The organism is Snodgrassella sp. B3088 (genome assembly GCF_026535815.1).
In the GTDB taxonomy this organism is placed as follows: domain Bacteria; phylum Pseudomonadota; class Gammaproteobacteria; order Burkholderiales; family Neisseriaceae; genus Snodgrassella; species Snodgrassella alvi_E.
This window is the reverse complement of sequence record NZ_JAFNPG010000009.1, coordinates 1-57,671: the sequence shown is the minus strand read 5'-3', so window position 1 is coordinate 57,671 and position 57,671 is coordinate 1. Positions and strand designations below refer to the sequence as shown.

The window sequence follows — 57,671 nt, the reverse complement described above, 5'->3', positions numbered from 1 at the left end:
GGTAAGGCTGATAATAAAAAAGCACAGCATAAGCTGTGCTTTTTTATATTATNTGGCGCGGCGGACGGGGCTCGAACCCGCGACCCCCGGCGTGACAGGCCGGTACTCTAACCAACTGAGCTACCACCGCGCAAGTTTTACGCTATTGCATAAAACAAAAAACTGGTGGGTGATGACGGAGTCGAACCGCCGACATTCTGCTTGTAAGGCAGACGCTCTACCAACTGAGCTAATCACCCGTACTTGGGAAAGACGCTATTAAACCAGATATGCTGTCGGCTGGCAAGTGTTGGATGTGAAAAAATTAGCTTGTACCTTGTAATGACCAGTTTTCAAAGAGTATTACTTTGTCTCTAGGACCAAGTACGACAAGTGTATCTTCGGCCTTAAACTGAAAATCAGGACTGAATGTGCGTAGCTGATGTGCATTGCGGCGTACAGAAAGTAGTTTGATTTTTAGTTTCTCAAGTGGAAGTTCGTTGATGCTTTTGCCGACGAGAAAAGCATCAGGTGGTAGGGTGAAGGCTTGACGATAGTAATGTATGTTTTCTTCGGACAGTTCATCATCGCTGCCAGCAAACAGGCCTTCGAGCGCTTGATAGCGGTTTTGGCGGATGCGCTGCATGATTTGATACACTTCATCAAATGGTTTGCCGGAACTGAGCAATGCTTGGCTGGCCAATGTCAGGCTTGATTCTTTTTCGTCGGAGACGATGTCGTCTGCACCCATGTTGGTAAACACTGGAATGTTGTCGTCGTTGGTTACGCGCACGATTACAGGCATGGTGGGTGCAATAAGCATGATGTTGTTGAGGATGTGTTTGGCCTCGGTCATGTTGTTGATGGTAATGAGTACGGTATTGGCTCGTTTCAAGCCTGCTGCCTGCAAAACTTCCTGTCGTTTGGCATCACCAAAGGTGACTGGCTCACCGGCCGCTTTGGCTGTGGCAACGCGCTCGGCATCCAAATCAATGGCGTAGTAGGGTGTGTTTTCTTGTTGCAATATGCGGGCGATGCTCTGGCCGCAACGTCCAAAGCCGATGATAAGGATGTGGTCGGACTTGCTCATGGTTTCAACGAGTATGGTTTGCAAGTCTGCAGCCTGTTCGTCCCAGCTGCGTTTTACCAATAATCCTGAGAGTTTATCTGCACTTTTCATGATAAAGGGCGCCAGTATCATGGAGAGTAGGATGGCGGCGATGGCAGTTTGTTGCAAATTGAGTGAGATAAGTCCAAGCGCACCGCTGATGGCAAGCATAACAAAACCAAATTCGCCTCCTTGTGCCAGATACAAGGCTGTTTTTGTGCTGTCGCTGCTGTTTTCTTTCATGTAGCGGCCAATGCCGTAGAGAACCCCTGCTTTAAGGACAATGAGAAGAGCACATAGAACCAGTATCATGAGCCAGCTGGATTGTAATACTTGTATGTTTAGCTTCATGCCAATGGTGATAAAGAAAAAACCGAGGAGAATGTCGCGGAAGGGGCGAATGTCGTCTTCTACTTGATAACGGTATTCGGTTTCGGATATCAGCATGCCTGCAACGAATGCACCAAGTGCCAGTGACAGGCCGGCCAATTGGGTGAGATAGGCCACGCCAAGGGTCACCAGCAATACGTTTATCATGAAAAGTTCACTGGACTTGGTACGTGCAATTAAGCGAAACCATACGGGCATGATTCTGCTACCGACTATCAGCAACAAACCAAGTGCCAGTGCCATAGTTAGAAGTGCTTTGCCCATTTGCAGTATTAGGCCGTCACTACTGTGTGCTAGTGCTGGAAACAGAATCATTAAGGGTACGACGGCTATGTCCTGCATCAGCAGTACGCCCATAATCATGTGGCCGTAATGTTGGCTGAGTTCGTTTTTTTCAACCATAATGCGGCTGACGATGGCGGTAGACGACATTGTCATGGCAGCAGCAAGGGTAAAAGCCCATGTAAGTTGAATCCCCATCAGCCCAAAAATGATAAACAGGGCTAGGAGCGTAAGGATAACTTGTAGTCCTCCTAGTCCAAGTACCAGCCGGCGCATGGCTTTGAGTTTGCCAATGGAAAATTCAAGTCCGATGCTGAACATGAGGAAGGTGATGCCGATTTCACCGATGAATTCAGTGGCATGGCTTTGGTTAATTAAATGCAGCCAGCCCGGACCGGCCATAAAACCGACGACGAGATAGCCAAGCATGGCGGGAATGTGCAGACGTCGGCAGATGATGGCGGCCAAAACGGCTACCAAAAGAATCATCACGACAGGGCCAAGAGAAATATGCATAATTCTTTGATTTTATTTAATTAAAATTTTATTATCATATTTTAACATAGATGTTTTGGCTTGTGCGGATAATCCTGAGTATTGCTGATTTTTTCAGGTGAGTTTATGTAAATATTTGCGCAATTGTTTTAATGCGGTCCATGCTGTGGCTTTTAAATGGCTTTGGCGCAATAATCTTGCCGGATGAGGAGAGATGACATAGGGAATGTTGTGCAGATTCTGAGCCAGCACTGATTGATCAAGGCGGCTGAATGTTTGTCCTAAAAGTAATATTGCCTGAGGCTGAATGTGTTTGATTTGTGCACTCAGATAAGGCAGACATGCTTGTAGCTGTTCGCTGGTTACTTTAAGACTAACATTGGGCGCACATTTTACTTGACTGGTATAGAAAACTTCCTCGGAGCTAATGTTGATGGCGGCGAGCATATTGCTAAGCAGTTGGCCGACTTCGCCGCTGAATAGTTGCTGGTTGCTGTCGTCAGGTGGTGCCGGATTGGTGCTGATAACCAGTAGACGAGCATTTGCCGAACCATAGCCAGATAGAGGCGTGCAGCGCTCCTGATGCAGATTGCAGCGGGTGCAGGCAGCTAATGCTGCAGGTATGGCTTCGTAGCTGAGTTTTAAATTGTCTGTTGTGCTCTGGCTGCAGAAGTTTTGCCGTTCTTCAGTTTGAGTGGTGGTCGTGGTTTTACTAGCTGCTTGAGGTGGCTGCCTGATGATGTGTTGAAGGACTGCGCGGTGTGATTGATGGATAGTTTCTTTTGTTGTTGGATTCTGTATGGTACTGGTACTGGAATGTACGGATTCGCCAGGCGGTGCAGGTTGCTTAGCTGTGACGGTTTGTGCCGGAGCTGGCTGTACGGGGAGCAGGCAGGCAGTCTGTGCCAACCACATCGGTCCCAGCCCGAGTGCTTCGTGTAAATACAGATAACGGCTGTCTAACATCGTTTTTCCATGATTATGGCATCTTCACCATTTTGGTAATAGCTTTTGCGCAAGCCACAGTTTTCAAAACCATTGCGCTTGTACAGCTTGATGGCGCCCATGTTGCTGGAGCGTACTTCGAGCAATATACGGTCGATAGTCTCTGCTTGTACAATTTGAAAGAGATGATTTAGTAATTGCTGGGCATAGCCTTGGCGTCTGTGTGCCGGATGGGTGTCAAGCAGATGAATTTCTGCTTCATTCGGTATTTTTTGCCATACTAGCATGGCTACGATGCCATGTTCGGGTAGGTCGACAACCCAGATGGGCTGAGCTGCAGAGACGCTGTTGGTTAGCTGGGCTGTAGACCATGGTGATGGATTGCAAAGCTGTTCTAGCGTTTCCAAAACTGGAATGTCGGTTAGTTGAGCAGGACGTATGGTCATGCTGGCTGTCCTGTTGAGCGTCTGGCCGCTTGTTCGGTGGCGGTTAAGGCAATTTTGTTACGCACATAATGTAGGCTTGCTTCTGCAGCGGTGGTTACGGGATAGTGCCCGGTTAAAGCCAGTTGTGCATATACGTCTGCTTGCGGCATTTGGTTTTGCCCTGTGACGGGTAACTCAATATCCAATGCATAAGCGTTGCCGACACCGGTGCCATGGAGATGGCCGTCTGGCAGGTGGATGTTGCTGGCACTGTCTACGCGATATTCAGTGAGGCGGTTCAGATTACGGGTGTCATACCAGGCATAAAAAAGTTCGTTCATGCGGGCATCGGTAGCCGCCAGTACGCATGGTTGATCTGGTATCTGTGCAGCCACAGCGTCCAGACAAGGTATACCAATCAGAGGTAGGTTGTTCGGCAAAGCTAAACCGGTTGCTACCCCCAGTCCGATGCGAAGACCGGTAAAAGCCCCCGGCCCTTGTGCATAGACTATGCCATTCAGGTCGGCTAGGGTTAGGTTTGCTGTTTCCAGCAGTTGCCGGATACGCGGTAATATCAGTTCAGACTGTTTTGCGCCCACTGCTTCGTAAATGCTGTGGGTATGTCCGTTGTGATGAAGGCCTAATGATAGGTAGCCGGTGCTGGTATCGATCACCAGCAGACGTGAATTGGTACTGATCATGGTGTGTCAGAATGTTTAGATGGGTGGATTATACCTTTTTATAGCTTTTTAAATGACCCTGATGTCTGAGTTTGCTGTATCCATTATGACCGGGGCAGGGCTAATAAATGCTATTATGGGGTAAATTTTAATAATTAATTGTTTATCTTGCAGAGCTTGCTGCTATGTGAATTGGGTGGTTTGTTCTTTTGCAAATGGAATGTCAAGTTGCAGGTGATGTTCAGGATGGAAGCGGTTTGTGGCTGAGATGTATGTGGGGCGGTTTGCGCCCAGTCCGACTGGTTTATTGCATATTGGTTCACTGCTGACGGCTGTGGCTTCGTATCTGGATGCACGCAGCCGGCAGGGACGTTGGCTGGTGCGTATGGAAGATTTGGATCCGCCGCGGGAAATGCCCGGTGCGGCTGCTTCTATTTTGTCGACACTGGAGGCATTTTCGCTGTACTGGGATGGTGAGGTGGTGTATCAGAGCCGCCGCCATCATTTGTATGCGGCGGCATTGGATGCCTTGCGTGCACAGAATAGAGTCTATCCTTGTTTTTGTAGTCGTAAGACGGTGCAGGCTGAAGCACGGGGTATGGGTGTGGATGGCGTAATTTATGGTGGTAGATGTGCATTAAATGATGCAGCGATATCTGCAGTTGCGCATAAGCCTCCGGCATGGCGTTTACGCACAGATACAGCCATTATCGGTTTTCAGGATGCGGTACAGGGCTGGCAGCAGCAGTGTCTGGCTAGTGATACGGGCGATTTTATTTTGCTGCGTGCGGATGGCTGCTGGGCTTATCAGCTGGCGGTGGTGGTCGATGATGCAGCACAGGGTGTAAATCATGTGGTGCGTGGTCAGGATTTGCTGGTGTCGACGCCACGGCAGATTTATGTACAGCAGTTGTTAGGTCTTGCTCAGCCTGAGTATGCTCATTTGCCGTTGTTAACAAATACGCAGGGTCAGAAGTGGTCGAAGCAGACGCGGGCACCGGCACTGGATTTGCGTCGACGTGAGGATTTGTTACGGCAGGTTTTGCTTTATCTGGGGCTGCCGCTGGCGCCGCAAGTGGATAGTTTGGCGGATTTGCTGGAATGGGCGGTATTGCATTGGCGGCTAGAGCGTGTACGGCCACACGCTATTGTGGCTGAATAGTTTTAGGTAAGGGATTTTAGATTAAAGGGAGAAGCAGGTTGGCTACACCAAATGTTCAAGCATTTTCTGCGCGTTTTTATCTGCGTATGTGGCAAAAGCGCCAGCGTCGGTCTTTCCGGCTGGCATGGGTGCTGATGCTGACGGCAGCGGTATTAATTATTGTGCAAAGTGCTTTATTGGCCAATCTGTTTGCATTGTGGCTGGGTGGTGAGAATGTGATGGCGGCTCTCCGCCAGTTTCTGCCTTATTTGCTGGTGTGTTGGTTGCTGCGACCGTTGCTGAATTATTTTAAAGATCGGATGGTGGCGCAAGCCAGTGCGTCTATCCGTATGCAGCTACGCAGCCAGTTGTTAAGCGCTTTGGCTTTTCTGGGGCCGGAACGCAGCCAATATGGCAGTGATGGCGCGCTGTCTTCCTTGGTGTTGGAGCAGGTGGATGCGCTAGATGGTTATTTTAGCCATTATGTGCTGCAACAGCAGTTGGCAGCACTGATGCCATTGCTGATTGCGGCGGCAACCTGTTTTTACAGTCCGTTTGCAGCGGCTTTATTGTTGCTGACAGCACCATTGGTGCCGGTGTTTATGATTCTGCTAGGGCAGGCTGCTGCGCGAAAAAATCGGGCGCAATTGTCTGCGCTTGCAGCATTGAGCGGTCGGTTTCTGGATTTATTGCGTGGTCTGCCGACGTTACGTCGGCTGGGAGCACAGCAGATTGCGCAGCAGGCAATTGATTCGGCTGCTCATTCTTACCGCAAGCGTACTATGGCGGTGCTGCGTCTGGCATTTCTGTCTACGGCGGTGTTGGAGTTGTTTGCTTCCTTGGCGATTGCACTGGTGGCGGTGTATCTGGGATTGGGGCTACTGGGTGTGTTGCCGTGGGCAAATGGTCAGGTGCCGGTACCTTATCAGGGGGCGTTGTTTATTTTGCTGCTGGCTCCTGAATTTTATGCGCCGCTGCGCCAGTTAGGTGCGAATTATCATGATAAGGCCAAAGCGGAAGCGGCAACAGAAGCATTAATCCCTTTGTTTGAAGTTACTGAAACGGTGACAGCGTCCACTGCAGAGGTGGATTTTGTATTGCAGAGTCCGCCGGAGCTGCGAGGTGAATATCTGGTGGTTTACGGGCGAGATAAGCGGGTGAGGTTGCCTCAGTTTAGTTTTAGTGTACAGGCTGGCGAGCGGGTGCTGCTGCGGGGCGCCAGTGGTAGTGGTAAGTCGAGTCTGTTGCAGGCTTTGCTTGGATTTGCCCCTTACTCCGGTATTTTACGGATTAATCAATATGATTATGTCGATTTGAATCTGCCACTACTCAGACAATCGGTGGCTTATCTGGCGCAGTCGCCGCCGATTTTGGCATTGTCGATTGCTGATAATTTGCGGCTGGCTAATGCCAGTGCTTCAGATGAGCAGTTGCGTGAAGTGTTGCAGCAGGTGGGGTTGTGGGTGCTGGTACAGAGGCTGCCGGCTCAGTTAAATACTCTATTGGGTGAGCGAGGCAAGGGATTGTCAGGTGGACAGTTGCAACGTCTGGCGCTGGCACAGATGTTGCTGCGCAATTCCCCTTTTTGGCTGTTGGATGAGCCGACTGCACATTTGGATGCGCAAACAGCAGAAGAAATTATGCGGTTACTGGACAGACTCAGCTACGGCAAGACGGTGTTGCTAGTGAGCCATGATGTGAGTTATGCAGGTTGGACAGACCGAGAAATAATGCTGTCTTCTGAGCAGGAGCGGGTGCGATGAAACGTTATGATTTGTTGTGGTCGGGGCAGGAGCTAAAGTTATCGGGTCTTTTACGCAGCCGGCAGGGTGCGTGGATTCTGGCATGGTTTCTAGGGCAGGCTACGGCAATTGCTGGTATTGCTCTGCTGGCTTTGTCCGGCTGGTTTATTACGGCCGCAGGGCTAGCAGGAATGGTGAGTCTGGCTACGGCTTATACCTTTAATTATTTTACGCCAGCAGGAGTTATCCGCTTGCTGGCTATTTTACGTACGGCTGGACGCTATGGCGAGCGTCTGGGTTCGCACGATGCGGTACTGGGATTGCTGGCTGATTTGCGTAGTGGTCTGTTTGCGCGGTTGGCCGCTGCCAGACAGCAGCAAGTGAGCTCGCTTCAGCAGATGCATCGGTTATTAAGTGATATTGAACTCTTGAATAATTGGCCGCTGAATGTGGTGTTGCCATGGTTGTGGGCATTTATGTTGTTGCTGGGTATTCTTGGTTTAACTCTGGTTGTAGCCGGTGGCGGGCTAACGCTAGCTCTGAGTATTCCTTTGGTTCTGGCAACACTGGTAATTCCGGCACTGGCTGCTGGCTACGGGCAGAATTGGGGTCGGCGGCAAGCGATGCAGGCTGAAACGCGGCGAACTGCTTTACTGCAACCACTGGAGGCGCTAACCGCATTATTGCAATGGCAGCAATGGCCACGTTTTGCGACTGCTTTTTTTGCTAAGGATGGGAATTATGTTGGCGCGCAGCTAAGTCAGCAGAGGCTGGCGGGTAAAGTGGTGCTGCTACAGCAGTTGTGTCTCGCAGCAGCGGCAGCGGTGCTATTGTGGCAGGGTAGTGCTTTGTTGAGTACGGGAAAGTTGTCTGTGGCGATGTTGCTAGCTTTGCTGCTGGCAATATTCGGCTTTGCTGAGCTGGTATTGGTGCTGGGAATGAATGTGATGACTTTTGGTTTGTGTCGCGCCGCCTGTACCCGTCTCAATGCGATTGTGCCCAGCGGTGTGCCGGTGTCTGAACCAAAAAAAGATTTACCTCTGCAACTGCATTTGCAGGCAAGAAATTTGTGTGCGCGCTGGCCGCAGGCACTGAATGGTGCTGAGCATATTAGTTTCGATGTGAAAAACGGGGATATTTTATTGTTGCAAGGTGCCTCCGGTGCCGGTAAGTCTACTTTACTGGCGGTGCTGGCCGGAGAGCTGGAGGCAAATGATGGTGAGCTAAGCTGTAATGGTAGGCCGTTTGCGCATTGGCAATGGACAAGGCAGGTGGGATATCTGGCACAGCAGCTAGATATTTTTGATTTAACGCTGGCAGAGAATCTGCGGCTGGGCAAAGCGGACGCGACTAATGAAGAGCTATGGGCGGTGCTGGCCAGTGTGGGGCTGATGGTGTGGGCTGAGCATCAGCCTAAGCAGCTGGATACGCCGCTGGGAGAATACGGTGCCGCAGTTTCAGGCGGGCAGGCGCGACGGATTGCACTGGCTCGATTGTTGCTGCGCCCTTATGTGCTGCTGATTCTGGATGAACCTTTTGCAGGTATGGATGAAGATACGCAGTTTGCACTGGCTGCAATGCTTCAGCAACATCAGCAGCATGGCATTTTGGTTGTGGCCAGTCATCAAGCTAATCCATGGCCACAAGCACAGGTTTTGCAAGTGGGCACGAGTTAAGCGGTATGTCTTTGTTGCAGTATGCGTATTGATACAGCCACATTGTGGCTGTTTTTATTTTGAAAAGAAACACGTTGTTTGATTTAAATCAAGTTAATGCTGTGCAGATAATAAAAATTGATAAATCCATTGTTTTATAATTTATACTTATATGTGTATGAATTTTTTAAGTTGTAGAGTAAGTATTTTTTAATTATGTGTGATATCTTTTCGGTAATTTATAATCAAACTTTACAATTTTAAATTTATTCTAATTATAAGTATTTGAAAAATTTTATGTTAAGTTTCATATTCTCGATTTGAATAGTATTATTTTATCTATGTAATTGGAATATATGTGCTATTCGGGCTGTGATTTTACTGAATAAAATTTAATTAATTAAAACAAGGAACAAGGCTATGGATTTGGTGGAGCTGTCTCGGCTGCAGTTTGCTCTAGTCGCGCTTTATCATTTTTTGTTTGTGCCGCTCACAATTGGGATGACATGGATTCTGGTCATTATGGAATCAGTATATGTCCTGACCGGCAAGCAAATTTATAAGGATATGACGCGTTTCTGGGGTAAATTATTCGGTATCAATTTTGCACTTGGGGTGACTACCGGTATTACCATGGAATTCCAGTTTGGTACTAACTGGTCTTATTACTCACATTATGTGGGTGATATTTTTGGTGCCCCTCTGGCAATTGAAGGTCTGATGGCTTTCTTTCTTGAATCTACGTTTGTAGGTTTGTTCTTTTTTGCTTGGGATCGCTTGAGTCGTCCTGGCCATCTGCTGGTTACGGTGCTGATGGCGCTGGGTACCAATTTGTCTGCATTGTGGATTTTGGTAGCCAATGGTTGGATGCAGGATCCGGTGGGTGCGCATTTCAATTTTGAATCTATGCGCATGGAAATGACCAGCTTTTCGGAAATCTTTCTGAACGAGGTGGCGCAAAATAAATTCGTGCATACAGTTTCCGCCGGTTATGTGACTGGTGCAATTTTCGTGATGGCGATTTCTGCCTGGTATATGTTGAAGCGTCAGGATGTGGAATTTGCTAAGAAAAGTTTCCGTATCGCGGTGGGTTTTGGTGTGGCTTCGATTTTGTCGGTGATAGTGCTTGGTGATGAATCCGGCTATACGGTTGGTAAATCACAGCAAACCAAAATGGCTGCGCTAGAAGCCATGTGGGAAACAGAACCGGCGCCAGCTTCTTTTAATTTGATTGCTCTGCCCAATGAAGATGCGATGAAAAATGATTTTACAGTCCGGATTCCATGGGCAATGGGCTTGATTGGTACGCGCTCGTTGGATAAGCAAATTCCGGGAATTAAGGAAATCATTGTTGACAACATTGAGCGTATCCGTAACGGACGTGAAGCAGTAATTGCACTGGAAGCATTGCGTAAAAATCGTTCTGACGAGCTGGCTAAAGAAAACCTGAAAAAATATGGTGATGATTTAGGCTTTGGTTTACTGCTGAAATCATATGTACCAGATGTGCGGCAGGCTACTGAAGCTGATATTGCACATGCGGCGCGGGAAACTATTCCGCGTGTGGCTCCGATGTTCTGGAGTTTCCGCATTATGGTGCTGTGCGGATTTCTGATGCTGTTATTGATGGCAGTGGCATTTTATGCTTCGGTTAAAAATAATTTTGCAGAAAAGCGCTGGTTGCTGAAATGGACGTTCTGGAGTCTGCCTCTGCCATGGCTTGCTTGTGAAGCAGGATGGTTTGTGGCCGAATATGGTCGCCAGCCGTGGACGGTATACGGCGTGCTGCCCACTAATCTGTCTGTATCTTCGTTAACTGCCGCCAATCTATGGGGTTCTATTTTCGGCTTTGTGACTTTGTACACGATACTGCTGATTGTGGAAGTTTATCTGATGGTACGGTTTTCGCGTCAGGGACCGGGCTCGCTGGGCACGGGTCGCTATGCCAATGAAGCAGAGCATTAGGAGTTGAGCATGGAATTCTTGGATTATCCGGTATTGAAATTCATCTGGTGGTTACTGCTGGGCGTGCTGCTGATCGGCTTTGCCATAATGGATGGGCAAGACATGGGGGTTGGCGCTTTGCTGCCGTTTGTGGGCAGAAACGATAATGAGCGCCGTGTGATTATTAATACGGTAGGCCCGCATTGGGATGGCAATCAAGTATGGTTTATTACTGGAGGTGGCGCGATTTTTGCTGCTTGGCCTTATGCATATGCTACTGCTTTTTCCGGTTTTTACTGGGCGATGATGGCAGTATTATGGGCGCTGTTTTTCCGGCCGGTGGGGTTTGATTACCGCAGTAAAATTAATAATCCGCTATGGCGCTCCAGCTGGGACTGGTTATTGTTTGTTGGCAGTTTTGTACCGCCGCTGATTTTTGGTGTTGCATTCGGCAATCTGCTTTTAGGGGTGCCATTTCATTTTGATGATGATTTGCGTTCTTTCTACACCGGTAGTTTTTGGGGATTGCTAAATCCATTTAGTCTGTTGTGCGGTGTGGTTTCAGCAGCAATGATTATTTTCCACGGTGCCATTTATCTGGCTTTACGTACGGAAGATGTGGTGAAAAAACGTGCGCTGCAAGCAAGTACCATCGCGCTAATAGTGGTAGTGGTGACCTTTTCGTTGGCTGGTCTGTGGATTAATTTGGGTATCAAGGGCTACAGCATGGTAGCCGGTAGCTATCTACCAGCCGCCGCACCCGACCCACTCCATAAACAGGTGGTCACCGCCACGGGTGCGTGGATGCAAAACTATCAGCAATATCCGCTGTTGCTGGTGATTCCGGTGTTGGCTTATCTGGGCTTTATTCTGGCTTGGCTGCTGGCCAAAAATGGTAAAGCATTCGCAGCGTTTTGGTCGTCTGCACTGGGTCTAGCTGGAGTGATTGCTACTGCTGGTGTGGCTATGTTTCCATTTATCATGCCATCCAATACCGATTTGCGTTCGAGTTTAACAGTATGGGATGCTAGCTCCAGTGAATTTACTTTGAAAGTTATGCTGGTGGCTGCGGTTATCTTTGTGCCGATTGTGCTGTTTTATACCAGCTGGTGCTACCGTGTGATGCGCGGTAAGGTAACCAGTGAGCATATCCGCCGCAACGATCACAGCGCATATTGATAACGTAGTACCTGCCGGTACGCACCGGCAGGTCTGGCTAAACAGACGGGAGTATATTATGTGGTATTTTGCTTGGTGTTTAGGCATTGGTTTTGCCATATTGCTGGGTGTAGTGAATGCATTATGGGGCGAATATCAGCAGGATAGAGATTCTTTAGAGCAGAGCTCATCAGAATCGTAAGAAAATATATGCAGAATCAGGCTGAGTGGAATAAGCTCAGCTAATCTGAACAGTTCCTTTGGTTTGCTGTATACCTATGTAACGGGTATACAGCTTTTTTTATTGCTTACGGCGTATACTCATTGAGTGGTGCAAGTATCTATACAGTTGCTACTTTTGCGGTAGATGTGGGGTGAAGAGATTAATTTTTCTGGAAATTTTTGCATTTTTATATTATTATGTTTGATGGATATTCTTTTCGGAAAGGACTCCGATGAATAAATTGATACGTAATGGCTTGATGTTTTCTGTTTCCATGCTGCTGGCTATGAGCGCTGGCGCTAAGGATATTAAAATTGACGGCAACAATACTTCCTATGCACCGGAAGAAGTGCAGAAGCTGGCCAGCACCGCTGTAAAAATGGGTGTGAAAGAGCCTCTGAATATGAATTTGGCCGCTGGAAATCTGACAGTATCTGGCGCCAGCAGTACTAAATGTGTGATTAAAGTAGGCACAGGACAGACACCGCAGATTGCTGGTATCAGTTGCAAATAAGCTGCTGATTAAAGCTTTTCCTGTAAAGAATGAAAAACAGGCCAATCGTTGGGATTGGCCTGTTTTTTACTGGCAATTTGACTCAGGGCGATGGTATAAGCGATTGATGCTCGATCGGTGTTGGGTCACCTAGTAGTAATGTGGTTTGTTATCCACACGGGTGGAAGATATACTGTGGTTATCTGGCAGCAATACAGTATTTGGGTGTCTGATATATGATCAGTGAAACAGATTTTATGATTGAATAAATTAAGGGGAATGATATGTGGTTAGGTACGGCAGCAATAAATCTAGCTCTGGCGGTAATGCTCGGTGCATTTGGTGCACATGGTTTAAAGCAGATGGCCAGTGCACAGCAGCTTGAATGGTGGCATACAGCCACACAGTATTTTTTTTGGCATGCACTGGGATTGCTGATGCTCGGTGTGCTGGCCAGAACTGTACCGGCTTTTGCCGTTAAAATCCCATTCTGGCTGTTGCAGCTGGGGCTAATTATTTTTTGTGGCTCATTGTATCTGATGGCTTTAGGTTTACCACGCTGGCTGGGTGCTATAACACCAGTAGGTGGGGTAACAATGATTATTGGCTGGTTAACGCTAGCTTGGATGGCGTTTAAGCAGTCTTAGCGGCAATTTTGCCAGACAGGAGGTGTGGTATGCGCAGTACGGTTTACGTCATAATGTTGGCTTGGTTGGTGGCTGCTTTTCTGAGTGCCTGTCATCGAGTTACAGCAAAAGCGGCAAAAGGTTTGGTGCCCCAAGCACAGGCTGTTACTACCGTTCCTTATCAAGAGGCAAGACACTATTTTATTAAAAATACGGTCAACCGGCCGGTACCAAGGCATATCAATACTGCGTCAGAGTTTTCAAGTTATTTTGCTATGGCTGCAACTATGGGACCTAATGGTCAGCCAACACCGATTGATTTTAACACTCACGATGTTCTGGTTTATGATGCTGGAATTGTGCAGCGGCAGCTTGATATCACCCCTATGGCACTCAGTCGCACGCGGGATAAACTGATATTAGATATACGTATCCACAAGGGTACCGCGCTTGATTATCAGATGCATCCGTTTGTATTATTGATTGTGCCAAAAAATTTGCCTCAGCAGGTGGATTTTAATATCCAAAAATAAATATTTGTTTGAGTTGGGTATTGATGTGTTCTAAAGATGGTATAGATGAAGTGTAAGAAAAGCAGTCTGAATAACAGACTGCTTTTTTTAATAAAGAAAATCTATTCTTGACCAACTACCACCAGTTTGTGGTTTACGAATTCTTTAATGCCCAGATCGCTCAGTTCGCGGCCGAAACCGGAGCGTTTTACTCCGCCGAATGGCAGCTCAGCCACTGAATCTCCAAAGCGGTTGATGAACACCATACCGGTTTCGATACGTGAAGCCAGTTTTTTAGCGCGTTCGATGTCTTTCGAAAACACGGTACCGCCCAGCCCAAAATTAGAATCATTGGCCAGAGCGATGGCTTCATCATCATTTTTCACCACATACAGCTGCGCTACCGGACCAAAAAATTCTTCAAAATAAGCTGGATTGTCGCGGCTGATATCAGTAATCAGGGTAGGGGTAAAGAAGTTACCTTCAGCTGGCTGATTGCCGCATAATACTTTGGCGCCATGGCTGATAGCTGCATCAAGTTGTTTCTGCAAGTCCTCTTTGCCCTTGCGAGATGATAGCGGTGCGAGTGTGGTATGTTCATCTAGTGGATCTCCCATTACCACATTGGCAAAATCTTCTTTGACAATTCGGATAAACTCTTCGGCCACTTGTTCATGCACGATAAATCGTTTTGCGGCGATACATACTTGTCCGGCATTGAACAGGCGGCCACCAACGGCCGTATGTGCTGCTGCTGCCACGTCTGCATCTTCAGTCACGACAAAGACATCATTGCCACCCAGCTCCATGGTGGCTTTTTTCAATTTGCTGCCAGCCTGTCCGGCTACTATGCTGCCGGCACCTTCAGAACCGGTGAGCGCCACGCCTTGTACGCGCTTGTCGCTAATAATAGTGGCAATCTGCTGTGTGTTAACAAACAAATTGGTATAGGCGCCTGCTGGTGCATTGGCTTCATGCAGCAAATCTTCCATCAGTTGTGCACATTGCGGCACATTGCTTGCATGTTTGGCGACCACTGGATTGCCAACAGCCATTGCTGGTGCAATCACACGAATCAATTGATATATTGGAAAATTCCATGGTTCAATCGCCAGAATAATTCCGATGGGATGATGTTCTACCCAGCCTTTACCTAGCTTACTTGGATAAGCTACTGGTTTGAGTAATTCGGCTGCCTGTTCGGCATAATACTGCACGATTTCAATGCAGTTAACCACTTCATTTCGACTTTCGGCCAGACGTTTACCCATATCCTGAGTAATGATTCGAGCAATTTTTTCTTGATGCAGCGTCATCACATCTGCTAGACGCCGTAAAAGAGCCTGTCTGTCACTTATGTTTTGTGGCTGCGACCACGCAGACTGATACAGCGCATAGGCCTGAGTGAGGATGTTTTCTACTTCAGCGTCTGTGTGATTGTTGAAAGTTTTAGTCAGTTCGTTGGTGAACGGATTGAGAGATTGATATGCCATGTGTAGCTACTCCCTATAGATATACTATTAAGAATGTTTTGTCTGTAAATATATAAGACAAGAGAAACGTGCCGTCTGGTAATTACCAGTGCGGCTTTAATGTGATAAGGAATAGAAATAAGATGCCGAGAATCATTGTACGGCAGCGGTAAATATTTTGTAAAGTGAGGTTTAGACTTTACAGCCACACAATAAACCGTACCAGCATCGGGCCGACCAGCACCATAAATAAACCAGCTAATATCATGGTGAGACTGGCAACCACCCCTTCATCGGCATTGCGTTGAATGGCGCGTGAGGTACCGAAGCCATGAGCGGCGTTACCAAAAGCGGCACCATTAGCAAGATGCAGGCGGCTGCGGCTGAAAGCCAGAGTGATGTCACCAAACAGCATGCCGGCTAATCCAGTAATGATGGTAAATACCGATACCAGTGCGGCCGAACCATGGATTTTATCTGCCAGCTCAATCGCAAACGGCGTGGAAACTGACCGTGCCATCAGGCTATAAGTAACTTCATGATTAAAATGAAACAAACGAGCCATAAGATAAGCACTGCCGACACCAACAGACATGCCAACAATAATGGCCGCCAAGAGTATTGGTAGCTGCCGCTTCATGACCTCGCGATATTGGTAAATGGGGATGGCAAAAGCCACTGTGGCCGGGCCGAGCAGGCCAGATATATAACGTGTGTATTGATTGTAATCGGCGTAGCTAATGTTTAGCCACTGCATCACCGCAATGGTGATGACACTAAATGTAATAGCAGGGGATAACAGCATAATGGGTTTGGCGCGATAACATTTTTTGGCCAATGCATACAGCACGATGGTCCAGATAAAGCAGCCGGCAGCAATGATATTCATATAGGTTTTCTAAGCAGGAAAAATGATTATTGGTTTTTTAGATATGGCGGCGCTTAATCCAGGCACGTCGCAAGCGGTAACAGTATTTCAGCGTCAGAGCTGTACTACTCATCACCAGAAAGGTGCCGCTGACGATACTTACAATCAATTGCCAGCCTTCAGCCATAAAAAGTGCTTTATATTGCACCACCGCAATCAGAATAGGCATGAAGTACAGCATCAGCTCTCCAAGTAGCGCCTGTGCTCCACTGGATACCCACGACAGCTTGATTATTTTTAGTTGTAAAAGGACTAACAGCAGAAATAAACCGATTACACCAGCGGATAGAGGAATATGCGTAACTTTTTCAATACCGAGTCCAGCTACCCAGAACAATATAATCACGCCGATCTGACTGCAGATACGCAAGCAGTTAGCCGGACAAAGGTGTAAGATATTCATATTGGCTTTCCTGATGCCATTAATTCAGGCGCTAAATTATAGTAAGCCTTATTAGGCATAATATGAATTATAAGTTTTTTATTATTCTTTTTCTGAATAATTATGATTGATATAAAAGCACTTCAGTGCTGGGTGGCTTTGGTTCAGAATCATAGCTTTTCCGCCACCGCAGAAAAACTGGCTTTATCGCAGCCCAGCGTAAGCAAAATAATACATACATTAGAAAATGAACTAAATGTAGCATTACTTTATAAAGGTGAAAACGGCCGCAAACGACTGGTACAGCCTACCGAAATTGGTCAGCGTGTCTATGATCGTTCGCAGCAGATACTGAATCAGGTCAATCTTTTGCAACAGGAAGTTGCGGATTACCGCAAATTAAAATCCGGTACCTTGCGCATTGGTATGTCCCTGCTTGGGAGCCGTCTGCTTACGCCGGTTTTCTTCCGTTTTCACCAGCAATGTCCAGATATTGAGCTGGCGTTTATCGAATCCGGTACCCGCGATATCGAAGCTGCTTTGCTGGATAACCGGCTGGATGCCGGTCAGTTGCTGCTACCGGTAAGCGATGAATTTAACCACATTCCCTTGTGCGATTACCCGCTGATGGTATTGTTTCCACGAAAAAGGCTGGCTAATATTCCCGAATCGATATCGCTGCGCAGCTTGCGTGATGAATCTTTTATTCTGTTTAGCCGAGGTTTTGCTCTATATGAGCGCATTGTCAATGCCTGCCGCGATCAGGGCTTTGAACCGAATGTTGTTTGCTGTACCAGCCAGTGGGAGCTATTGCGAGATATGGTAGAGAAAGAAATAGGTATTGCTTTACTGCCACGCTATTACACTGATGATTTTGATAGCAAGGTGTTTGCAGCCGTCCCACTCACAGACCCTACAATCAACTGGCGTTTATCTATGGCGTGGCCACGCCATAAAAAGCTGACGCCGGCACTTAAAGCGTGGCTAAATGTGGTGCGACAAGAATTCGCACAATAACAATTTCTACAATTAATGTTTATTAATATTAGTCTGATAAGAAAACGTTACAGAAAGACTGCATCCTCTCGTCTTGAGCATAAATAGCGCATTAGTAAAAAGCCAGTAAAAGAAATATATACTGTATGCAGCCATACCGATAAGTGAAAACCTGAGTTACATATAAGGCTAAAAGTTTTGCACTGAGCTGAATATTTACTACCAGAAGCAGTAGCGGTAAGAGCAGTGTGCGTATCATGCTATGATTTAAAAGACGAAGCCGAAATAATAGTAGCTATTCTAAATGCAATCAGTGTAAGAAATGCTGGAAGAGTAGGAATGGCCACTTTTATATGGCCATGCACAGAGCAGGCTGTCAATATCAAATCTTTAACACCTTCATCTACTGAATACATGTATCCTATTAGGGTATGTATCGTATTGTGTACGTTTCTGCTTCGAAAAAACAGATAGATTGATTTTTAAGTTTTTAATTAAAACTTAAGTGCAAATTTAATATAAATATATATCAGAATATAAATATTAAGTTTAAAATAAATTTGAGGTATAAATTATTAAAACCTCAGAAAATAATATTTAAATTACTTATGGAGATAAAATGATATGTCTGCAAATAAAAAAACGTCTTCAGCAATAGCATCCAATGCAGCTAAGACTTTAAAAAAACCTGATGCTTCCAAAATTCAAAAGGAGCTTGCCGCTTCTGCTTTGGCTCAATCCAGTACCAATAAACAAACCGGAAAGAAAATAGAAACCATTGCATCGAAGGCTTTAAAAAGTTCAAAATATAACGAAGAAACCAAATCTTTAGCCGGCTCGGTATTAAGCCAATCAAATAGCAAAAATTAAAGAAATCCGAGTGGATAGACTAAACCGACAATTACATTAAAACCAGTAAACCTAGGCTGGTTTACTGGTTGCAGAGCCGGAATCTAAATGTGCTGTACTGTTTAGTGTTCCTGATACAAATGATCCTGCATAATTTTTTCATACACCGCATCTGGTACATAGCGACGTATCATCGCCTGCCAGTTCTGCGGACCTACCATACCTTTTACCATGGTTGACGAGACTTCGGCATACTCTCGCGGTGGCATCAGAAAAACTGTAGAAATATCCGGCTGTAAATCATGATTGATATGGCGCATCGAACGCTCATATTCATAATCCGAAGCAGTACGGATACCGCGTACGATGAAATCGGCGCCAATACTACGGGCATAATTAACCAAATACTGATTCTGAAAACTGGAAATTTTCACATTAGGAAAATTGGCGGTAATGGCACGCAACATATCCTTACGCTCTTCTATGGTGTAGGTAGTTGCTTTTTCAGGATTCACGCCAATCGCAACCACTAGCTCATCAAACAACGGCTGGGCTTCGCGAATCATCCATAAATGGCCATTTGTCGGCGGATCAAAACTGCCGGCATATACAGCACGGCGGACATTCGAATTAGTCATTAGTGTGTGTTCCAAGCAGCTTTCTGGGTTATTTCATTGAATTAAATGCGACAGATTGCTGGATATTCATAATTTAATTGTAAACCGGTGGTGTTTTTTTTCAATGCCGGCAAAAACAAAGCTGCGCAGCTTAATCAGTTATGTGTGTCTTGTCAAAGCCTGCACCTTGCCAAGGTAACTGCAGCACCGTCACGCTTAAAAGCGTAAATAATGGTTAATGAGTGCATGCAGGTTCAGGTTTGGGAGCAGACTTATATATTTAATCATCAGATATATTGATGAGAATGGTTTTCATCCTTTACAATCTTAATCTTTTGCCGCTGGTATATTAAAAAGGGCAAAAACACTTAAGTGTGATACGGATAATGAAGCAAATGAAAAAAAAATGGGTGAAAAGGGTAGTATGGCTATTGGTTTTGTTGCTGCTAGCGGCAATCCTGTGGAACCTATTTTTCAAACCCAAAAATCAGATGAATTTTGTGACTGATGAAGTACGTCGCAGTGATATTACCCAGACAGTGAATGCGACCGGTGAAATTGCCGCGGCTCAACTGGTGGATGTGGGTGCACAAGCTTCAGGACAGATTAAAAAGTTGTATGTCAAACTGGGACAGCAGGTGAAAAAAGGCGACCTGATTGCCGATATTGATTCCACCACCCAGATGAATACCCTGAATACCAATAAAGCCAAGCTGGATACTTATCGTGCCCAGTTGGTATCGGCGGAAATCGCATTAAAAATGAAGCAGCGTGCATTTGCACGTGAGCAAGCCTTAATCGGACAAGATGCAACTTCCAAAGCGGATTTTGATAATGCACAGGATAATCTGGCTGCTGCCCGAGCCAATGTGGCAGAGCTGAAATCTCAGATTCGCCAAACTCAGATTGCTATCAATACCTCAGAAGCAGATTTGGGCTATACCCGCATTACCGCGCCGATGGCCGGCACCGTGGTTTCCATTCCGGTGGAAGAAGGACAGACCGTCAACTCTAGCCAGAACACACCAACTATCGTCCAGTTAGCTGACTTAAGCAAAATGCTGAATAAAATGCAGATTGCTGAAGGTGACATGAGCAAGGTGAAGGCAGGAATGAATCTGACATTCACCACGCTGGCCGATAACAGCAAAATGCGTCAGGCTAAATTGGATGCCGTAGACCCTGGTCTGACTACTATGTCACAGGGTAGCTACAACACCAGTACCGATACCACCGATACTGCTATCTATTACTATGCCCGTGCACTGGTACCGAATGATGACGGTGCTCTGCATATTGGCATGACTACACAGAACAATATTTTTGTAAAAGCCGTGAGAAATGTACTCACTGTTTCCAATCAGGCCATCAAGCATCGTCGCGGCAAAAAAGTTGTTCAGGTACTCGATGATAACCAGCAGGTACAGGAAAGACAGATTCACACCGGCATCACTGATGGTATGCGGACCGAAGTGAAATCGGGGCTGAAAGAAGGTGAAAAGGTCGTATTATCCTCTTTGAGCAAAGCTGAAGCTAAAGATGGTGTCAGCATCGAACCGAAAAAGCGCGGCCCGAGAATGTAAGCCATGAGTCTATTGGAAATCAAAGGTATCAACCGCTGGTTTGGTCAGGGTGAAAACCGCGTGCAGGTACTTAAGGATATTAACCTGAGTATCGAAAAAGGTGATTTTGTTGCCATTATCGGCCAGTCTGGTTCTGGTAAATCCACACTGATGAACATCATCGGCTGTCTGGATGTGCCTTCCAGTGGTTCTTACAAAATTGACGGTGTGGAAACGGCCACTATGAGTGCAGACGAGCAGGCTGCACTGCGCCGCCGCAGTTTTGGCTTTATTTTTCAGCGTTATAACTTGCTAGGCACCTTAACTGCGCGTGAAAATGTGGCTCTACCGGCCGTATATGCGGGTATGGAGCACGATGAAAGGCTGCAACGGGCAGATGAATTACTGGCGCAGCTTGGCCTGTCCGGCAAAGAGGCCAATCGTCCTAGTGAGCTATCTGGTGGCCAGCAGCAGCGCGTCAGTATCGCACGTGCTCTGATGAACGGCGGGGAAATTATTCTGGCGGATGAGCCCACCGGTGCACTGGATACCGGCAGCGGACAGAATGTCATGGAAATCCTGCATAAACTCCACGACGCTGGCCATACCATTGTGATGGTGACCCACGATCCAAACATAGCAGCCAATGCCAACCGCGTAATAGAAATCCGCGACGGACGCATTATTGCCGACCACAGCAAAAATCCGAATATTCCCCCAAGCCGCATCGAAAGTATCGAAGAGCGCAACTCGTGGCTTTTTTATCGCGACCAACTATTTGAATCGTTTCGCATGTCAATTCAGGCGATAATGGCGCATAAGATGCGCTCATTTCTTACTATGCTTGGTATTATTATCGGTATTGCATCAGTAGTATCAGTTGTGGCACTGGGACGTGGTTCGCAGGAAAAAATTCTTGAAAACATTAATGCCATGGGCACCAATACTGTGTCTGTTTATCCAGGTTATGGCTATGGTGATCGCCGTTCTTCGCGGATTAAAACGTTGACCGTAGGCGATGCCGAAGCATTGAAACAGCAGGACTATGTTGACAGTGTTACTCCTGGCGCCAACACCAGTGGCACACTCACCTATGAAAATCAGTCTCTTTCCGCCCAGCTCTATGGGGTGGGAGATCAGTACTTTGATGTACGCGGTATCAAACTTGCTTTTGGCCGCCTGTTTAACGAAGATGATGTTAGTCAAAATAGTCAGGTAGTGGTGATTGATGACAACACCAAAAATAAACTCTTCGCAGACGGCAGTAATCCGTTGGGTCAGGTAATTTTGTTTAATAAGCGCCCTTTGCGCATCATTGGCGTAGCTGCACCTAATAATAATGGATTTGCTGATACCGACAGTTTACAGCTTTATACACCGTATACCACCTTGATGAACCGCATTTCTGGTTCTAAATACATTACATCTGTTACCGTAAAAATCAAAGACAATGTAAATTCCCAGACTGCGGAAAAGGGCATTATTGAATTACTTAAAACCCGCCACGGTACTGAAGATTTTTTTACCCGCAATAGCGACACCATCAAGCAGACTATTGAAAGTACTACCGGTACCATGACAATGCTGATATCCAGTATTGCTTTGATTTCACTGGTGGTGGGTGGTATCGGCGTGATGAATATCATGCTGGTATCGGTAACAGAACGGGTGAAGGAAATTGGTATCCGTATGGCCATCGGCGCACGTCAGCACAATATTTTGGAGCAGTTTCTGATAGAGGCTGTACTGATTTGTCTGATTGGTGGGCTGGTAGGTGTGTTGTTTTCTTTTGCCATCAGTATGTTGTTTAACATGCTGGCCACCGATTTTGCCATGTCATTCTCAACCATTTCGATTGTGATGGCGGTTTTGTGTTCCAGCGTCATCGGTGTGTTATTCGGGTTTATGCCGGCAAAACGTGCTTCACAGCTAAATCCGATAGATGCCCTGTCGCGAGATTAAGCCTATTAACAGTCCAGTATTCTGTAGCGGAAAGAGATAGGCAGCAGTAATTAAATAAATGCATTGATGGCTGCTGCCAAGAAGATAAAATTAATCATGATGAAAAATATTTCTGTGAAAAAAAGCTCCGCAGCTTTAATTGTAGGTTTAAGTGTGTTGCTGAATGCCTGCGCTACTCAGACACCTTATCCGCAGCAGAGCCTACATCGGGCCGGTATGCTCAGCAGTGCTGAAATTGCCGCACAGTATCAGGTAAACGGCAACTGGTGGGAAATTTATCAAGATGCTACATTGAATCAGCTGGTTACTACAGCACTGGCAAATAATATTGATTTACGGCAGGCTGCTATAACCGCTGAAAAAGCGCGCTACACTGCAGGGCTGACGGGCACGGACTTATTTCCTAAAGCCAATGGTTCCCTTGGTGCCAATAGCAGTAAAGACCTGAAAGAGGGCGGAGCATCCAGCCGTAGCTTTAGCGGCCAGCTGGGACTGAGCTATGAGCTGGATGTGTGGCAAAAAATCCGTGCTAATACCAATGCCGCTATCTGGCGCTATCAGGCCAGCGAGCAGGATATGGCCGCCAGCCGGTTAGCACTAATTAACAGTGTAGTGGATAATTATTTTCATTTGGCCTATATCGATGGCGCCATCAGCCTGACTAAGGACAGCATCGAGCAATACCGTCAGATTGCTCGTATCTCGCAGGCACAGTATGCGGTGGGTAAAGTGAGCAGTATTAATGCTACTAATGCCAAACAATCTCTACTGAATGCAGAAAACAGCCTGACTTCTCTGCAACAAAATCGTGCCGACGTAGTGCAGACGCTGCACAATTTACTTAATCAACGACCAAATGAAACAACGGATATCCAGCCAACACCTTTGAATCAGATTAAATTCAGTGAAGTGAATCTGGATGTACCTTTATCCGTTCTCGCCAATCGTCCAGATCTACGCGCGGCGGAATATCGCCTACAGTCTGCCTATGCTACCCAGCAAGGCATTCGCCGTAGCTGGTATCCAAGCATCAGCCTCAGTACGGCAGTAAATTCTCGTTCAGATTCGGCAAACTCTGCCTTGCGTTTTCCTGTTGGTACGGCCAGTGTTAACGTCAACCTGCCATTTCTCGACTGGCAGACTTTATATTGGCAAAATAAGCAAGCCAAAGCTGATTTTGACAGCGCTAGATTGACATTTGAGCAGTCACTGACAACGGCGCTAAATGAGGTAGAACGTTATTATCAGCAATACACCCTTAGTCGTCATACCTTAGCCAATTCCGAGCAAAAATATCAGTATGATATAAAAAACAGTCGGTACTACCATGCACGCTATCAGTATGGTACCAATCCGCTCAGTGACTGGTTGGATGCGCTGAATACGCAATATTCTTCTGCACAGAATGTCCTGAACAGCCGCTACAACGTTTTACAAAATGAAAATCTGATTTATCAAGCCATGGCCGGACGTTATCAGCCGCGATAATGTGAATAATCTGACGATGTTGCGGCAGATTTTACATTAGCTAATCTAGCCTAATTTGCTCAGAAGAGCCTGATGCTGGCAAAAAAAATCGCCCCTAAAAAAGGGGCGCAAAAAGGAACACAAACCACTACCAATAGTTAACTTCCAATATAAATCGTTGTGCAAGCAGCAATTTATATGTAAATCTGTTTGGATATTCAAATAAATCAGTACTTTATTTGGAAAAATTTGTTTTGTTGCGTGAACATAGGGGCATCATAAACAAATTGTTTTACAATTGCAAATGATAATTATTTTTATTTCTAAAAATAATTAGTATATTTTAGTAAATATTTGTTTTTATTTAAAATAAAAATAGTCATTTCTTTGTGGTCTATTGTCTAAAAGAGCAAAAAGCTGGTTTAAATCTAATTTTAAGGTCTTGGCAACAGGTAATAGACCTTTCTGTCTACAAATCGCTCAGAAATTAAAATCAATCGCTATACTCAATAAAAAACAGACTTTGGTTGCCAATTGCATTGTGCGTGTAATGGAATTTTTTAGTATTATTGTTGTTTTAAATCTGCGGTATTCTGCCGCTTAAAGCATTAGCATGCGTCAAATTATTCTCGATACTGAAACTACCGGCCTGTCTGCCAGTAATGGCGATAGATTGATTGAATTTGCCGGAGTAGAAATGATAGACCGGCGGCTTACCGGCAATAATCTGCATCTTTATATTAATCCTGAGCGTGATATACCCGAAGAAGCAGTGGCAGTTCATGGCATCACATTGGAAAAACTGCATGAGATGAAAGCTCCAGTCTTTGCCGAAGTTGCCCAGCAAATAGCTGATTATATTAGCGGAGCAGAACTCATTATCCATAATGCGGGCTTTGACGAAAGCTTTCTGGATATGGAATTTAAAAAACTTAATATGCCCGCTACCAGAACCATTACTGAGAAAATCACCGATACTCTGCAAATGGCGCGCGAAAGATACCCAGGACAGAAAAATTCACTCGATGCTCTGTGTACCCGTCTGGAAGTGGATCGCAGCAAGCGCGTACTGCACGGTGCGCTGATAGACTGCGAGCTTCTTGGTGAAGTTTATTTGGCCATGACCCGCAGCCAGTTTAGCTTGGTGGATGAGCTGATGGCAGGTAATACCGATACCAGTATTGCGGGTGGTGGCCAATATCAGATACAACATACAGCTCTTCCTGTCGTCAAACCCAATGCAGAAGATATGGCGGAACACGAAGCATATTTACAAACGCTGGATAAAATTGTCGGTGCACCATGTGCGTGGCGGCAGTGGCAGCAGCAACAAGAGGATAAATCTGCATGAGCCGGCGTATTGCGCTGATTCCAGCTGCAGGTGTCGGCGCACGCTTTGGTGCAGAGTGCCCAAAACAGTATGTCCGTTTAGTAGGGCGAACGGTGCTCGAACATACTGTCACACGATTAGCCGGAATACCAGCAATTGATTTAGTGTTCATTGTCGTGTCGGCACAAGATGAGTACATCGATACCATATATCCATCCGCTGCTTTACCTCCCAATATCGCTATTCTGCGCTGTGGTGGAGACACGCGAGCGCAAACAGTGCGCAATGGCATAAGACTGGCCCAGCAGCACTATGCCGTTCTGGATACAGACTGGCTGCTGGTACATGATGCCGCCCGCTGCTGTGTTAGTACAGAATCAGTTGAACGCCTAATAAAGGCAGTACAGCATCATCCGGTGGGCGGATTATCAGCACTGCCGGTGGCTGATACATTGAAGCAGGCAGACCCGGCACAGCAGGTCAGCAGGACGGTCAATAGAGCAGGTTTATGGCAGGCTCAGACGCCGCAGATGTTTCGTGCAGGTATGCTGGCTGCAGCACTGGATCAGGCAGATTTAGACGTAATAACTGATGAATCTTCCGCTGTAGAGGCCATGGGGCTTGCACCGCTGCTGGTGGCAGGAGATATCCGGAACCTAAAATTAACCAGTGCACAAGATGCTTTACTGGCTACTTATTTCTTACAGCAGGATAACATTGAATGAAATCTATCAGAATCGGGCAGGGCTATGACGTGCATCAGTTGGTAGCCGGCCGGCCGCTGATATTAGGCGGAGTTTGCATCCCTTTTGATAAAGGATTGCTTGGACATTCAGATGCCGATGCCCTGCTGCATGCGATTACCGATGCTTTGTTAGGTGCTGCTGCGTTGGGTGATATTGGCAAACTTTATCCAGATACTGCTGCTGTGAATAAAGATGCAGACAGCCGCGAATTGTTACGCGGGGCTTATGCACAAGTGCAGGCGGCAGGCTGGAAAGTAGTCAATGTAGACAGTACTGTGATTGCCCAGCAGCCTAAACTGCGCCCTTACATCGACCAAATGCGGCAAAATATAGCCGCTGTACTGAATTTGCCGGTTGATGCCGTTAATATCAAAGGCAAAACCAATGAAAAACTTGGTTATTTAGGGCGGCAAGAAGCAATTGAGGCACAGGCAGTTGTTCTGCTTACAGCGGTTTAATCTAATGCAGGCTTGAGCTATAATTTTTTGATACAGACAAACTAATTTGTCATCTATTTAGGATAAACAAGGAGCAGTAGTATGGCAGCACAAGATGAACTCAAGCGTCAGGCCGCAGAAAAAGCGGTTGAATATGTGCAGGAAAACGAATATCTGGGCATCGGCACCGGATCAACTGTACGTTTTTTTATTGAGGCATTGGCGCAAAGCAGAAAAAGAATCAAAGGTGCGGTTTCCACATCTGCCCAGACTAGTGCGGCTCTGAAGAGCTTTGGTATTCCTGAAGTCACATTGAATGAAGTGAACGGCCTGCCGTTATACATCGATGGAGCCGATGAAATCAATCATTTATTACAAATGATTAAAGGTGGCGGTGGCGCTTTGTTGAATGAGAAGATTGTCGCCAGTGCAGCAGAAAAATTTATCTGTATTGCCGACGAAAGTAAATATACTAGTCGCCTTGGTCATGTGCCTGTACCAGTGGAAGTGATGCCAAATGCCCGTTCACTGGTGGCGCGCCGGCTACTGAAATTCGGCGGTGAACCGGAATTACGTCTAGGCTTTACAACTGATAACGGTAACCAGATTCTTGACGTTGCCAATTTGAATATCAGCGAACCAATAAAACTGGAAGATGCTATTAACGGCATACCAGGTGTGGTCGAAAACGGTTTGTTTACCCACCATCCTGCCGATTTGCTGCTGCTAGGTTGCCAGAGTGGCGTTCAGGTGTTAACAGCCAAAGTCTGAATCAGTTGCGGCAGAGGTGAACAAACATATTTGCACTTGTTTCTGTGCAGCCAGCTATTATCAATACCAGCAGCTGGCTGCAATTGTTTTAATGGCGATTTTTATGTCTGTCAGTCTGAGATACTTACAGTAGGGTTTTTTGAGGGGTAATTTTAGAGGTAAATGCAGAACAGACAAAAAGCAGTAAGCAAATGGCGTAAAATTTTAATCTGGCTGGCGATGGTACTGACGCTGGCTAAAGTTTGGTTGCCAGACAGTATAATTGCGCCATTGCAAAACCAGATACAGAAAGCAGATAGTATTCTGCGTTCCGTACAAGATATTTTCAATGGTCGGCCGCACGTTGCCAAAGGCAGAAAGTATGCACCGGCGAGCAAAGGACGTTACACAGGACAGGTTGACAGCGTACATGATGGGGATACCATCCATGTTAAAGATAATAACGGCTATATGCACAAAATTCGACTGGCCAGTATTGATGCGCCTGAAATCAAACAGGCCTATGGCATTGCCAGTAGAGATGCTTTAAAAACGCGTATTGAAGGTAAAACAGTCGCTGTGAATGTTGTGGCTATCGACCAATATCAGCGCGAAGTAGGGCAGATAATGCTGAGCAATGAAGACATGAATTTATGGATGGTACAGCAAGGCTATGCATGGCATTACGATTCTATTGCAAAAAAACAGCAGGATCGGCTGAGTTTTAGCCGCTATCAGCAAGCCCAGCTTCAGGCACGCCAAAAACGGCTCGGTCTGTGGCACAATGCACGTGCTATTGCACCTTGGCAGTTTCGCCAGCAACAGAAAACCGCTAATAGAACAACTTCATGAATGCACATAAACGCGAGGAAATATTCAGTCGTTTGCAGGCCGCCTGTCCGCATCCGACCACAGAGCTGCAATATCATACCCCATTTGAATTATTAATCGCCGTCATGCTGTCGGCACAGGCCACCGATGTATCTGTTAACAAATGTACCGTGCAGCTTTTTAAGCTGGCACCCACTGCTCAGAGTATGCTGGCGCTAGGACAAAATAAGCTAATGGACTGTATTCGCACCATAGGCTTATATAAAACCAAAGCCAAACATGTGATGGAAACCTGCGCAATTCTGGTTGAGCAATATGGCGGCGAAGTACCGCAGACACGAGAACAGCTAGAAGCTTTACCTGGTGTAGGTCGTAAAACAGCCAATGTGGTGCTGAATACCGCATTTGGCCAGCCGACCATTGCTGTAGACACGCATATTTTTCGTGTGTGTAACCGGACCGGTTTGGCTCCAGGCAAAACCGTACGCGAAGTAGAAGATAAATTAATGAAAGTGGTGCCGAAACAGTATCGTTTGAATGCCCACCACTGGCTTATTTTACATGGCCGTTACATATGTAAAGCACGTAAACCTGACTGCGAACGCTGTTTGATAAATGATTTATGCGAATATCCGGCGAAGGCAACTTTAACTGTCTGATTAAGTAACTTTACGCCTCTTTTCGTTACAATATTATTGATCACCGCTTGTGTAAGAAAACAAACAAGATAGGGAAGTTGATGCGGATAAATCGCAAATATATGTTGACGGCAATTTTGTCAGCGTTGTTGGCGGCAGCTGGGTGTGACCGGCTGGAACACTGGTTTGGCAAAACAGCCAATCAGGGTTTTGTAAAAGAAATACCTGCCGGCACTGATGGTAACAGCAATCAGGTAGCCATGCTGTTGCCTGATTTTACTCGGCTGGTAGACCAGCAGGGTCCCGCCGTGGTAAACATACAGGCCACCCGAGATAACCGCAGCCTTGACGGTGACATTGAAAGCAGCTCCGATACGCTGCCCGATAATGACCCGTTTTACGAATATTTCAAACATCTGTTACCTAATGTGCCTCAGACGCCGCAGACAAATGATGATGAATACAATTTCGGCTCAGGTTTTTTCATTAGTAAGGATGGCTATATTCTCACCAATACACATGTTGTCAATGGCATGAACAACATTAAAGTTTTGCTAAACGATAAACGGGAATTTCAGGCAAAATTGATTGGTGCAGATCCTCAGTCTGACGTGGCTTTATTGAAAATCAATGCGGATAATTTGCCAGTTGTGCAGCCTGGCAATCCGAAAGAATTGAAAGTTGGAGAGTGGGTAGCGGCTATTGGTGCACCATTCGGTTTTGACAACAGTGTCACTGCCGGTATCGTTTCTGCCAAAGGGCGTAGCCTGCCAGAAGAGAACTACACCCCATTTATTCAAACAGATGTAGCCATTAATCCGGGCAATTCAGGTGGTCCCCTATTTAACCTAAAAGGTCAGGTAGTTGGCATCAATTCCCAGATATACAGTCGCAGCGGCGGCTTTATGGGCATCTCTTTTGCCATTCCGATAGATGTAGCCATGAATGTGGCTGAACAGCTAAAAACCACCGGTAAAGTACAGCGCGGACGTCTGGGTGTGGTTATTCAGGAAGTGAACTACAATCTGGCCAAATCTTTTGGGCTCAATAAGGCTAATGGCGCGCTGATTACACAGGTAGTAGCCGGCGGACCAGCAGCCAGATCAGGTCTGCAACCCGGTGACATTGTTGAAAGTGTTAATGGAGAAGAACTAGAAACCTCCAGTGATTTACCGGTCAGAGTCGGACTGCTGCCGCCTGGAAAACAAATTATTCTCGGGATATGGCGTAAAGGCCGAAAACAGGATATTAAGGTAACACTGGATAATATGTCACCAGCCATCAGTGCTCCATCTAGTGCAGCCAGCGACATTATGCCTACTGACGGTGATAATTTTTTAGAACAACACCTTGGTCTGGAGCTGCGTGCAAGCAGTAAAGGGCTGGTGATTGAAGATGTTAGCAAATTAGCTGCACAGGTTGATTTACGTCGCGGGGATGTCATTGTCGCTGTTGGTTCAAAATTGGTACACAATGAGAAGGATTTCGAGCAGGCAGTACAGGAAAGCGGAAAAAGTGTCCCTTTACTCATCCGGCGAGCCAATAATACTTTGTATATCGCTTTGATACTGCCCTAAAAGTACATTAAAAATATTTGGCGGGGTAAACCGACTTGTCCATTCAGTGTGTATACAGGCGTAAAATAATCTATCGACTGACTTTTGTGTTCAGACCGGATTCATTATGTTGTCCCATCATTTTAAATTTTGTCAAAGCTACTAATTCAATTATTAAAGTTTCTGGAATCATTCTATGTTGTCAGCACAACCTCCGGTAACAGCACGCGGCCCGATTATGGCCGATGTGGAAGCTTTTCATCTGAGCGAAGTAGAACGCAGACGTTTAAGCCATCCCGCCATTGGTGGCGTGATTCTATTCCGGCGTAATTATCAGTCTCGTGCACAGCTCACTGCACTTGTAGCCGAAATTAAAGCCCTACGCACACCCGAGCTCATCGTTGCAGTTGACCATGAAGGGGGGCGGGTACAGCGTTTTATTCCGGAATTTACTCGTTTGCCGGCGATGCGGACACTGGGGCAGTGCTGGGAACAGCATGGCGCGGCCATGGCTGATAAAATGGCTGAAACAGTAGGCTGGGTACTGGCCACAGAATTACGCGCTTGTGGTATCGATTTATCATTTACACCGGTATTGGATCTAGACTGGGGCGAATGTGCAGTGATTGGTAACCGCAGCTTTCATCAGCAACCAGCTGTTGTCAGCTTTCTGGCACTTGCTTTACAGCGTGGCCTGGCTCGTGGCGGCATGGCTACTTGCGGCAAACATTTTCCCGGACACGGTGCCGCCAGCGGAGATAGCCATTTGACTCTTCCTCAGGACAACCGTAATTGGGATGAATTATGGGCTGATGATATTCAGCCGTTTAACGATTTGATTCATCATGGCATGCCAGCACTGATGCCGGCACACGTGGTTTATCCTAAAGTTGACCCTACCGAACCGGCTGGTTTTTCCACACTATGGCTGCAAGGTGTGCTAAGAGACAAAATGCACTTTGATGGTGTGATTTTTTCAGATGATTTAACCATGGAGGGTGCCAGCATTGCAGGAAATATTCGCCAGCGTGCAGCTCATGCTTTTGCTGCCGGCTGTGATATCGCACTGGTCTGCAACAAACCAGATTGGGTAGATACTTTGTTAAACGATTTTCAGTGGACAGAAAATAGCCGGCTGGCACAACGCTGGCAAATGATTGCCGGTAAAGGGAATGTGGCAGATTACAAAGCCATCATGCAGACGCCAGAGTTTCAGTCAGCGCAACAGCTGGTTGCCAGTCTCGCTTCCGCGCAAGATATCCTAAACGGCGTGCAAGTTGGCGAAGCCTGTTAGTTTTGCTCATTCGATAACAAAAAAGCCATAGTCAAACTATGGCTTTTTTATCACTTTGCCTCAATCAGGCATTTTTAAAATCAATCACCATTCGGCCAGTAAACTTACCTGCGGCCATTTCATCAAAAATATCATTGATGTCTTCCAGCGGACGCATGGTTACTTTTGGTACCACTTTACCTTCAGCACCAAACTGGAATGCTTCACGCAAGTCTTCACGTGTACCCACCAGTGAGCCCACTACCTCAATACCATCAAGTACCAGACGCGGAATATTCAAATCCATTGTGTCTACAGGCAGAGCTACTGCCACAATGCGTCCGCCAGCGCGTACAGCAGCAACGGCTGAATTAAACGCAGATTTAGCCACAGCAGTCACCACCGCAGCATATGCACCGCCTACTTTTTCCTGAATGATATCTTCAACTTTTTCCTTAGCCGGATTCAGGGTCATATCCGCACCCATCTCGCGAGCCAATTCAAGTTGTTTTTCATTCACATCAATAGCAATCACTTTGGCATTAAATACATTCTTAGCATATTGCAAAGCCAGATTGCCCAGACCGCCTAAACCATAAATCGCAATCCACTGGCCAGGTTGAATATGAGATACTTTAATAGCCTTGTAAGTGGTCACACCGGCACAGGTAATACTGCTGGCCGCTTCAGAACTCAGACCATCCGGTACCTTAACTGCATAGTCGGCTACCACGATACATTCTTCTGCCATACCACCGTCTACAGTATAGCCGGCGTTCTTAACTTCACGACAGAATGTTTCACGGCCACTATTGCAGTATTCGCAATGTCCACAGCCCTCAAAAAACCAGGCCACACTGGCACGATCGCCTACCTTCAGCGAAGTGACATCTTCACCGACAGCAGTAACCACACCAATGCCTTCATGTCCTAACGTCACACCGGTCACATCACCAAAATCCGCATTTTTTACATGCAAATCAGTGTGACAAACCCCGCAACATTCCATTTTCAGCAATGCTTCATTGGCTTTCAGCGGACGGACAGCTTTGTCCTGAATGGCCACTTTTTTGTCTTTTGTTACTACGGCTGCTTTCATAATGAACCCTTTTCATTCAGTAAAGAAGAAGTGTTTGGCCTGTTAGTTTCTGTTGTCAGAAGTTAGACCGGTAGAACCTAAAAAATCAATCACCAAATAGAATCAATACCAGCGTCAGCATCATCCTGAATGAAAATGACAATCAAATTAATTAACAGCGTGAATTTCCCTTTCACACCGACTAATTGCCGCCTGAATCAGGACTAACGTATAAATTCTCTGGCAGAGATTCTGACAGATGCTCCCTTGCAATACCAGCAGTAAAACTTAAATAATTGTAACTCTAAACAAAGCCTTTGCGTAAGAATAAATTAATGCCAGATACAATATATGTTTAAGAATTCATAGCAGATTTTAAATAATTGATTAATACTAATTCTTATCCTGCTCCAGCATCAGCCGAAACATCTTAAAACCAGCCTAACAGCAACAAACCACGAATTAAGATAACACATCAATTTGCAAACTTAGCCCTTTCAAGCGTAAGCGTTGCTTATCCCTGTTGGCAACAGATACCCATACCAGACAGCTGCAGAAACCGTGTTATGATGCAGGCGCCTGAATAAAGTAAACCAAATTCCCCCCGAATCATCATGAATACACATATCAGCCGACGCAAACGCGCTCTCAGTGGTGTACTGCTGCTGGACAAAGACAGAGACATGAGCAGCAACAGCGCTTTACAGCGGGCGCGCTTTTTATATGGTGCCGCCAAAGCCGGACACACTGGTGTACTCGACCCGCTGGCCACCGGTCTACTGCCGGTATGTTTTGGAGAGGCCACTAAATTTGCCCAGTATCTGCTTGATGCAGACAAAGCTTACACAGCGACATTACAGCTTGGCGTCGCCACCAGTACCGGCGATGCTGAAGGCGAAGTTGTAGCTACAGCCGATACCCACATCACACTGGCACAGGTGCAGTCTGCCATCGCTGCTTTCAGTGGTGAAATAACCCAGACACCGCCCATGTATTCGGCTATCAAACATCAAGGCAAACCATTATATGAATACGCACGTGCCGGCATCACCATCGAACGCAAAAGCCGGCAGGTAACCATTTATCAGATTGATATTGTAGAGTTTGCCTATCCTACACTGATTATCAACGTGCGCTGCAGCAAAGGTACCTACATCCGCACTCTAGCTGAAGATATAGCTCAGCATATGGGGACAGTGGCTCATCTGACAGCACTACGTCGTACCGCTACCGCTGGGTTTAGTATCGACCAGACCCATACCCTTGCCGCTATCAGCAGTCTGGATGAATCAGCACGTGATAATTGGCTGCTTCCCAGCGATGTGCTGGTACAACATTTACCGGCAGCCACACTTACCGATAAAGAAATTTTGCAATTGCAGCACGGGATAGCCGTGCATTCCGGACAAAATTATGGCACAATGTGCCCCTTGCGTATTTATGCCACCAGTGGCCGCTTCATCGGGTTGGTTCAGTATCAGGCTGCCAGCAGCCGTCTCAAAGTACTGCGTCTGATGAGCACCAATGTAGAGAGCTAAATACCTATTTGGAGTTGGCCGTTGTCAGACTTTATTGTTAGCTTGGCCAACTTGTCTGCCGAAAGGCTTTTTTAATAGAGTGAATTACATGTTATCTGTTGAACAAAAAGCACAAATCGTAAAAGATTATCAGCGTACCGAAGGCGATACTGGTTCTTCTGAAGTACAAATCGCATTGCTGACCTTCCGTATTAACGACCTTACCGGCCACTTCAAAGCTAATCCTAAAGATCATCACAGCCGTCGTGGTCTATTGAAAATGGTAAGTTCCCGTCGTCGTCTGTTGGCGTATATCCGTCGTACCAAACCGGATACCTACCGCGAGCTGATTGGCCGTCTGGGTCTGCGTAAATAAGCATGCTATGCTGCTAAAAAAGCCGTCTTGATTACAAGACGGCTTTTTTTAATTCTATAGTAACTTGTAAAAAATTATCCCCAACCAAAGTCCACCCTATATTTATTTTGCCATCAATGCAGGCAGTAGGCAGAAAACCACATATACGACTCATCCTGTCTTATCGATGAAACAGACAAGGCCTGTGCTTAGCCTCGGCTGAAACGAAAAAACACAGGCCAGTAAAATCAGCCTATTTCATTATATAAATCAGGATTTAAACGCGCATTCTGAGTTTGGCACCAGTCCAGATGGTCTTTACTTAAATGAAAAGCTTTGGCCTGAAACTCTTTCAAACTTTCCTGCTGTTCTATTTTACGCGTATACGAACGCACAAAACGGCGTACCTCATTTGGTGTTTCCAAAATCAGCCCAGGTACAGTTTGCGGCTTGCCGGTAGCAGAATCAATCGCCACCATAGTGAAATAACTTGAATTACTGTGGCGAATATCTCCGTTAATCAGATTTTCCGCTTCCACACGGATACCAATCATCATCGATGATTTTCCCACATAATTTACCCGTGCCTTAATGGATACCAGATCTCCCACATAAATCGGCGTACGAAAATTCACCGTATTAATCGCTGCCGTTACTGTTACGCAGCGCGCATGCTTGCAGGCACAGGCATAGGCCGCCTGATCCATCAGCGCCAGAATACGGCCGCCGAAAATCGTATTATTAGCATTGGTATCTTCCGGATGCATGACCACCGAAAGCAATACATCACTGTCAGTCGGTTTTTTATACAAAAGTTCGGACATAATTATCATTCCCCATTAAAACAGGTACAGCCAATCCGGTTGAACCAATAAAATTAACATCAATCACATTAATTCTAACATATAACCCAATCCAATTAATATGCGCACAGATTGGTAAAAAGTACGATCAGCATAAATATCCGCTCTTTTCCGCCAAAAAAGACCAAAAATACCTGCAAAAACCGGTTCTACTGGTTAGTAGACATCAGGTTAGAGATAAGCTAAAAAATATATGTTAGAATTTACCCATAATACAAAGCGTATTGAGGGTTACCACAACCCTGTTAATCCCAATCAACCATCATTTGCAAACCTCGCCCGGCCAGAAACCCTACCTATGTATATGTACAAAGCGTATACATTGTTAGGTTTTTTAGCAGGTGCGACTTTTGCAGAAACTGAAACAGAAAGTTCAGCATGTTCAATAAACACATAAAAACCTTTCAGTATGGAAATCAGACCGTCACTCTTGAAACTGGTGAAATTGCCCGTCAAGCAGCCGGTGCGGTTAAAATTTCCATGGGCGATACCGTGGTACTGGTAGCCGTTACCGCTGCAAAAGAAGTAAAACCCGGACAAGATTTTTTTCCGCTCACCGTGGATTATTTAGAACGCACTTATGCAGCCGGTAAAATTCCCGGTGGCTTTTTTAAACGGGAAGGTAAACAAAGCGAAAAAGAAATTCTTACCAGCCGCCTGATAGATCGTCCAATACGTCCATTATTTCCTGAAGGTTTTTTCAACGATATTCAGATTGTGGCTATGGTGGTATCCATTGACCCTGAAATCGACTCTGATATACCAGCCATGCTAGGTGCATCCGCAGCTCTACTGCTGACTGGCGTACCATTTGCAGGCCCGATTGGTGCAGCCCGCGTTGGTTACGTAAATGGAGAATACGTACTCAATCCTACTAAAGCACAGTTGGCACAATCTCAGCTAGATCTAGTCGTGGCGGGTACCGAAAAAGCTGTATTGATGGTGGAATCTGAAGCCGATGTACTGTCTGAAGAAACCATGCTTGGTGCCGTAGTTTACGGTCACGACCAAATGCAGGCGGCTATCCGTGCCATTAACGAATTTGCCGACGAAGTTAATCCAGAAATATGGGACTGGCAGCCACCGGCAACCGACGATACACTGATTGCTCGTGTACGCGAACTTGCCGGAGCCACCATTGATGCTGCTTTTAAAATCAAACAGAAGCAGGCACGCACTGCCAAGCTCGACGAAGCTTGGGCCGCAGTAGAAAGCGCATTAATTACCGAAGAAACCGATACACTGCTAGCCAACCAGATTCGGGGAATTTTCAAAGATTTAGAAAAAGAAGTTGTACGTGGGCAGATTCTTGAAGGCCAGCCGCGTATTGACGGCCGTGATACCCGTACCGTGCGCCCGATTAATATTCAGACCGGTGTTTTACCCCGTACCCACGGTTCAGCTTTATTCACCCGCGGCGAAACCCAATCTTTGGCTACAGCCACTCTGGGTACCCAGCGTGACGAACAGATTATTGATGCACTGAGTGGCGAATATACCGACCGCTTCATGTTGCATTACAACTTCCCACCATACTCTACCGGTGAAGTGGGGCGCATGGGTGCACCAAAACGCCGTGAAATCGGCCATGGCCGTCTGGCTAAACGTGCTTTACTGGCTGTGCTGCCAGATGTGGAAGACTTCAGCTACACCATGCGCGTGGTATCTGAAATTACAGAATCCAACGGTTCATCTTCCATGGCCAGCGTTTGCGCTGGTTGCCTGAGCTTGCTCAATGCCGGTGTCCCACTGAAAAGTCATGTGGCCGGCATTGCCATGGGTTTAATATTGGATGGTAACAAATTTGCCGTTTTGACCGACATTCTTGGCGACGAAGACCACCTCGGCGATATGGATTTCAAAGTGGCCGGTACCACCAGCGGCGTTACTGCATTGCAGATGGATATCAAAATTCAAGGTATTACCAAAGAAATCATGCAGATAGCACTGGCACAGGCCAAAGAAGCACGTCTAAAAATTCTGAGCCAGATGCAGGAAGCTGTAGAAGGTCCGCAGGAATTATCTGCCCATGCACCGCGATTATTCACGATGAAAATCCATCAAGACAAAATCCGCGATGTGATTGGTAAAGGCGGCGAAACCATCCGTACCCTTACTGCCGAAACCGGTACCGAAATCAATATTGCAGAAGATGGCACCATTACCATTGCAGCTACTACCAGCGAAGCAGGTGAAGCCGCTAAACGTCGTATTGAAGAAATTACGGCTGAAGTGGAAGTGGGCAAAGTGTACGATGGCACAGTAATCAAGATTTTGGATAACAATGTGGGCGCAATTGTATCTGTTATGCCAGGCAAAGATGGTCTGGTACACATCAGCCAGATTTCCCACGAGCGTGTAAAAAATGTTAGTGACTACCTACAAATTGGTCAGCAGGTAAAAGTAAAAGCTTTAGAAATCGACGACCGCGGCCGTGTGCGTTTGTCCATCAAAGCGCTGCTGGAAAAAGCACCACAGGAAGCCAAACCTGAAGAACACTAAATTCTGTTTTTACCATTCAAACTGCCTTGCATCGCAAGGCAGTTTTTATATGTGGAAAGCTTGTGGATTAGCCAGATTCATCCACCTCATATACAAACCTGTTGACAACTATAGGCCAGAATAAATCTGCTAAATAGCGTTTTTCATTATTGCAGAGCACTCATCCTTGACAGATTGAGAGCCAAACAAGCTGGAATCAAAACACATGGTAGGGAATTGCTTAAATTTTAAGCAGCGAAATAAAATTTCATTATAACAACTGCCTAAATTAGTTATCCACAGTTTATGTGCAGTAACATCCCAATATTTACAGGAATAATGTGTATTTATTCCCGCCATGACAGCTTTTGATAAACCTATTTTTAAAAAATAAAGATAATCAGAGTAGCTATTTCTATCGTGTGGATATTTCTAATCAGACTTTCCAATGCGCTATTTCAGAAATTTATTTTCCTGCTAACATCTTCTTAGACTATAGCAATGCAAGCATAGCTAGATTAATCAGTTCCAATAAGTTGATGGCAGACATGATTGCTTAGGCTAAAAATATCCACTGCTGCCAAAAAATAAAAGCACAACATTCATCCTCTTTAGTTTAAATAAAAAGCATATAGGAATATAATATTACAAAAGAATATCAATTTAACAAGGAAACATCATGGGAAATGGTTTAAAACTAGAAAACATTACGACTTATTTTATACAGCACCAATTACCACCTTTAGATCAGTCTTCAATCATCTATGGCATGATTAATGCCAAAGCTTGGCAATATGCTTTACTATCTGGATTGGCAACTTTATTTATTCGGCATATTCTGATTTATTTTAATGCAGAAAAAATCATTCTCATTGGTCTAACGGCTAACGCCAATTTATCTGAATCTATAACCGTTATTCCAATGACCAAAATTACCAGTCTGAGCTACAAAACAGGCTTTTTCAGAGGTGAATTAACGTTTATTTATGAGCAGCAAAAATACACTTTTAAAATTCCAAACTTTATATTAGCCGCCAAATGGCAAAAAAATAATTTGAAAAATATACTGCAACGTTACATCATCAGCGCCTCCTGAGCTGATAGCATTCCGTTAGCAGATATGCAGCTCACTATTAATAATTTCATGTTGTGAATGAAGAGTTCGGATACATAGCTATCAGTACATACTTACTTAGCACACATAAAAAACATTTCAGTACGCCAAAAATCATTTTTATGGCTATCCGCTGCAAAAACGCAAAACAGACGCGTCACAGATATTAACAACGGTCTATAATGCTGGTTTTCAGCGCGCAGAGATAAAAAATGCAGCATATCCACATTATCGGAATTGGCGGCACATTTATGGGAGGCCTTGCTGCCATTGCCAAACAGGCTGGCTACCGCGTTACCGGTTGTGATGCCAAAATGTATCCGCCTATGAGTACCCAGCTGGCTGATTTAGGTATAGATGTGGTAGAAGGGTTTGAAGCAGCACAGCTGGATAATTATCCGGCAGATATCTACGTCATCGGCAATGTTGCCCGTCGCGGCATGCCGGTGGTCGAAGCCATTCTCAATCGTAATCTGCCTTATACCTCAGGGCCGCAATGGCTGGCTGAAAACATATTGCAACAGCACTGGGTATTAGCCGTAGCCGGCACCCATGGTAAAACCACCACTGCCAGCATGTTGGCCTGGGTACTAGAAGAAGCCGGTCTTGCGCCTGGTTTTCTGATAGGTGGCGTACCACAGAATTTTGCTGTGTCTGCAAGACTGCCACAAATTCCGCCGGCTACACAGGCTGATAGCCGCGCCGAAACCAGCCCGTTTTTTGTAATCGAGGCCGACGAATACGATACCGCATTTTTTGATAAACGCAGTAAATTCGTTCATTATCACCCGCGTACCGCCATTCTCAATAATCTGGAATATGATCACGCCGACATATTTCCTGATTTGTCTGCCATCCAGACCCAGTTTCACCATCTAGTACGTACCATCCCCAGCGAAGGACTAATTGTAGTCAACGACGAATCCCAAGCATTATCCGAAGTATTACAACAAGGCTGCTGGTCTCAAGTAGAAGGCTTTGGCTCTGATAAAGACTGGCAGGTAGGCGAAGTTTCTAAAACAGGTGGTTTCGATGTGCTTTTTCAGCAGCAGAAAGTCGGCCATATCGAATGGCAGCTGCTTGGACAGCATAACCGCATGAATGCGCTGGCTGTCATTGCTGCCGCTCGGCATGTAGGTGTGACCGTAGAGCAATCATGCGCCGCACTGTCACGTTTTCAGAATGTCAAACGACGCATGGAAATCAAGGGCGTCGTCAACAATATTACCGTATATGATGATTTTGCTCATCATCCCACCGCTATTGCGACCACCATTGCTGGATTACGCCAGAAAGTCACTGATGCCCGTATTTTGGCTGTATTGGAGCCGCGTTCTAATACTATGAAACTGGGTACCATGAAATCAGCATTACCCACCAGTTTGGCCGAGGCCGATAAAGTATACTGCTATGCCGGTGGTGTGGATTGGGATGTAGCAACAGCATTAAGTCCGTTGCAAAACAAAGTGGAAGTATTTCAGGATATGCCGTCACTAATCGCTGCCATTGTAGAAGAAGCTAAGCAGGGCGATCATATTCTGGTAATGAGCAACGGCAGCTTTGGTGGTATCCATCAACAGCTACTAACAAAACTATCAAATAAATAGCTGATAAATCATCATTGGTAAAACAAACCAAAACCAAAAAGATATAGCTATTCTCAGTATGTCAAGCCGGTTGCTCCCATGTGGGTAGCCGGCTTTAATTATTCTTTATTTAAGCAGAATATTCAAACAGCTTATACCAATTCACAATTGTTAGCGTACAGCAGACACTCAATTGCTGCCGATTAAAAGTTTATCATTCAGGATGCTTCATTTACCATGGCTTTAGCTAACTCAGTATGGTTCATCTTGCCATATGTACTTAGCCAGTCACGGGCAGCTTCGCGCTGATCGCAGCTTTTGGCTGCTTCTGTCTGAACTGTATTCATCTCGGTATAGGTCAGTTGTGCCAGATACTGACAGTTCAGCACTTGTGTAAATGAAGCTGGTGCAGCCATGGCACCGGCCGGAGTAGGGCGAAAATTGCCCAGTAATAACAATACAGCCACCAACCCGACAGTCTTCAACACATTCATGATTGACTCCATAAATTAGATAAATCTAATAATTTATTTATTTTTTGCTATATTACTTAGAAAAAAATAAATAAACAACCTAAAAATTTCTTGAAAATTAATTTAGTATTTATTTTTTTAAAATTGTTGTATAATAAAAACAAATTTAATAACGTTATTTCTAATAATTGCTGGAGTTTGTGCATGCAAACATTTAAGGATCGTCTGGCTTCACTCTGGCCAGGGGAGCGCCAATCCAAAATTGCCACAGACATAGACATGACCATGGCCGGATTCAGCCGAATCTGGCATGAAGGCGGTCTACCTAAAGCAGAAACCCTGAAACGCATCAAAGAATTGAAGGGATGCAGTATCGACTGGCTGCTCACCGGAGAAGGAGAGCCTTTTCCCGAGCAGCCTACACAGGCGGCACACGATACACTAGGTAATCCAGTGAATGCTGATGACTTTGTCTATGTGCCGCGTTATGCCATTGAAGCTGCTGCCGGACACGGTAGTCTAGTGGATAACGAAAAACCGATGTTTACTATGGCATTTCGCAAGGACTGGATAAACGCAATGATTAGCCCCGAAGTGAGCGGCTTATCAGTTATATCGGTTAAAGGCGACTCCATGGAAGGCGTATTAAATGATGGCGATACCATATTGGTGCAGCAAATGAATCATATCCGCCGTGATGGCTTGTATGTATTGCGTATCAACGACAATTTATTGGTTAAACGTCTGCAGCTGATGCCGGGAAATGTGGTAAATGTGATTTCTGCCAACGAAGCCTATCCAAGTTTCGAAATCAGGCTGGATAGCGAAAGTGACGATGTGCAGATTATTGGCAAAGTTTTATGGTTTGGACGCTATCTATAAAGTTGTGCAGAGCAGATATTAAATTATTGTCTTGATAATTCAACCTTGCTAAGGTATTGCATCTTTCCGTTTCAATCAGGCTGGTTCAAGCTTTCTATTAATATGTTCTCTAGATGAATGCATTAAAAAAGCCATCTGAATAGCAAAATTCAGACGGCTTTTTTTATTGGAACAAATTCCGATTATTTCTTAGTTTTATATACACTACCATCTGCGAGTAACCATTCAGGCTCTGCACCTTTATCAATCACATCTTGATTTACCACTACCTTTTTCACATCGGTTAAATCCGGCAGAGCATACATTGTATTCAGCAATGCTTTTTCCACAATGGAGCGCAAGCCACGTGCACCAGTTTTACGCGCCATAGCCAGTTTGGCAATTGCTTGCAGAGCAGAAGGCTGTACTTGTAATTCCACACCTTCCATAGCAAATAATGCCTGAAACTGTTTGATTAAAGCATTTTTCGGTTCGGTCAGAATATTAATCAAAGCATCTTCATCCAGTTCGGCCAGCGTTGCAATCACCGGTAAACGGCCGATCAGCTCAGGAATCAAACCGAATTTAATCAGATCTTCTGGTTCCACAGTTTGAAATAGTTCACTAACATTAGTGTTTTCATCTTTACTGTGTACCGCCGCACCAAAACCAATACCACCTTTTTCTGTGCGCTGACGAATTACCTTTTCCAGACCGGCAAATGCACCACCACAAATAAACAGAATATTCGTGGTATCAACATTAATGAATTCCTGATTAGGATGCTTACGGCCGCCTTGTGGCGGTACTGAAGCCACCGTACCTTCCACCAATTTAAGCAATGCCTGTTGTACGCCTTCCCCAGATACATCCCGAGTAATAGAAGGATTATCACTTTTGCGAGAAATCTTATCGATTTCATCAATATATACAATACCTCTTTGCGCTTTCTGTACATCAAAATCGCATTTGCTTAGCAATTTAGTAATAATCTGTTCTACATCCTCACCCACATAGCCGGCCTCAGTAAGGGTTGTGGCATCTGCCATCACAAACGGCACATCAAGCTTACGAGCCAACGTTTGTGCCAGCAGCGTTTTACCGGAGCCGGTTGGGCCAATCAGAAGAATATTGGATTTAGACAGCTCTACCTGTCCTTCTTCTTTGCCAAAACGCAGGCGTTTATAATGATTGTATACAGCCACCGCCAGTGATTTTTTGGCCGTTTCCTGCCCAATTACATATTGATCCAGATTCGCCACAATTTCCGCCGGTGTTGGCAGCTTGTCTAGGCCGCTGTCGGTATCAGTACCTGCCGGCTTAAATTTTTCTGCAGAAGAAGCACCTGCATTATGTAGCATGTCGTTGCATGTATCCACGCATTCATTACAGATTAATGCGTTGTCACCTTCAATCAGATTTTTAACTTCGTTTTCCGGTTTCCCGCAAAACGAACAATAACGAATTTCTTTACTCATAAACAGGTTTTCATCAGAAAAAAGAGCTTATAGCGAAAGCCGATCCAGATGTCTAAAGCGCAAATTGCCCAGATCCGGCCAAAAAACGAGTATATAATGTTATTAGCTTGATATCAAACCAAATGCTGATGTTGTTTTATCCACTTGCGAAATCAGTTTAGCAATGCAAAACTAATTAAAATATCGTTTATAAACAGCTTTTAAACAATTAAATTGGCTCAGAAAATACCGGCCGTGCTTGAAATTGCCTTATAATCAATAAGAGAAACAAAATTTCGTACTGATAATTTGTACGTTTAAACACGCCTCTCAACCATAGGTGTAGCCTAGCCGCACCTTTCGTACGTTCAGAATAAGCAACTAATAGAAAATTATATAACCCTCACACAGGGTCAAAAAGGAAGTTATCATGTCACGTTTATCTTGTCTGCGTCGCTGGCAGTGGGTAAGCTTGTTAAGCAGTAGTCTGTTTTTTGCCGTACCTACGGTAGCCGGTGATCTAGATGTTCTCGGCAGATTTATCGAACAAAAACAGGCCGGTGGCCAGTCTGACACCCTCAGCTCATTTATCAGTAACCACCCAGATGCCAATCTGGAAGCTCGCGCACAAATTGCCGGTCCTTTATTAAGTTCACAATCGGCCTTGATTATGAACAATCAGACCGGAGAAATCCTTTATCAAAAAAATATTAATCAAGTTCGTTCCATTGCTTCCATATCCAAGCTTCTCTCCGCCATGGTGGTGCTGGATGCCAATCAGAATATGAACGAGCCGATTACCATCACCGATGCTGAAATAGACCGGCTGAAAAACTCTACCAGCCGTCTATCTGTTGGCACAGTGATGACGCGGCGCGAATTGCTACACATCGGCCTGATGAGCAGTGAAAATCGTGCTATCCATGCGCTGGCACGCACTTATCCAGGAGGAATGCCGGCATTTGTAGAAGCCATGAATCGCAAAGCAGCCGAGCTGGGTATGAATAATGCACGTTTCTACGAACCAACCGGCCTCGACCCGCGTAATCAGGCTACTGCACGCGATCTGGCACTGTTGGTACGTGGCGCCAGCCAATATCCGCTTATCAGACAATATTCCACTGATAATTCCGGCTCGGTTTATACCAGTAATGGCCGCGTAGAGCAGTATCACAATTCCAATGCACTGGTACGTGAAGGTGTATGGCCGATAGCTCTACAGAAAACTGGCTATATCCGTGAAGCTGGCCGCTCCATGGTGCTGCTCACCAGTGTACAAAATCAACCCGTGACCATTGTGCTGCTTAATTCTCCAAGCTCTACCACCCGTGTTAGTGACGCCCGTGCGTTACGTTCATGGGCGATGCAGCAATCTCTCTGATTACTGTACTGATACTGATTTCCCCGTTAGCGATAACGGGGTTTTTGTTATGTAGTCGATAAACCTGACTACTGAGCAGCTTAGACAACATTGCAGAACGTGCTAACATTGGAGGAAATACCGGAATCAATTCTGAAACAGACAACAGGAAAAGGTACAGATATGGCTATAATAATTACAGGTGCTTCTGCCGGTTTTGGTGCCGAAATGTGTCGGGTAATGGTTCGTGCAGGATATCAAGTTATCGGTGCGGCGCGGCGGTTGGAAAAACTACACCAATTACAAGCCGAGCTGGGTACCAACTTTTTACCCCTGCACATGGATGTTGCCGACAAACAAAGTGTAGATAATGCGCTGGCCTCCCTGCAAGGCACATGGGCAGATATCGATTTATTGGTGAATAATGCTGGTCTGGCACTAGGTATGGAGCCCGCTCAGGAAGCAAACTATGCCGACTGGGAAACCATGATTCATACCAATATTCTTGGTTTAACCTATGTTACCCGTCAGATACTGCCACGCATGGTAGCCAAAAATGCCGGTTATATCATCAACCTTGGCTCAACTGCTGGTTCTTGGCCGTATAAAGGCGGCAATGTTTATGGTGCCACCAAAGCTTTTGTGCGCCAGTTCAGCCTCAATCTACGTACCGATCTGGCCGGTACCCGCATACGTGTCACCAATATCGCCCCGGGCCTGTGTGGCGATACTGAATTTTCTAATGTCCGTTTTCGCGGCGATGAGCAGCAAGCTGCGGCTGTATACGAACACATCAGCTATCTGCAACCAGCAGACATCGCTAATACCGTGTTATGGCTCTATCAGACACCAGCTCATATGAATGTAAATCACATTGAAATTATGCCTGTAGCACAAACATTTGCCGGCCTAAGTGTAACCCGTGATTTGGATTGAGGCTGATTAGAATGAGTAGTAAGACCGTGTGGCAGTCCAAAGCTGAAGAAAAAGCCTGCATCATTGCTCAATGTGTCCAGCACAGCGTCACCATCACCCAATTGCGCGAACAAGTTCTGGATATTGTATTAAACATGAGCGGTGTCATTAAAGCTTATCAAGTACTGACACACATGCAGCAACACAGCAGCAACACCATTGCTCCGCCAACTGCCTATCGCGCCTTGGACTTTTGGGCAGAGCAGGGAGTATTGCATAAAATACCAGCGGTAAACGGTTATATTCTCTGTCGCCATGTGCAGCATGAATGTAATAGTGATTGTCATGAAGATGACATCCACCACAACGATTTTGTACTGGTTTGCAACCAGTGCGGTACTGTGGATGAACAAAGCCTGAGCTCTGAATGGGCAGCTCTACGCCGGCGTGCAGCCGACAATGGTTTCATATTGAATGATGAACACATCGTACTTACCGGAATCTGCCGGCATTGCCAGCTAAAGCCAGCTTAAAATAGCTTCCAAAATTCAATCTGTATTTTGCCTGCCTGATATTCTAAATTTCAGGCTGTGCTGAATTTTTCGCGATATTTCAAACAAGCAATATATTCAGTCTCGCCAAAGTGCCTGCACTCTCTAGAAACCATAATAAACCATTAGATTGCCATTACCCCAGCAGCTATCCCTGATATTTAAAAGGCTTAATAGATGTAAACAGCTTCTTCAAGTTATCTTCGACATCTTTAATATCATCCAAATAAAGAATCCATAGTTTTTTCCGTGCGCGAGAGCAGGCGGTATAAAACAGATTACGGCTATTCTCCAATTTTCTGGTTTCCTCTTCCGTATACGTTTGTTCCGGCTCTAGAGACAGACTGGCAAAAAAATTTTAAAATTATTTTTATTGTTTCTCCTAAGGTTATATCCCAAGATTATTGCTACATTGTCATATTTTTATCTTGGTGCCATCATACGTTTTGTATTGAAATGTTTGCAGCTTATCGTGCTCATTGTTGAAAAGTCATCCATTGTTGTCATAAATCTAAGCCACTGTTCAGAATCTTTTTTATAGCTGAGTTTCTCTTGTTGATTTTTTATCTATTTGTTTATCTGTTAGTTTTACATCGGGCTTGGTTTTTGCTTCTATCCAAACATTTCTTCATGCAGCAGGCCATCAGTATAGCCCTCAATTGTTTTTACGTAATTTATTGATTCTATGCTGGAGAAAATACTTTAACGACTCAATTAGTATGTAGGTTTTATCAGCACACCCACCAGCTTGAATAATATAACTGTCAAAATTATCAATGGCTCTAAATATTTTCTGATGTATTTTTTATTGTTCGTCGTAATTGGTTTTCAAACACATTTTTATCCTCTTAATTTTTATTAAGTTAATTATTCAGTTAATTCAAACCATCCAGAATATATATTTAGATAATGCTTTTATATTCGATAATGAATCTGTGTCTATAGTAATGATGGTGAAAGTAGCGCACTGTCAAATTTGGTATTGCTTTATTTATATTAATTTTTAGCTGTAATTGAAACAAACTTTCAATATGAATCTGTTCGTTTGAATAAGGATTTTAAATAATTTTGAGAAAGCTGTTTCTAGTAATGCAATAATACTCAAATTTGTTGTAGTTTGTTTGAATAATTACCTCTTCAGCAGCCGGAAAGGCACTTCATTGACAAGATGATAATCTAGTAGAGTTTTAGCAAAAATTCCTCTTTTTTATAATAGTAATGAATAAAGAATTATTATTTTGTATTAATGACAATTTCTAGTGACAGAATAAACTAAAAGTAAAAAATTGAACAGATTTTAAAATTAACTAATAATATTAATATATTAATTAAAATAGGTATGACAAAAATTTATTCATGTGTTTAATCTAATTTAAAAATTTATTTGCCAGTCAAATATCTTAAAAAAATTTGCATGTAAAATAAGTTGAGGCTATAAATAATTTTCATTCAACAGTTCTGGCAGCAGCATTCAGTTTAAGGAGATACATATGAACAACATCTCAGTGGGCATTGTGCAGATGGTTTCTGGCACGAACGTGGCGGAAAATATTCAGTCTATGCAGCGTCTGGTGCGGCAAGCTGCGGCTGCTGGGGCTGAGTGGGTAGTGTTACCAGAGTACTGGCCCATTATGGGGCAGAATGATACTGATAAGGTGAAGGTGGCTGAAGTATTTGGCGATGGACCGTTGCAAACCGCTTTAAAATCGCTGGCCGCTGAATTGGGTATCGTGCTCTTTGGCGGTACTATACCATTACAAAGCACAGATAAAGCCAAAGTGCTTAACACTATGATGGTATATGGCCGCGCCGGTGAGCTGCTTGGCTTTTATCATAAAATGCACCTGTTTGGATTTGTGGGTGCCAATGAAAGTTATGCAGAAGCCGATACGATTTTGCGTGGCATGGATGTGCCGCAGTTAAAAGTAGATGATGTTTCCGTAGCTCAAGGTATTTGTTACGATTTACGTTTTCCTGAATTCTTCCGTGCTCAACTGCCTTTTGATGTACTTGTACTGCCCGCTGCTTTTACCTATACCACCGGTAAAGCGCACTGGCATACGCTATTAACCGCACGTGCAATTGAAAATCAATGCTATCTTCTCGCATCAGCACAAGGTGGCACACATCAAAACGGCCGCCGTACCTTTGGTCACAGCATGATCATTAATCCATGGGGCGAAGTGCTGGCCTGTTTGCCGGAAGGTGAGGGTGTGATTACCGCGGAGCTGAATAATGATTTTCTGCAATCAGTACGCAGTAAATTACCGGCTCTCCAGCATCGCATATTGTAATCAGGAATGATTTGGTTCAATAAAATAGCAACCTTCGCACTGGAACTGACGAGTTTGATAGACGTTTTGTCTAAATAATCAAATCTGTAGTCATTTAAACAGGACAACAGCAATCATTACTTGTCCAAAAAAGAGAATCATGGCATGATTATCGATTAAATTTTGACTATATAAAGTTAAATGTTGAATTTTCTATCAAATTTTGATTTAGGAAGCAGTGGGCAGTTATGAGTGGTGGAACTAAGAAAAAATCGCATTCGCAATGGAGCTCGCGGATGGGCTTTATGCTTGCCGCAGCAGGTTCGGCAGTGGGTCTGGGCAATATCTGGAAATTTCCTTACATGGCAGGGCAGATGGGTGGTTCTGCCTTTGTGCTGACCTATCTGATTTGTATGTTTATCATTGGCCTGCCGATACTGGTTGCCGAATGGTTGATTGGTCGCCGCGGTCAGAAAAATCCGATTCATACCATGGAAGATGTAGCTGCTGCTGAAGGGCGTTCTAAATCATGGCGCTGGGTAGGGATTATCGGCGTTTTAGGTTCATTCTTGATTCTGTCTTTCTATAGCGTGATTGGCGGCTGGGCTACCGATTATATCTTTCTGGCCGGTAGTGGTACCTTTAAAGGACTGCATGGCGATGGTACCAGTCTGGTATTTCAGCAATTTCTCGGTAGCGTAAGTCATTTGCTCACATGGCATACAGTGTTTATGTTTGCAACTGCATTGATTGTTGCCATGGGTGTGGGAGCCGGTCTGGAGCGTTCTTGTAAAATCATGATGCCGGGGTTGGGCGTTTTGTTGATTGGTCTGGTGATTTATGCGGCGGTTGTCAGTGGCCCTTCCTTTGGTAGAGCATTCACTTTCCTGTTTACCCCAAATTGGTCCGCAATTACCGGAAAAGCAGTGTTAGCGGCTCTTGGCCATGCCTTTTTCAGTTTATCGCTTGGTATGGGGATTATGATGGCCTACGGCTCCTATCTGGGCAAAGATGTTAATCTGATTTCTACTGCTCGTACTGTGGTGATTCTGGACGTTATCGTTGCCATGTTGTCGGGCATGGCCATTTTTCCTCTTGTATTTGCCAACGGTTTGCAACCGGGCGAAGGCCCTGGCCTTATCTTTGTTACTTTACCAATTGCTTTCGGTAATATGGCTGGCGGTACTATCATCGGTATTCTGTTCTTTATTTTTCTCACTTTTGCAGCACTGACATCTTCAATTTCATTACTGGAACCAACAGTCGAACTGTTGGAAGAAAAAACGCACCTAGGCCGTAAATCCGCCACTCTGGTAAGTAGCGTGGTTATCTGGGCATTGGGTATTGCCTGTCTGTTGTCTTTTAATGAATGGCAGGATGTAACTATTTTCGGTAAAAATATTTTTGACTGCTTAGATTACCTCACCAGTAAACTGATGTTGCCATTAACTGGTCTGGGTACCATTATTTTTGCTGGCTGGATGATGAAACAGGAAACCATCCGGCAAGAACTGAATTTAAGTCCAGTAATATTTGCTGGGTGGAAATTTTTATGCCGAATCGTTATTCCAGTGGCAGTGATTGCTATTCTGATTTACGGATTTATGTAATCTTGGTCTAATTCTTATTAGAATATAGGTTTATCACCAATAAAAGCACAGGCCGGCAAAGAAAAATGCCGGCCTGTGCTTTTATTGGTAGGTTTTGTAACTATTTGATTTTTATAAAAATAAATAAAATAGTTTATATTTTATCTAGATATAGTTCAATCTTAAACTAGCTTTTATAAAAGCTTCTAAATCATTCTTTTGTATAGTGAATTAGTGCTGCATAAGTCATGCTGCTCGCTTTTAAATGATCTATTTTTCCACCATTTAATACCATGGATTCTTTTTCCATCTGGTTTAAGCAGCAAAATGAAGAAAATGTGATATCGTTTTATGCTTAAGTAATGAAAAGCTATTATGCAGAAATTATTTTTTAACTAAGTTGATAATACTTATGCTCTCCATCTTTGTGCCGATATTTTGAACTGGATGCAATTAAAATATTAGCATCTGATGATAAAAAACAAAATTTTGGATGATAAATATTTAAATTTTTTTCCGTTTCATCAAAGCGCTGCAGATATGTCGAATACCGAAATCTTTAGAAGTAAGCGGATAAATCATTTTTGTGGCAATAGCTCGCTACAGCATACTGGCTAATCATTTTTCAAGCCCGAATAAAATCAATTTTCTGGTTCTGCCTCACGTCCAGAACCATGTTTAGCAATTAGCTATATACGCATTAGCAAATAAATTACCTAATATCAGCTCCTTCACATCGTTACGCCTGCCTTGCGCGCAATTGCTAAGCCTTCTTCCACACTCATATATTGCGGTGGCTGAACACAATCTCGCAATACAATCGCACCCTGACTAAACATAACTAATTCATTCACAGCCAGTTGTTGCCATTGTTCGTTACAGGTAAGGGGTAGGGTGGCGATTACAGCTACTCGGTCGTGTGGTGTAGTTACTGCAGAAAAATCAATCGCCACATCTTCATCTGATAGCACGGCCTTACCAAACGGCGCCTGTCGAATAATATAAAAGAGCAAAGTACTGGCATGGGCGATTAACCAGTCGCCATTCGAAAGCATATAATTAAATAGCCCATACTGGCGCAGCTCAGCTGTGATTTCTGCAATTGTTTTAAATAAAATTTCACGCTCAGGTTTATGGCGAAAACGCTGGCGTAGCTGTTCCAGTAGATAGCAAAATGCCTCTTCCGAATCAGTGGTGCCAACCGGAGTAAAATATTCTCCTTCGGCTGGTTTGAAACCGCGTAGATTACCATTATGTGCAAATACCCAGTATTCTCCCCATAGTTCGCGTACAAAAGGATGAGTATTTACCAAATGCACTTGTCCCTGAGTGGCTTTGCGGATATGTGCGATCACATTTTCGGATTTGATTTTATATTGCTGCACTAAATCGGCTACAGGTGAGCTGGCACAAGGTTTATCATCTTGCAGGAGGCGTACCCCATGGCCTTCGAAAAAAGCAATTCCGAAACCATCCGCATGATTATCAGTTAACCCACCGCGCAAACGAAATCCTTCAAAAGAAAACACGATATCCGTAGGGGTATTGCAATCCATGCCTAACAACTGGCACATACTAATATTTCTCCTTCAATCATTAAATACTGTAATAATAATGTTGCACTATTTTAAGATTATACAACCTGATTAAAGTAATCCATAATTCAAGCGCATAAAATATGATTAAAAGCCCGTAAATGTGGTTACAGGCTTACTTGTAGACTTACAAGACTAGACACTGACTTTTATAGTACTGATGAGGCAGATAAAATCTCAGCGGAAGAAGTAAAAGCTTTATATTCAGCTGAAGAACACGCCACACCAGCAACAGCAAATCCTTTATCCATGCTGGCAATGGCCTGATTAAGTAAAGCCGCCGTCGCATGATTAAAAACCTCATAGTCAGCGCTTGCAGTTACTGCAACATCCTTTACTGGTTTGCTGATCGCTGCTGCAAATGTATTTTCTGCTACCATATCCTGTGCATCATTGTCTCTTAAGATACCAGCATCTGGAAGCATAGTGTTTATATCCGGCCAGTTGAAATATTGTTGTTCCAACCCTGAAGTATTACTGTAAGAATCATCTGAATCTCGAAGCAAACTATCGTCTATAGCATTTATCTGGCGGCTCTGAATAGCACTACTGATTGCTTCATTCTGTGGGACAGGGCTAAGTGTTTTTTTCTTAGTAATCAGATTTAATAAGGTCTTACCTTGCTTACCATCTTCTGTAAAAATGATATTCGCTAAATCTGAATCTTTTTTCTTGTTTTTAATATCATAGCCAACCAGATAAATAGCATCGCCATTCACCTTGTTTTTAACCATTATCCCATCTTTATAAGCAGTAAAAGAAAGCGATTTTAAGTTGTCCACTTTAATATAAGACAAGCCGTTATGATCATCAATGGTTGTGATTCCGTCTCCATTTTCCACAATGTAATAATCATCTCCTAAACCGCCATTCAGATAATCATTACCTTTGCCACCTTTCAGTATATCGTTACCGGCGCCGCCATATAAGTTATCGTTGCCTTCACCGCCGTATAACTGATCATCTCCATCATCACCCTGGAGGTTATCATCACCTTTACCACCACTGATGAAATCATTACCATTCCCGCCATAAAGCATATCATTACCGGTGGTACGGCTTGTATTATCATCTACAGGTTTTTCACTGTCGCCATAAATAATATCATTTCCATCACCACCATAAATCACATCGTTACCATCACTGCCTATTAGTTTGTCATCACCAGTGCCGCCGTCCAGATAGTCATTCCCGTATCCACCATTGATATAATCATTTCCACCTTCGCCATATAAAATATCATTTCCTACCGAAAGCTCTGATTCAGTGTGAAGGTCGCCATATATTTTGTCATCACCATCGCCACCGTAAATGACATCATCGCCTGTATATTTCATATTCTTGGTCATTAAATAAAGCGGTTCTAATTTATTATTAGATATTATCCAGCCAGTAATATTTAGGAAATCTCCGACTATCACATCGTTACCATTACCACCATAAATATAATCATTTCCACCTCCACCGTAGAGCCTGTCATTTCCCTCTCCGCCATCAACTACATCATCACCATATCCACCATCAATTAAATCATCACCATCTTCACCGTAGAGATGATCGGAGCCATTTATAGAGCTGTCTTCATTTGCAAAGGGTACATGTTCATCACCATATATTTCGTCATCACCTTTACCACCATAAATCCAGTCATCTCCGCCGCCACCCACCAAAGTGTCTGAGCCAGCGCCGCCATCAATATAGTCGTTACCTTTTATTTCGTTGTTTTGATCATCATCTCCATAAATAAGATCATGACCATCGTCCCCATAAAGCGTATCATTTCCCTGGCCGCCATAAATGAAATCATTATCATCGCCACCAATAATCACGTCATTTCCACCACCGCCAATAATCTCATCAGCGCCTTCGCCGCCATCGATACGGTCATCTCCATGCTCATAAAGGGAAGCATAATTCAGATAGCCAGGTAAGATAATACCATCGCCATATAAAATATCATTTCCTTTACCGCCGATAATATAATCATTACCTGCCATTCCATATACCGTATCATTACCGCACTCAGTACTGTCCGGCGCTGCGGAATCACCCTCAATATAATCATTCAGATTACCGCCAAGAATATAATCATTGCCATCACCGCCATATAAAAAATCACCATTGTAGCTAGCATCGGCTGAGATTGATGAAGTTTCATTTATACTTGAAGTGACACCACTCAGAATCTGAGTATCATTTTTATCAAGATAAACACCCCAGTTGGGGCCAGCATAAATAAGTTTCTTACCCGAAGCCGGCATTTTCCAACGCTCTTTCGGTGAGTGCCGTGCAGATATAGATAAATGATTGTTGGCTAAAATAAAATCATCTCCAGCTCCACCTTTTATCGTGTCCGAGCCACCACCGCCAGTGAGCAAATCCGTACCATCGCCACCATAAATCACATCGTCACCGGCATTGCCGTCTATGGCATCGCCTCCAGCCATGCCCCAGATTTCATCATTCTTGGCGCTACCGAAAATCACATCTTCAAATCCTTTTTCATCTAGGCCATTGATAATACGGCCATCTGAGGCGCGATTATCCCAATCCTTATGATAAGTACCTTTGTAAGGTAGCAAATCTTCATCAAAGTAGCCTTCTACATGAATTATTTTCGGCCGAGAATCACCCATAAATTTTTTTCTGTCTTTATCTGGTGGTGTGGCCATGGCAGGTAAATGAATGCCAAGCTGGTTTCCACTTTGCTTGCTCCATCCGCTGATGGTAAGTATATCTTTATCATTAATTAGCGATTGAATACATAAATCGCCTTCTTCATTCAGCCATACCTGCCATTTATTATCTTTAGTCTGCCACAGATTCAGCTCTTTTTTTATCCACTGATAGGAAGAAAAATGCTTATTATTCAAATAAAAATCACCATTTCCGTTACTATCAATAATACGATCCTGCCCGTCACCACTATTGAAGTAATAAGCATCAGACCCAGCACCACCAATCAAGATATCATTACCGCCGCCACCTATTATTTGGTCATTACCATTACCCCCAACCAACACATCTGAAGCTGCTCCGCCTTGGGCAACGCCATTTTCATTGTCTGCCAGCATCACCACCTGATGCACAGAAGTATTGGCTTGAGGATTTGTGCTCCAGCTCTGGCCGGATACCCCATCTTTAAACATAATGGCATCATTATCAGAAAATCCGTAACTCTTGCGTATAGATTGCACAAAGGTTTTTAGCTGTTGATAGCGCGGCCGCTCCGAGAAGAAATCGTGAAATCCATCATAATCAAATTGCTTATCCACATACTGATTGAATTCAGAAGCCTGAGCATAGCGAAATTCCTGCAGCAGCCAGCAGCGTATTTTTACCCAATCTTCACCCATTTGTGCCAGCGTACGTTGCTCAGGTACAAAGTCAGGATTCAGTACTACCACCGGATTCAGCTTTTCCAACGCATTCAGATAGAGAGACACTTTTTCTGTCTCACCCTGTTTGGTCAACCTTTGCAGTAAATCAAGTACTGATTCAGGTGCACCTTCTATCCAGTCCAGCTGATATTTGAATTCATATTCATCTTTAATGCCGTTTACCGGCTGCCGGTGCCCTGATTGAGAATCAAATACAAACTCCAGCCCTTTTTCCAGAAAATTCTGGTCATTAATCGAAGATATCAGTGCATCATGGCTATTGAGGATGCTTTTATTCAGTACGGCGGCCATAATCCATTTAGTAACTGCTGCGCCGCCAGCCAGTAGCCAGTTATTTTTTAATTGTTGTTTGGTCGTTGTAGAAGTGTGGCTATTGCTGAAAAATTCGCCAGTAAGCTTATTTTCCGGCGAGGTATATTTATCATACCAGCTATGGCTGGATAAACTGAACACATTATGTTCCAGCGCTTCTGCGCTTATCCCCATTCCTGCGGCCACGATATCCGTATCGCGACACCATTGCTGTGCCTGCTGTTGTTCCTTGCCAGAAATGGCGATTTTTTTAAAACCAAGCTTATCTGCTATCAGTTCAGGTAACTCAGGCTTGTTTAGTATCTCACCCAGCACCCCTGTAGATAGGCTAAGTGAATAAGTAAATGTGCGAATGATTGTTTTTCTGGAAACTACATTCCCTGTGGATTTATCTACATAAATATAGCCATTCTTGGCATCCAGCATAATATTATACAGCTCTAAACTTACTATCGAACCACCACTGACAACTTCTCCTTTGGTTTCGCGGATGTCTTCCCACATATTTTCAACTACCTGAGCACCTTTAATTATGCTGCCATCAGCTCGGGTGATTGATGCATTTTTCTGGATAATTGACATCGGGGCATACAGTGTCCAATAGTCGATATCCAGATTATTATTTTTAAACACTACTGCATGGAAATTATACATTTCATCATAGCTGATATCTTTGCCTCCTTCTCCTTTAATCAACTTTTGTCGCAAAATATCTAAATAACCTAAAGCCATGTCGCGGCGCACGCTATCCACTCTAGCTTGCGTAAGTGTCTGTTTATTATCTTTGGCTACTGCTTACATAAATGCCAGCGCCCCATTGCCGGTGATGCTGTCGCCGGTGGCTACGCCAATTGCCCAGCCGGCGTAATCATAGCCCTTTTCCCGCAGTGCCTGATACACTTCGCCGATAGCAGCCAAATTACCTGTTTTGATTTTTTTATTCCATGCATCAAGTTCTTGTTTGGTTAATAGCGCTGGCTGAGACATATTTCATCCCCTTTCATCAATTGTTAACAATACATATCATCCCGTAGTTGGGAAATTTTACTTACCTGCCTGCTTTTTAATTAGTTTGCCTTCATTAGTGACTACCCAGCTATCCAGTATGGCAGCGATATTTTTTTCGGTTTGCCGCCATAACTTGAGATAGGTACGGTCGTAACTCATACTGACATTTATCGGAAAATTACTAATAATAAAATCATGTTGACAAGATTGTACTTGCCCAACAATATCGCAAAGGATAAGGGTTTTAATGTTATTATTTGAATCTCGATAGATATACAGATCACGTCCTGCAATATTATCTGTCCATGGCTGATTGGTACTGGGGTCTATACCGTTATTGGCTTGATAATAAGTTAAACCAAATACTTTATTAGGCTGCTTAGAATATTCAAAATCCCAGCTTTCTTTTGAAGATTCTAGAATATCATTAAACCATCGATTGAAAGTCTTAATTTGTTTAGGGCTATATAGATTATAAACAATTGTATAACCCCACGGAAAAGGCTGACCTTTAGGAATAAGTGTTTTATTATCATGTAAATAATCTATTTCGGTTTGTTCTTTATAGCTCATCAGCGCACCATCAGTGAGGCGATAAAGCAAACCAAAACTTTCAATGGGTAGCTGATAGGTAATAGGCGGACGTTTGTATTTTTGTGCTTTTTTGCTGGCATCAAAATCACCAGGGTCTCCAACATAACGTACCCAGTGAAGTACTACGCCGTCGGGAATACTGACCGGTTTACCGCCCAGATTGCCGATGGAATCATAGCGGCCAAATCGGTCCTGATTAGNTGAAAGGTACCGGCTGCTGTTTGGCTTTGTCTTTATCCTTATCAGAACAGCCAGCCAGCAAAAGCAGGCCAGTTAAACAGACAGCTTTAGCATACGATATCAATAAATTTCTCATACTGATGTCTCCTATCAGACTAAAGTATAAATTAGCATAATTTTAAGATAATGCAAACAAAAACATAAACGAAAATTAACTAATGTAACGAAATATTAACTCTAAATAGATTATTATGTTTTAATATATATGCAATCTACCNGAATATATTTAGCGTAAAATAGCAAGCAAACCGGAATTTCTCTTAAAAAATGGCAAATTGGCTGAATGAGGTTGTATCAATATTGCGTGCATTGTTACAAAAATAATTTCTGCTGTCAGTGGTGTAACAGGTATGCATCTGTTTCGATTTATACCTTGCCAGCCTGCTTTTTAATTAATTTGCCATCATTAGTCACCACCCAGCTATCCAGTATGGCAGCGATATTTTTTTCGGTT

The 57,671-nt window shown here is 44.5% G+C and carries 50 protein-coding genes and 2 tRNA genes; 34 read left to right on the top strand and 18 right to left on the bottom strand.

Going from position 1 to position 57,671, the window contains the following annotated elements:
* Nucleotides 1-53: 53 nt before the first annotated feature.
* The 6 genes from J3U75_RS07050 to tsaB all read right to left on the bottom strand — a co-directional run bounded on the left by J3U75_RS07050 (nucleotide 54) and on the right by tsaB (nucleotide 4,325).
* Nucleotides 54-130: transfer RNA gene (locus J3U75_RS07050), tRNA-Asp, on the bottom strand.
* A gap of 33 nt (nucleotides 131-163) precedes the next feature.
* Nucleotides 164-239, bottom strand: a tRNA-Val gene (locus tag J3U75_RS07045).
* A gap of 65 nt (nucleotides 240-304) precedes the next feature.
* A complete protein-coding gene (locus tag J3U75_RS07040) occupies nucleotides 305-2,278 on the bottom strand; it encodes a cation:proton antiporter (RefSeq protein ID WP_267391500.1) in 1,974 nt (657 codons plus the stop codon).
* A gap of 90 nt (nucleotides 2,279-2,368) precedes the next feature.
* Nucleotides 2,369-3,220, bottom strand: a complete 852-nt coding sequence (locus tag J3U75_RS07035) for a uracil-DNA glycosylase (protein WP_267391233.1) — start codon at nucleotides 3,218-3,220, stop codon at nucleotides 2,369-2,371.
* The gene (rimI, locus tag J3U75_RS07030) at nucleotides 3,214-3,645 is read right to left on the bottom strand and encodes a ribosomal protein S18-alanine N-acetyltransferase (RefSeq protein WP_267391231.1); all 432 of its coding nucleotides are present in this window, start codon (nucleotides 3,643-3,645) and stop codon (nucleotides 3,214-3,216) included. Before rimI ends, J3U75_RS07035 begins: the two co-directional genes overlap by 7 nt.
* Complete coding sequence (gene tsaB / locus J3U75_RS07025; protein ID WP_267391230.1) at nucleotides 3,642-4,325, bottom strand: tRNA (adenosine(37)-N6)-threonylcarbamoyltransferase complex dimerization subunit type 1 TsaB; 684 nt, start codon at nucleotides 4,323-4,325, stop codon at nucleotides 3,642-3,644. The genes rimI and tsaB overlap by 4 nt, the downstream gene beginning before the upstream one ends.
* A gap of 247 nt (nucleotides 4,326-4,572) precedes the next feature.
* Here tsaB and gluQRS point away from each other — a divergent pair, with 247 nt between their 5' ends.
* The 9 genes from gluQRS (at nucleotide 4,573) to J3U75_RS06980 (ending at nucleotide 13,819) form a co-directional block, all read left to right on the top strand.
* A complete protein-coding gene (gluQRS, locus tag J3U75_RS07020; protein ID WP_267391499.1) occupies nucleotides 4,573-5,466 on the top strand; it encodes a tRNA glutamyl-Q(34) synthetase GluQRS in 894 nt (297 codons plus the stop codon).
* Nucleotides 5,467-5,504: 38 nt separating this feature from the next.
* Nucleotides 5,505-7,208, top strand: coding sequence for a thiol reductant ABC exporter subunit CydD (cydD, locus tag J3U75_RS07015; RefSeq protein WP_267391229.1), 1,704 nt, complete (start codon nucleotides 5,505-5,507; stop codon nucleotides 7,206-7,208).
* The gene (locus tag J3U75_RS07010; RefSeq protein WP_267391228.1) at nucleotides 7,205-8,863 is read left to right on the top strand and encodes an amino acid ABC transporter ATP-binding/permease protein; all 1,659 of its coding nucleotides are present in this window, start codon (nucleotides 7,205-7,207) and stop codon (nucleotides 8,861-8,863) included. Before cydD ends, J3U75_RS07010 begins: the two co-directional genes overlap by 4 nt.
* 399 nt (nucleotides 8,864-9,262) lie before the next feature.
* Nucleotides 9,263-10,807 (top strand): cytochrome ubiquinol oxidase subunit I, encoded by a 1,545-nt coding sequence (locus J3U75_RS07005; RefSeq protein WP_267391227.1) that lies wholly within the window; start codon nucleotides 9,263-9,265, stop codon nucleotides 10,805-10,807.
* 9 nt (nucleotides 10,808-10,816) lie between these two features.
* Complete coding sequence (gene cydB, locus J3U75_RS07000; RefSeq protein WP_100152306.1) at nucleotides 10,817-11,965, top strand: cytochrome d ubiquinol oxidase subunit II; 1,149 nt, start codon at nucleotides 10,817-10,819, stop codon at nucleotides 11,963-11,965.
* 58 nt (nucleotides 11,966-12,023) lie between these two features.
* Nucleotides 12,024-12,146, top strand: coding sequence for a cytochrome bd-I oxidase subunit CydX (cydX, locus tag J3U75_RS06995; protein ID WP_267391225.1), 123 nt, complete (start codon nucleotides 12,024-12,026; stop codon nucleotides 12,144-12,146).
* A 253-nt stretch (nucleotides 12,147-12,399) separates the two neighbouring features.
* Nucleotides 12,400-12,681, top strand: coding sequence for a hypothetical protein (locus J3U75_RS06990; RefSeq protein ID WP_100139828.1), 282 nt, complete (start codon nucleotides 12,400-12,402; stop codon nucleotides 12,679-12,681).
* Nucleotides 12,682-12,944: 263 nt separating this feature from the next.
* Nucleotides 12,945-13,307, top strand: coding sequence for a DUF423 domain-containing protein (locus J3U75_RS06985; RefSeq protein WP_267391224.1), 363 nt, complete (start codon nucleotides 12,945-12,947; stop codon nucleotides 13,305-13,307).
* A 29-nt stretch (nucleotides 13,308-13,336) separates the two neighbouring features.
* Entirely contained in the window at nucleotides 13,337-13,819 is a 483-nt protein-coding gene (locus J3U75_RS06980) for a hypothetical protein (protein WP_267391223.1), read from the top strand.
* Between the two features lie 101 nt (nucleotides 13,820-13,920).
* Here the strand turns inward: J3U75_RS06980 and J3U75_RS06975 are convergent, their stop codons facing one another.
* From J3U75_RS06975 to J3U75_RS06965, 3 genes are all read right to left on the bottom strand, one after another.
* Nucleotides 13,921-15,291: an NAD-dependent succinate-semialdehyde dehydrogenase gene (locus J3U75_RS06975; RefSeq protein ID WP_267391222.1), complete on the bottom strand. Its 1,371-nt coding sequence runs from the start codon at nucleotides 15,289-15,291 to the stop codon at nucleotides 13,921-13,923.
* 178 nt (nucleotides 15,292-15,469) lie between these two features.
* Nucleotides 15,470-16,159, bottom strand: a complete 690-nt coding sequence (locus J3U75_RS06970) for an LrgB family protein (protein WP_100139832.1) — start codon at nucleotides 16,157-16,159, stop codon at nucleotides 15,470-15,472.
* A 37-nt stretch (nucleotides 16,160-16,196) separates the two neighbouring features.
* Nucleotides 16,197-16,601, bottom strand: a complete 405-nt coding sequence (locus J3U75_RS06965) for a CidA/LrgA family protein (protein ID WP_100156343.1) — start codon at nucleotides 16,599-16,601, stop codon at nucleotides 16,197-16,199.
* A gap of 102 nt (nucleotides 16,602-16,703) precedes the next feature.
* Between J3U75_RS06965 and J3U75_RS06960 the strand changes: the two genes are divergently transcribed.
* Both J3U75_RS06960 and J3U75_RS06955 read left to right on the top strand, forming a co-directional pair.
* The gene (locus tag J3U75_RS06960; protein ID WP_267391221.1) at nucleotides 16,704-17,597 is read left to right on the top strand and encodes a LysR substrate-binding domain-containing protein; all 894 of its coding nucleotides are present in this window, start codon (nucleotides 16,704-16,706) and stop codon (nucleotides 17,595-17,597) included.
* Between the two features lie 603 nt (nucleotides 17,598-18,200).
* Complete coding sequence (locus tag J3U75_RS06955) at nucleotides 18,201-18,446, top strand: hypothetical protein (RefSeq protein WP_267391220.1); 246 nt, start codon at nucleotides 18,201-18,203, stop codon at nucleotides 18,444-18,446.
* A 101-nt stretch (nucleotides 18,447-18,547) separates the two neighbouring features.
* On the opposite strand, the gene coaD is transcribed toward J3U75_RS06955, so the two are convergent.
* Nucleotides 18,548-19,063, bottom strand: coding sequence for a pantetheine-phosphate adenylyltransferase (coaD, locus tag J3U75_RS06950; protein WP_100139835.1), 516 nt, complete (start codon nucleotides 19,061-19,063; stop codon nucleotides 18,548-18,550).
* A gap of 365 nt (nucleotides 19,064-19,428) precedes the next feature.
* Here coaD and J3U75_RS06945 point away from each other — a divergent pair, with 365 nt between their 5' ends.
* The 11 genes from J3U75_RS06945 to nagZ all read left to right on the top strand — a co-directional run bounded on the left by J3U75_RS06945 (nucleotide 19,429) and on the right by nagZ (nucleotide 31,615).
* Nucleotides 19,429-20,625: an efflux RND transporter periplasmic adaptor subunit gene (locus J3U75_RS06945; protein ID WP_373880601.1), complete on the top strand. Its 1,197-nt coding sequence runs from the start codon at nucleotides 19,429-19,431 to the stop codon at nucleotides 20,623-20,625.
* Between the two features lie 3 nt (nucleotides 20,626-20,628).
* The gene (locus tag J3U75_RS06940; protein WP_267391218.1) at nucleotides 20,629-22,566 is read left to right on the top strand and encodes a MacB family efflux pump subunit; all 1,938 of its coding nucleotides are present in this window, start codon (nucleotides 20,629-20,631) and stop codon (nucleotides 22,564-22,566) included.
* Between the two features lie 96 nt (nucleotides 22,567-22,662).
* On the top strand, nucleotides 22,663-24,054 hold the full coding sequence (locus tag J3U75_RS06935) for a TolC family protein (protein WP_323811357.1): 1,392 nt from the start codon (nucleotides 22,663-22,665) through the stop codon (nucleotides 24,052-24,054).
* Between the two features lie 592 nt (nucleotides 24,055-24,646).
* On the top strand, nucleotides 24,647-25,384 hold the full coding sequence (dnaQ, locus tag J3U75_RS06930) for a DNA polymerase III subunit epsilon (RefSeq protein ID WP_267391217.1): 738 nt from the start codon (nucleotides 24,647-24,649) through the stop codon (nucleotides 25,382-25,384).
* Nucleotides 25,381-26,088 (top strand): 2-C-methyl-D-erythritol 4-phosphate cytidylyltransferase, encoded by a 708-nt coding sequence (gene ispD / locus J3U75_RS06925; RefSeq protein WP_267391216.1) that lies wholly within the window; start codon nucleotides 25,381-25,383, stop codon nucleotides 26,086-26,088. Before dnaQ ends, ispD begins: the two co-directional genes overlap by 4 nt.
* A complete protein-coding gene (ispF, locus tag J3U75_RS06920) occupies nucleotides 26,085-26,567 on the top strand; it encodes a 2-C-methyl-D-erythritol 2,4-cyclodiphosphate synthase (protein WP_267391215.1) in 483 nt (160 codons plus the stop codon). The genes ispD and ispF overlap by 4 nt, the downstream gene beginning before the upstream one ends.
* Nucleotides 26,568-26,648: 81 nt before the next feature.
* Entirely contained in the window at nucleotides 26,649-27,317 is a 669-nt protein-coding gene (gene rpiA, locus J3U75_RS06915) for a ribose-5-phosphate isomerase RpiA (RefSeq protein ID WP_100139840.1), read from the top strand.
* A 162-nt stretch (nucleotides 27,318-27,479) separates the two neighbouring features.
* Nucleotides 27,480-28,148, top strand: a complete 669-nt coding sequence (locus J3U75_RS06910) for a thermonuclease family protein (RefSeq protein WP_267391213.1) — start codon at nucleotides 27,480-27,482, stop codon at nucleotides 28,146-28,148.
* The gene (nth, locus tag J3U75_RS06905) at nucleotides 28,145-28,786 is read left to right on the top strand and encodes an endonuclease III (RefSeq protein ID WP_267391212.1); all 642 of its coding nucleotides are present in this window, start codon (nucleotides 28,145-28,147) and stop codon (nucleotides 28,784-28,786) included. The genes J3U75_RS06910 and nth overlap by 4 nt, the downstream gene beginning before the upstream one ends.
* An 80-nt stretch (nucleotides 28,787-28,866) precedes the next feature.
* Nucleotides 28,867-30,342, top strand: coding sequence for a DegQ family serine endoprotease (locus J3U75_RS06900; RefSeq protein ID WP_370387874.1), 1,476 nt, complete (start codon nucleotides 28,867-28,869; stop codon nucleotides 30,340-30,342).
* Nucleotides 30,343-30,517: 175 nt separating this feature from the next.
* Nucleotides 30,518-31,615, top strand: coding sequence for a beta-N-acetylhexosaminidase (gene nagZ / locus J3U75_RS06895; protein ID WP_267391210.1), 1,098 nt, complete (start codon nucleotides 30,518-30,520; stop codon nucleotides 31,613-31,615).
* A gap of 64 nt (nucleotides 31,616-31,679) precedes the next feature.
* Here nagZ and adhP read toward each other — a convergent pair whose 3' ends face one another.
* Nucleotides 31,680-32,693 carry an alcohol dehydrogenase AdhP gene (gene adhP / locus J3U75_RS06890; RefSeq protein WP_100139844.1) on the bottom strand — a complete coding sequence of 338 codons (1,014 nt, stop codon included), beginning with the start codon at nucleotides 32,691-32,693 and terminating at the stop codon, nucleotides 31,680-31,682.
* A gap of 593 nt (nucleotides 32,694-33,286) precedes the next feature.
* On the opposite strand from adhP, the gene truB reads away from it, so the two are divergent.
* Together truB and rpsO are read left to right on the top strand one after the other, a co-directional pair.
* Nucleotides 33,287-34,210 (top strand): tRNA pseudouridine(55) synthase TruB, encoded by a 924-nt coding sequence (gene truB / locus J3U75_RS06885; protein ID WP_267391209.1) that lies wholly within the window; start codon nucleotides 33,287-33,289, stop codon nucleotides 34,208-34,210.
* Between the two features lie 88 nt (nucleotides 34,211-34,298).
* The gene (gene rpsO, locus J3U75_RS06880; protein ID WP_100139845.1) at nucleotides 34,299-34,565 is read left to right on the top strand and encodes a 30S ribosomal protein S15; all 267 of its coding nucleotides are present in this window, start codon (nucleotides 34,299-34,301) and stop codon (nucleotides 34,563-34,565) included.
* Between the two features lie 227 nt (nucleotides 34,566-34,792).
* On the opposite strand, the gene J3U75_RS06875 is transcribed toward rpsO, so the two are convergent.
* Nucleotides 34,793-35,368: an acyl-CoA thioesterase gene (locus tag J3U75_RS06875; RefSeq protein WP_180295869.1), complete on the bottom strand. Its 576-nt coding sequence runs from the start codon at nucleotides 35,366-35,368 to the stop codon at nucleotides 34,793-34,795.
* A gap of 232 nt (nucleotides 35,369-35,600) precedes the next feature.
* On the opposite strand from J3U75_RS06875, the gene J3U75_RS06870 reads away from it, so the two are divergent.
* The 4 genes from J3U75_RS06870 to mpl all read left to right on the top strand — a co-directional run bounded on the left by J3U75_RS06870 (nucleotide 35,601) and on the right by mpl (nucleotide 40,609).
* A complete protein-coding gene (locus J3U75_RS06870; protein WP_267391208.1) occupies nucleotides 35,601-35,804 on the top strand; it encodes a hypothetical protein in 204 nt (67 codons plus the stop codon).
* The gene (gene pnp, locus J3U75_RS06865; protein WP_267391206.1) at nucleotides 35,786-37,909 is read left to right on the top strand and encodes a polyribonucleotide nucleotidyltransferase; all 2,124 of its coding nucleotides are present in this window, start codon (nucleotides 35,786-35,788) and stop codon (nucleotides 37,907-37,909) included. Before J3U75_RS06870 ends, pnp begins: the two co-directional genes overlap by 19 nt.
* Nucleotides 37,910-38,567: 658 nt before the next feature.
* Nucleotides 38,568-38,984, top strand: a complete 417-nt coding sequence (locus J3U75_RS06860; RefSeq protein ID WP_267391204.1) for a hypothetical protein — start codon at nucleotides 38,568-38,570, stop codon at nucleotides 38,982-38,984.
* 230 nt (nucleotides 38,985-39,214) lie between these two features.
* On the top strand, nucleotides 39,215-40,609 hold the full coding sequence (gene mpl, locus J3U75_RS06855; RefSeq protein WP_267391202.1) for a UDP-N-acetylmuramate:L-alanyl-gamma-D-glutamyl-meso-diaminopimelate ligase: 1,395 nt from the start codon (nucleotides 39,215-39,217) through the stop codon (nucleotides 40,607-40,609).
* Between the two features lie 197 nt (nucleotides 40,610-40,806).
* Here mpl and J3U75_RS06850 read toward each other — a convergent pair whose 3' ends face one another.
* Nucleotides 40,807-41,082, bottom strand: coding sequence for a hypothetical protein (locus J3U75_RS06850; protein ID WP_267391200.1), 276 nt, complete (start codon nucleotides 41,080-41,082; stop codon nucleotides 40,807-40,809).
* 183 nt (nucleotides 41,083-41,265) lie between these two features.
* Between J3U75_RS06850 and J3U75_RS06845 the strand changes: the two genes are divergently transcribed.
* Nucleotides 41,266-41,943 (top strand): S24 family peptidase, encoded by a 678-nt coding sequence (locus tag J3U75_RS06845; RefSeq protein WP_100139851.1) that lies wholly within the window; start codon nucleotides 41,266-41,268, stop codon nucleotides 41,941-41,943.
* 182 nt (nucleotides 41,944-42,125) lie between these two features.
* Here the strand turns inward: J3U75_RS06845 and clpX are convergent, their stop codons facing one another.
* Complete coding sequence (gene clpX / locus J3U75_RS06840; RefSeq protein WP_267391199.1) at nucleotides 42,126-43,400, bottom strand: ATP-dependent Clp protease ATP-binding subunit ClpX; 1,275 nt, start codon at nucleotides 43,398-43,400, stop codon at nucleotides 42,126-42,128.
* Between the two features lie 409 nt (nucleotides 43,401-43,809).
* Between clpX and J3U75_RS06835 the strand changes: the two genes are divergently transcribed.
* From J3U75_RS06835 to J3U75_RS06815, 5 genes are all read left to right on the top strand, one after another.
* On the top strand, nucleotides 43,810-44,760 hold the full coding sequence (locus J3U75_RS06835) for a D-alanyl-D-alanine carboxypeptidase family protein (protein WP_100139853.1): 951 nt from the start codon (nucleotides 43,810-43,812) through the stop codon (nucleotides 44,758-44,760).
* Between the two features lie 162 nt (nucleotides 44,761-44,922).
* A complete protein-coding gene (locus tag J3U75_RS06830; protein WP_323811356.1) occupies nucleotides 44,923-45,675 on the top strand; it encodes an SDR family oxidoreductase in 753 nt (250 codons plus the stop codon).
* An 11-nt stretch (nucleotides 45,676-45,686) separates the two neighbouring features.
* Nucleotides 45,687-46,187, top strand: a complete 501-nt coding sequence (locus J3U75_RS06825) for a Fur family transcriptional regulator (RefSeq protein WP_267391197.1) — start codon at nucleotides 45,687-45,689, stop codon at nucleotides 46,185-46,187.
* A gap of 1,508 nt (nucleotides 46,188-47,695) precedes the next feature.
* Nucleotides 47,696-48,499 (top strand): carbon-nitrogen hydrolase family protein, encoded by an 804-nt coding sequence (locus J3U75_RS06820; RefSeq protein WP_267391196.1) that lies wholly within the window; start codon nucleotides 47,696-47,698, stop codon nucleotides 48,497-48,499.
* 227 nt (nucleotides 48,500-48,726) lie between these two features.
* Entirely contained in the window at nucleotides 48,727-50,088 is a 1,362-nt protein-coding gene (locus tag J3U75_RS06815; protein WP_267391195.1) for a sodium-dependent transporter, read from the top strand.
* A 710-nt stretch (nucleotides 50,089-50,798) separates the two neighbouring features.
* On the opposite strand, the gene J3U75_RS06810 is transcribed toward J3U75_RS06815, so the two are convergent.
* From J3U75_RS06810 to J3U75_RS06795, 4 genes are all read right to left on the bottom strand, one after another.
* Nucleotides 50,799-51,641 (bottom strand): class II glutamine amidotransferase, encoded by an 843-nt coding sequence (locus J3U75_RS06810; RefSeq protein ID WP_267391194.1) that lies wholly within the window; start codon nucleotides 51,639-51,641, stop codon nucleotides 50,799-50,801.
* 170 nt (nucleotides 51,642-51,811) lie between these two features.
* Nucleotides 51,812-56,128: a calcium-binding protein gene (locus tag J3U75_RS06805; RefSeq protein ID WP_267391193.1), complete on the bottom strand. Its 4,317-nt coding sequence runs from the start codon at nucleotides 56,126-56,128 to the stop codon at nucleotides 51,812-51,814.
* A 42-nt stretch (nucleotides 56,129-56,170) separates the two neighbouring features.
* On the bottom strand, nucleotides 56,171-56,362 hold the full coding sequence (locus tag J3U75_RS06800) for a hypothetical protein (protein ID WP_267391192.1): 192 nt from the start codon (nucleotides 56,360-56,362) through the stop codon (nucleotides 56,171-56,173).
* Between the two features lie 57 nt (nucleotides 56,363-56,419).
* Nucleotides 56,420-56,956 carry a hypothetical protein gene (locus J3U75_RS06795; protein ID WP_267391191.1) on the bottom strand — a complete coding sequence of 179 codons (537 nt, stop codon included), beginning with the start codon at nucleotides 56,954-56,956 and terminating at the stop codon, nucleotides 56,420-56,422.
* Nucleotides 56,957-57,671 lie beyond the last annotated feature (715 nt).

Bases quoted from the DNA above. Each gene is read 5' to 3' on its own strand.
- pnp (WP_267391206.1), top strand. From the start codon at position 35,786: ATGTTCAATAAACACATAAAAACCTTTCAGTATGGAAATCAGACCGTC.
- dnaQ (WP_267391217.1), top strand. From the start codon at position 24,647: ATGCGTCAAATTATTCTCGATACTGAAACTACCGGCCTGTCTGCCAGT.
- J3U75_RS06810 (WP_267391194.1), bottom strand. From the start codon at position 51,641: ATGTGCCAGTTGTTAGGCATGGATTGCAATACCCCTACGGATATCGTG.
- J3U75_RS06985 (WP_267391224.1), top strand. From the start codon at position 12,945: ATGTGGTTAGGTACGGCAGCAATAAATCTAGCTCTGGCGGTAATGCTC.
- rpsO (WP_100139845.1), top strand. From the start codon at position 34,299: ATGTTATCTGTTGAACAAAAAGCACAAATCGTAAAAGATTATCAGCGT.
- J3U75_RS06910 (WP_267391213.1), top strand. From the start codon at position 27,480: ATGCAGAACAGACAAAAAGCAGTAAGCAAATGGCGTAAAATTTTAATC.
- J3U75_RS06815 (WP_267391195.1), top strand. From the start codon at position 48,727: ATGAGTGGTGGAACTAAGAAAAAATCGCATTCGCAATGGAGCTCGCGG.
- nagZ (WP_267391210.1), top strand. From the start codon at position 30,518: ATGTTGTCAGCACAACCTCCGGTAACAGCACGCGGCCCGATTATGGCC.
- nth (WP_267391212.1), top strand. From the start codon at position 28,145: ATGAATGCACATAAACGCGAGGAAATATTCAGTCGTTTGCAGGCCGCC.
- J3U75_RS07005 (WP_267391227.1), top strand. From the start codon at position 9,263: ATGGATTTGGTGGAGCTGTCTCGGCTGCAGTTTGCTCTAGTCGCGCTT.
- J3U75_RS06990 (WP_100139828.1), top strand. From the start codon at position 12,400: ATGAATAAATTGATACGTAATGGCTTGATGTTTTCTGTTTCCATGCTG.
- J3U75_RS06975 (WP_267391222.1), bottom strand. From the start codon at position 15,291: ATGGCATATCAATCTCTCAATCCGTTCACCAACGAACTGACTAAAACT.
- J3U75_RS06845 (WP_100139851.1), top strand. From the start codon at position 41,266: ATGCAAACATTTAAGGATCGTCTGGCTTCACTCTGGCCAGGGGAGCGC.
- clpX (WP_267391199.1), bottom strand. From the start codon at position 43,400: ATGAGTAAAGAAATTCGTTATTGTTCGTTTTGCGGGAAACCGGAAAAC.
- J3U75_RS06825 (WP_267391197.1), top strand. From the start codon at position 45,687: ATGAGTAGTAAGACCGTGTGGCAGTCCAAAGCTGAAGAAAAAGCCTGC.
- coaD (WP_100139835.1), bottom strand. From the start codon at position 19,063: ATGACTAATTCGAATGTCCGCCGTGCTGTATATGCCGGCAGTTTTGAT.
- J3U75_RS06955 (WP_267391220.1), top strand. From the start codon at position 18,201: ATGTCTGCAAATAAAAAAACGTCTTCAGCAATAGCATCCAATGCAGCT.
- adhP (WP_100139844.1), bottom strand. From the start codon at position 32,693: ATGAAAGCAGCCGTAGTAACAAAAGACAAAAAAGTGGCCATTCAGGAC.
- J3U75_RS06830 (WP_323811356.1), top strand. From the start codon at position 44,923: ATGGCTATAATAATTACAGGTGCTTCTGCCGGTTTTGGTGCCGAAATG.
- J3U75_RS06965 (WP_100156343.1), bottom strand. From the start codon at position 16,601: ATGAATATCTTACACCTTTGTCCGGCTAACTGCTTGCGTATCTGCAGT.
- mpl (WP_267391202.1), top strand. From the start codon at position 39,215: ATGCAGCATATCCACATTATCGGAATTGGCGGCACATTTATGGGAGGC.
- J3U75_RS06970 (WP_100139832.1), bottom strand. From the start codon at position 16,159: ATGAATATCATTGCTGCCGGCTGCTTTATCTGGACCATCGTGCTGTAT.
- cydX (WP_267391225.1), top strand. From the start codon at position 12,024: ATGTGGTATTTTGCTTGGTGTTTAGGCATTGGTTTTGCCATATTGCTG.
- J3U75_RS06820 (WP_267391196.1), top strand. From the start codon at position 47,696: ATGAACAACATCTCAGTGGGCATTGTGCAGATGGTTTCTGGCACGAAC.
- J3U75_RS06980 (WP_267391223.1), top strand. From the start codon at position 13,337: ATGCGCAGTACGGTTTACGTCATAATGTTGGCTTGGTTGGTGGCTGCT.
- J3U75_RS06800 (WP_267391192.1), bottom strand. From the start codon at position 56,362: ATGTCTCAGCCAGCGCTATTAACCAAACAAGAACTTGATGCATGGAAT.
- J3U75_RS07010 (WP_267391228.1), top strand. From the start codon at position 7,205: ATGAAACGTTATGATTTGTTGTGGTCGGGGCAGGAGCTAAAGTTATCG.
- J3U75_RS06900 (WP_370387874.1), top strand. From the start codon at position 28,867: ATGCGGATAAATCGCAAATATATGTTGACGGCAATTTTGTCAGCGTTG.
- J3U75_RS06835 (WP_100139853.1), top strand. From the start codon at position 43,810: ATGTCACGTTTATCTTGTCTGCGTCGCTGGCAGTGGGTAAGCTTGTTA.
- J3U75_RS06940 (WP_267391218.1), top strand. From the start codon at position 20,629: ATGAGTCTATTGGAAATCAAAGGTATCAACCGCTGGTTTGGTCAGGGT.
- J3U75_RS07035 (WP_267391233.1), bottom strand. From the start codon at position 3,220: ATGTTAGACAGCCGTTATCTGTATTTACACGAAGCACTCGGGCTGGGA.
- ispD (WP_267391216.1), top strand. From the start codon at position 25,381: ATGAGCCGGCGTATTGCGCTGATTCCAGCTGCAGGTGTCGGCGCACGC.
- truB (WP_267391209.1), top strand. From the start codon at position 33,287: ATGAATACACATATCAGCCGACGCAAACGCGCTCTCAGTGGTGTACTG.
- J3U75_RS06960 (WP_267391221.1), top strand. From the start codon at position 16,704: ATGATTGATATAAAAGCACTTCAGTGCTGGGTGGCTTTGGTTCAGAAT.
- rpiA (WP_100139840.1), top strand. From the start codon at position 26,649: ATGGCAGCACAAGATGAACTCAAGCGTCAGGCCGCAGAAAAAGCGGTT.
- J3U75_RS06795 (WP_267391191.1), bottom strand. From the start codon at position 56,956: ATGAGCTATAAAGAACAAACCGAAATAGATTATTTACATGATAATAAA.
- J3U75_RS06850 (WP_267391200.1), bottom strand. From the start codon at position 41,082: ATGAATGTGTTGAAGACTGTCGGGTTGGTGGCTGTATTGTTATTACTG.
- ispF (WP_267391215.1), top strand. From the start codon at position 26,085: ATGAAATCTATCAGAATCGGGCAGGGCTATGACGTGCATCAGTTGGTA.
- gluQRS (WP_267391499.1), top strand. From the start codon at position 4,573: ATGTATGTGGGGCGGTTTGCGCCCAGTCCGACTGGTTTATTGCATATT.
- J3U75_RS06860 (WP_267391204.1), top strand. From the start codon at position 38,568: ATGGGAAATGGTTTAAAACTAGAAAACATTACGACTTATTTTATACAG.
- J3U75_RS06875 (WP_180295869.1), bottom strand. From the start codon at position 35,368: ATGTCCGAACTTTTGTATAAAAAACCGACTGACAGTGATGTATTGCTT.
- rimI (WP_267391231.1), bottom strand. From the start codon at position 3,645: ATGACCATACGTCCTGCTCAACTAACCGACATTCCAGTTTTGGAAACG.
- J3U75_RS06935 (WP_323811357.1), top strand. From the start codon at position 22,663: ATGATGAAAAATATTTCTGTGAAAAAAAGCTCCGCAGCTTTAATTGTA.
- J3U75_RS06945 (WP_373880601.1), top strand. From the start codon at position 19,429: ATGAAGCAAATGAAAAAAAAATGGGTGAAAAGGGTAGTATGGCTATTG.
- J3U75_RS06870 (WP_267391208.1), top strand. From the start codon at position 35,601: ATGTTAGAATTTACCCATAATACAAAGCGTATTGAGGGTTACCACAAC.
- cydB (WP_100152306.1), top strand. From the start codon at position 10,817: ATGGAATTCTTGGATTATCCGGTATTGAAATTCATCTGGTGGTTACTG.
- tsaB (WP_267391230.1), bottom strand. From the start codon at position 4,325: ATGATCAGTACCAATTCACGTCTGCTGGTGATCGATACCAGCACCGGC.